58 protein-coding genes, 5 tRNA genes and 3 pseudogenes (2 of these 66 only partly in view) are annotated in these 57,465 nt (G+C 37.2%); 42 read left to right on the top strand and 24 right to left on the bottom strand.

Annotated features, from left to right (window positions below; all coding sequences use genetic code 11):
• The 6 genes and pseudogenes from BZK16_RS14835 to BZK16_RS02605 all read left to right on the top strand — a co-directional run.
• Positions 1-69 (top strand): annotated as a pseudogene (locus BZK16_RS14835) (p-hydroxyphenylacetate 3-hydroxylase oxygenase component); its annotated part reaches 54 nt to the left of the window's first position; the annotation flags it as partial.
• 84 nt (positions 70-153) lie between these two features.
• Positions 154-609: a hypothetical protein gene (locus BZK16_RS02625; RefSeq protein ID WP_077927325.1), complete on the top strand. Its 456-nt coding sequence runs from the start codon at positions 154-156 to the stop codon at positions 607-609.
• A 143-nt stretch (positions 610-752) separates the two neighbouring features.
• Positions 753-1,730, top strand: coding sequence for a ribonucleotide-diphosphate reductase subunit beta (locus BZK16_RS02620; RefSeq protein ID WP_077927324.1), 978 nt, complete (start codon positions 753-755; stop codon positions 1,728-1,730).
• Between the two features lie 65 nt (positions 1,731-1,795).
• The gene (locus BZK16_RS02615) at positions 1,796-3,490 is read left to right on the top strand and encodes a ribonucleoside-diphosphate reductase subunit alpha (RefSeq protein WP_077927403.1); all 1,695 of its coding nucleotides are present in this window, start codon (positions 1,796-1,798) and stop codon (positions 3,488-3,490) included.
• 83 nt (positions 3,491-3,573) lie between these two features.
• Positions 3,574-4,131: a menaquinone-dependent protoporphyrinogen IX dehydrogenase gene (hemG, locus tag BZK16_RS02610; RefSeq protein WP_158076792.1), complete on the top strand. Its 558-nt coding sequence runs from the start codon at positions 3,574-3,576 to the stop codon at positions 4,129-4,131.
• Positions 4,132-4,203: 72 nt separating this feature from the next.
• A complete protein-coding gene (locus BZK16_RS02605; RefSeq protein WP_233145160.1) occupies positions 4,204-5,451 on the top strand; it encodes an alpha/beta hydrolase family protein in 1,248 nt (415 codons plus the stop codon).
• On the opposite strand, the gene pnuC is transcribed toward BZK16_RS02605, so the two are convergent.
• The 3 genes from pnuC to BZK16_RS02590 form a co-directional block, all read right to left on the bottom strand.
• Positions 5,452-6,060, bottom strand: a complete 609-nt coding sequence (gene pnuC, locus BZK16_RS02600; protein ID WP_233145159.1) for a nicotinamide riboside transporter PnuC — start codon at positions 6,058-6,060, stop codon at positions 5,452-5,454.
• Positions 6,045-6,791: a hypothetical protein gene (locus BZK16_RS02595; protein ID WP_233145158.1), complete on the bottom strand. Its 747-nt coding sequence runs from the start codon at positions 6,789-6,791 to the stop codon at positions 6,045-6,047. Before BZK16_RS02595 ends, pnuC begins: the two co-directional genes overlap by 16 nt.
• Positions 6,792-6,909: 118 nt before the next feature.
• A complete protein-coding gene (locus tag BZK16_RS02590; protein WP_077927321.1) occupies positions 6,910-7,671 on the bottom strand; it encodes a PhnD/SsuA/transferrin family substrate-binding protein in 762 nt (253 codons plus the stop codon).
• A 152-nt stretch (positions 7,672-7,823) separates the two neighbouring features.
• On the opposite strand from BZK16_RS02590, the gene BZK16_RS02585 reads away from it, so the two are divergent.
• The 3 genes from BZK16_RS02585 (at position 7,824) to BZK16_RS02575 (ending at position 9,439) form a co-directional block, all read left to right on the top strand.
• Positions 7,824-8,594: an inositol monophosphatase family protein gene (locus BZK16_RS02585; protein ID WP_077927320.1), complete on the top strand. Its 771-nt coding sequence runs from the start codon at positions 7,824-7,826 to the stop codon at positions 8,592-8,594.
• A 15-nt stretch (positions 8,595-8,609) separates the two neighbouring features.
• Positions 8,610-9,299, top strand: a complete 690-nt coding sequence (locus tag BZK16_RS02580; protein WP_077927319.1) for a L,D-transpeptidase family protein — start codon at positions 8,610-8,612, stop codon at positions 9,297-9,299.
• Between the two features lie 49 nt (positions 9,300-9,348).
• Positions 9,349-9,439, top strand: a tRNA-Ser gene (locus BZK16_RS02575).
• 689 nt (positions 9,440-10,128) lie between these two features.
• Here the strand turns inward: BZK16_RS02575 and BZK16_RS14945 are convergent.
• A complete protein-coding gene (locus BZK16_RS14945) occupies positions 10,129-11,562 on the bottom strand; it encodes an autotransporter outer membrane beta-barrel domain-containing protein (protein WP_456300678.1) in 1,434 nt (477 codons plus the stop codon).
• A 2,362-nt stretch (positions 11,563-13,924) separates the two neighbouring features.
• Between BZK16_RS14945 and BZK16_RS02565 the strand changes: the two genes are divergently transcribed.
• Together BZK16_RS02565 and BZK16_RS02560 are read left to right on the top strand one after the other, a co-directional pair.
• Positions 13,925-15,133, top strand: coding sequence for a multidrug effflux MFS transporter (locus BZK16_RS02565; protein ID WP_077927317.1), 1,209 nt, complete (start codon positions 13,925-13,927; stop codon positions 15,131-15,133).
• A complete protein-coding gene (locus BZK16_RS02560; protein WP_077927316.1) occupies positions 15,130-15,705 on the top strand; it encodes a TetR/AcrR family transcriptional regulator in 576 nt (191 codons plus the stop codon). The genes BZK16_RS02565 and BZK16_RS02560 overlap by 4 nt, the downstream gene beginning before the upstream one ends.
• Here the strand turns inward: BZK16_RS02560 and BZK16_RS02555 are convergent.
• Both BZK16_RS02555 and dkgB read right to left on the bottom strand, forming a co-directional pair.
• Complete coding sequence (locus BZK16_RS02555) at positions 15,689-16,276, bottom strand: NAD(P)H-dependent oxidoreductase (RefSeq protein ID WP_077927315.1); 588 nt, start codon at positions 16,274-16,276, stop codon at positions 15,689-15,691. The two genes, BZK16_RS02560 and BZK16_RS02555, sit on opposite strands and share 17 nt — an antisense overlap.
• 17 nt (positions 16,277-16,293) lie before the next feature.
• Positions 16,294-17,097: a 2,5-didehydrogluconate reductase DkgB gene (gene dkgB / locus BZK16_RS02550; RefSeq protein ID WP_077927314.1), complete on the bottom strand. Its 804-nt coding sequence runs from the start codon at positions 17,095-17,097 to the stop codon at positions 16,294-16,296.
• 121 nt (positions 17,098-17,218) lie between these two features.
• Between dkgB and BZK16_RS02545 the strand changes: the two genes are divergently transcribed.
• Positions 17,219-18,103, top strand: a complete 885-nt coding sequence (locus tag BZK16_RS02545; protein ID WP_077927313.1) for a LysR family transcriptional regulator — start codon at positions 17,219-17,221, stop codon at positions 18,101-18,103.
• Here BZK16_RS02545 and BZK16_RS02540 read toward each other — a convergent pair.
• Positions 18,092-18,661 carry a C40 family peptidase gene (locus BZK16_RS02540; protein WP_077927312.1) on the bottom strand — a complete coding sequence of 190 codons (570 nt, stop codon included), beginning with the start codon at positions 18,659-18,661 and terminating at the stop codon, positions 18,092-18,094. The two genes, BZK16_RS02545 and BZK16_RS02540, sit on opposite strands and share 12 nt — an antisense overlap.
• A gap of 3 nt (positions 18,662-18,664) precedes the next feature.
• Positions 18,665-19,075 (bottom strand): DUF4878 domain-containing protein, encoded by a 411-nt coding sequence (locus BZK16_RS02535; RefSeq protein WP_077927311.1) that lies wholly within the window; start codon positions 19,073-19,075, stop codon positions 18,665-18,667.
• Positions 19,076-19,214: 139 nt separating this feature from the next.
• Here BZK16_RS02535 and thrS point away from each other — a divergent pair, with 139 nt between their 5' ends.
• The 7 genes from thrS to BZK16_RS02500 all read left to right on the top strand — a co-directional run bounded on the left by thrS (position 19,215) and on the right by BZK16_RS02500 (position 26,147).
• Positions 19,215-21,131, top strand: a complete 1,917-nt coding sequence (gene thrS, locus BZK16_RS02530; RefSeq protein WP_077927310.1) for a threonine--tRNA ligase — start codon at positions 19,215-19,217, stop codon at positions 21,129-21,131.
• Between the two features lie 20 nt (positions 21,132-21,151).
• Positions 21,152-21,670, top strand: coding sequence for a translation initiation factor IF-3 (gene infC / locus BZK16_RS02525; protein WP_077927309.1), 519 nt, complete (start codon positions 21,152-21,154; stop codon positions 21,668-21,670).
• Between the two features lie 59 nt (positions 21,671-21,729).
• Positions 21,730-21,927 carry a 50S ribosomal protein L35 gene (gene rpmI, locus BZK16_RS02520; RefSeq protein WP_077927308.1) on the top strand — a complete coding sequence of 66 codons (198 nt, stop codon included), beginning with the start codon at positions 21,730-21,732 and terminating at the stop codon, positions 21,925-21,927.
• 16 nt (positions 21,928-21,943) lie between these two features.
• Positions 21,944-22,300, top strand: a complete 357-nt coding sequence (gene rplT, locus BZK16_RS02515; protein WP_077927307.1) for a 50S ribosomal protein L20 — start codon at positions 21,944-21,946, stop codon at positions 22,298-22,300.
• Between the two features lie 107 nt (positions 22,301-22,407).
• Positions 22,408-23,421 (top strand): phenylalanine--tRNA ligase subunit alpha, encoded by a 1,014-nt coding sequence (pheS, locus tag BZK16_RS02510; protein WP_077927306.1) that lies wholly within the window; start codon positions 22,408-22,410, stop codon positions 23,419-23,421.
• A 35-nt stretch (positions 23,422-23,456) separates the two neighbouring features.
• Positions 23,457-25,823 carry a phenylalanine--tRNA ligase subunit beta gene (gene pheT / locus BZK16_RS02505; RefSeq protein ID WP_077927305.1) on the top strand — a complete coding sequence of 789 codons (2,367 nt, stop codon included), beginning with the start codon at positions 23,457-23,459 and terminating at the stop codon, positions 25,821-25,823.
• Positions 25,824-25,844: 21 nt separating this feature from the next.
• On the top strand, positions 25,845-26,147 hold the full coding sequence (locus tag BZK16_RS02500; RefSeq protein WP_077927304.1) for an integration host factor subunit alpha: 303 nt from the start codon (positions 25,845-25,847) through the stop codon (positions 26,145-26,147).
• Positions 26,148-26,221: 74 nt separating this feature from the next.
• On the opposite strand, the pseudogene BZK16_RS02495 reads toward BZK16_RS02500, so the two are convergent.
• The 3 genes and pseudogenes from BZK16_RS02495 to BZK16_RS02490 all read right to left on the bottom strand — a co-directional run.
• Positions 26,222-27,247, bottom strand: a pseudogene (locus BZK16_RS02495) (amidase); the annotation flags it as partial.
• Positions 27,225-27,389, bottom strand: coding sequence for a hypothetical protein (locus tag BZK16_RS14215; RefSeq protein WP_158076791.1), 165 nt, complete (start codon positions 27,387-27,389; stop codon positions 27,225-27,227). The gene BZK16_RS14215 and the pseudogene BZK16_RS02495, both read right to left, overlap by 23 nt.
• Before the next feature lie 229 nt (positions 27,390-27,618).
• Positions 27,619-28,500, bottom strand: coding sequence for a LysR family transcriptional regulator (locus BZK16_RS02490; protein ID WP_077927302.1), 882 nt, complete (start codon positions 28,498-28,500; stop codon positions 27,619-27,621).
• 118 nt (positions 28,501-28,618) lie between these two features.
• On the opposite strand from BZK16_RS02490, the gene BZK16_RS02485 reads away from it, so the two are divergent.
• From BZK16_RS02485 to BZK16_RS02465, 5 genes and pseudogenes are all read left to right on the top strand, one after another.
• Positions 28,619-29,506: an NAD(P)-dependent oxidoreductase gene (locus BZK16_RS02485; RefSeq protein ID WP_077927301.1), complete on the top strand. Its 888-nt coding sequence runs from the start codon at positions 28,619-28,621 to the stop codon at positions 29,504-29,506.
• Positions 29,481-29,960, top strand: coding sequence for an aldehyde dehydrogenase family protein (locus tag BZK16_RS14520; RefSeq protein WP_077927300.1), 480 nt, complete (start codon positions 29,481-29,483; stop codon positions 29,958-29,960). The genes BZK16_RS02485 and BZK16_RS14520 overlap by 26 nt, the downstream gene beginning before the upstream one ends.
• Positions 29,950-31,266 (top strand): annotated as a pseudogene (locus BZK16_RS02475) (aldehyde dehydrogenase family protein); the annotation flags it as partial. The gene BZK16_RS14520 and the pseudogene BZK16_RS02475, both read left to right, overlap by 11 nt.
• A gap of 46 nt (positions 31,267-31,312) precedes the next feature.
• Positions 31,313-32,632 (top strand): DUF3100 domain-containing protein, encoded by a 1,320-nt coding sequence (locus tag BZK16_RS02470; RefSeq protein ID WP_077927298.1) that lies wholly within the window; start codon positions 31,313-31,315, stop codon positions 32,630-32,632.
• A gap of 105 nt (positions 32,633-32,737) precedes the next feature.
• Complete coding sequence (locus tag BZK16_RS02465; protein WP_143691123.1) at positions 32,738-33,508, top strand: CobD/CbiB family protein; 771 nt, start codon at positions 32,738-32,740, stop codon at positions 33,506-33,508.
• A 2-nt stretch (positions 33,509-33,510) separates the two neighbouring features.
• Here BZK16_RS02465 and BZK16_RS02460 read toward each other — a convergent pair whose 3' ends face one another.
• The 4 genes from BZK16_RS02460 to BZK16_RS02445 form a co-directional block, all read right to left on the bottom strand.
• Positions 33,511-33,876, bottom strand: coding sequence for a DsrE family protein (locus tag BZK16_RS02460; protein WP_077927296.1), 366 nt, complete (start codon positions 33,874-33,876; stop codon positions 33,511-33,513).
• A 10-nt stretch (positions 33,877-33,886) separates the two neighbouring features.
• A complete protein-coding gene (locus tag BZK16_RS02455; protein WP_077927295.1) occupies positions 33,887-34,459 on the bottom strand; it encodes a TetR/AcrR family transcriptional regulator in 573 nt (190 codons plus the stop codon).
• A 12-nt stretch (positions 34,460-34,471) separates the two neighbouring features.
• Positions 34,472-35,020, bottom strand: a complete 549-nt coding sequence (locus tag BZK16_RS02450; protein WP_158076789.1) for a carboxymuconolactone decarboxylase family protein — start codon at positions 35,018-35,020, stop codon at positions 34,472-34,474.
• 95 nt (positions 35,021-35,115) lie between these two features.
• The gene (locus BZK16_RS02445; protein WP_456300677.1) at positions 35,116-35,433 is read right to left on the bottom strand and encodes a carboxymuconolactone decarboxylase family protein; all 318 of its coding nucleotides are present in this window, start codon (positions 35,431-35,433) and stop codon (positions 35,116-35,118) included.
• Positions 35,434-35,714: 281 nt separating this feature from the next.
• Here BZK16_RS02445 and smpB point away from each other — a divergent pair, with 281 nt between their 5' ends.
• The 6 genes from smpB to BZK16_RS02415 all read left to right on the top strand — a co-directional run bounded on the left by smpB (position 35,715) and on the right by BZK16_RS02415 (position 37,463).
• Complete coding sequence (smpB, locus tag BZK16_RS02440) at positions 35,715-36,185, top strand: SsrA-binding protein SmpB (protein ID WP_077927292.1); 471 nt, start codon at positions 35,715-35,717, stop codon at positions 36,183-36,185.
• Positions 36,186-36,548, top strand: coding sequence for a YajD family HNH nuclease (locus BZK16_RS02435; protein WP_077927291.1), 363 nt, complete (start codon positions 36,186-36,188; stop codon positions 36,546-36,548). It begins immediately after the preceding gene.
• Positions 36,549-36,609: 61 nt separating this feature from the next.
• A tRNA-Arg gene (locus BZK16_RS02430) sits at positions 36,610-36,686 on the top strand.
• A 182-nt stretch (positions 36,687-36,868) separates the two neighbouring features.
• Positions 36,869-36,945: transfer RNA gene (locus tag BZK16_RS02425), tRNA-Arg, on the top strand.
• Positions 36,946-37,127: 182 nt separating this feature from the next.
• Positions 37,128-37,204, top strand: a tRNA-Arg gene (locus BZK16_RS02420).
• Between the two features lie 182 nt (positions 37,205-37,386).
• A tRNA-Arg gene (locus tag BZK16_RS02415) sits at positions 37,387-37,463 on the top strand.
• 225 nt (positions 37,464-37,688) lie between these two features.
• Here BZK16_RS02415 and BZK16_RS02410 read toward each other — a convergent pair.
• From BZK16_RS02410 to dnaB, 5 genes are all read right to left on the bottom strand, one after another.
• Complete coding sequence (locus BZK16_RS02410) at positions 37,689-39,119, bottom strand: NAD(P)(+) transhydrogenase (Re/Si-specific) subunit beta (RefSeq protein ID WP_077927400.1); 1,431 nt, start codon at positions 39,117-39,119, stop codon at positions 37,689-37,691.
• Positions 39,120-39,125: 6 nt separating this feature from the next.
• The gene (locus tag BZK16_RS02405; RefSeq protein WP_077927290.1) at positions 39,126-39,407 is read right to left on the bottom strand and encodes an NAD(P) transhydrogenase subunit alpha; all 282 of its coding nucleotides are present in this window, start codon (positions 39,405-39,407) and stop codon (positions 39,126-39,128) included.
• A gap of 2 nt (positions 39,408-39,409) precedes the next feature.
• On the bottom strand, positions 39,410-40,525 hold the full coding sequence (locus tag BZK16_RS02400; RefSeq protein WP_077927289.1) for an NAD(P) transhydrogenase subunit alpha: 1,116 nt from the start codon (positions 40,523-40,525) through the stop codon (positions 39,410-39,412).
• A gap of 107 nt (positions 40,526-40,632) precedes the next feature.
• Positions 40,633-41,598, bottom strand: a complete 966-nt coding sequence (locus BZK16_RS02395) for a hypothetical protein (RefSeq protein WP_077927288.1) — start codon at positions 41,596-41,598, stop codon at positions 40,633-40,635.
• Positions 41,599-41,607: 9 nt separating this feature from the next.
• Positions 41,608-42,990, bottom strand: a complete 1,383-nt coding sequence (dnaB, locus tag BZK16_RS02390) for a replicative DNA helicase (RefSeq protein WP_077927287.1) — start codon at positions 42,988-42,990, stop codon at positions 41,608-41,610.
• A gap of 230 nt (positions 42,991-43,220) precedes the next feature.
• On the opposite strand from dnaB, the gene BZK16_RS02385 reads away from it, so the two are divergent.
• From BZK16_RS02385 to htpX, 8 genes are all read left to right on the top strand, one after another.
• Positions 43,221-43,877 carry a DUF882 domain-containing protein gene (locus tag BZK16_RS02385; protein ID WP_077927286.1) on the top strand — a complete coding sequence of 219 codons (657 nt, stop codon included), beginning with the start codon at positions 43,221-43,223 and terminating at the stop codon, positions 43,875-43,877.
• 78 nt (positions 43,878-43,955) lie between these two features.
• On the top strand, positions 43,956-44,597 hold the full coding sequence (gene pyrE / locus BZK16_RS02380) for an orotate phosphoribosyltransferase (RefSeq protein WP_077927285.1): 642 nt from the start codon (positions 43,956-43,958) through the stop codon (positions 44,595-44,597).
• 1 nt (position 44,598) lies between these two features.
• Positions 44,599-45,204 (top strand): NUDIX domain-containing protein, encoded by a 606-nt coding sequence (locus BZK16_RS02375; protein ID WP_077927284.1) that lies wholly within the window; start codon positions 44,599-44,601, stop codon positions 45,202-45,204.
• Between the two features lie 12 nt (positions 45,205-45,216).
• Positions 45,217-45,834: an L-threonylcarbamoyladenylate synthase gene (locus BZK16_RS02370; protein WP_077927283.1), complete on the top strand. Its 618-nt coding sequence runs from the start codon at positions 45,217-45,219 to the stop codon at positions 45,832-45,834.
• A 104-nt stretch (positions 45,835-45,938) separates the two neighbouring features.
• A complete protein-coding gene (rplS, locus tag BZK16_RS02365) occupies positions 45,939-46,295 on the top strand; it encodes a 50S ribosomal protein L19 (protein ID WP_077927282.1) in 357 nt (118 codons plus the stop codon).
• A gap of 63 nt (positions 46,296-46,358) precedes the next feature.
• Positions 46,359-47,228, top strand: a complete 870-nt coding sequence (locus BZK16_RS02360) for an ELM1/GtrOC1 family putative glycosyltransferase (protein ID WP_077927281.1) — start codon at positions 46,359-46,361, stop codon at positions 47,226-47,228.
• Between the two features lie 5 nt (positions 47,229-47,233).
• Positions 47,234-48,478: an O-antigen ligase family protein gene (locus BZK16_RS02355; protein ID WP_077927399.1), complete on the top strand. Its 1,245-nt coding sequence runs from the start codon at positions 47,234-47,236 to the stop codon at positions 48,476-48,478.
• Between the two features lie 56 nt (positions 48,479-48,534).
• A complete protein-coding gene (gene htpX, locus BZK16_RS02350) occupies positions 48,535-49,428 on the top strand; it encodes a protease HtpX (protein ID WP_077927280.1) in 894 nt (297 codons plus the stop codon).
• Between the two features lie 66 nt (positions 49,429-49,494).
• Here htpX and ybeY read toward each other — a convergent pair whose 3' ends face one another.
• Positions 49,495-49,965: an rRNA maturation RNase YbeY gene (ybeY, locus tag BZK16_RS02345; RefSeq protein WP_077927279.1), complete on the bottom strand. Its 471-nt coding sequence runs from the start codon at positions 49,963-49,965 to the stop codon at positions 49,495-49,497.
• Positions 49,958-50,920, bottom strand: coding sequence for a PhoH family protein (locus BZK16_RS02340; protein WP_077927278.1), 963 nt, complete (start codon positions 50,918-50,920; stop codon positions 49,958-49,960). The genes ybeY and BZK16_RS02340 overlap by 8 nt, the downstream gene beginning before the upstream one ends.
• Before the next feature lie 199 nt (positions 50,921-51,119).
• Here BZK16_RS02340 and pilB point away from each other — a divergent pair, with 199 nt between their 5' ends.
• Genes pilB through BZK16_RS02320 form a run of 4 tightly spaced genes read left to right on the top strand, consistent with a single transcriptional unit; the run spans position 51,120 to position 54,933 of the window.
• Positions 51,120-52,808: a type IV-A pilus assembly ATPase PilB gene (gene pilB / locus BZK16_RS02335; protein WP_096777489.1), complete on the top strand. Its 1,689-nt coding sequence runs from the start codon at positions 51,120-51,122 to the stop codon at positions 52,806-52,808.
• A 20-nt stretch (positions 52,809-52,828) separates the two neighbouring features.
• Entirely contained in the window at positions 52,829-53,209 is a 381-nt protein-coding gene (locus BZK16_RS02330) for a RidA family protein (RefSeq protein WP_077927277.1), read from the top strand.
• A complete protein-coding gene (locus tag BZK16_RS02325; protein WP_077927276.1) occupies positions 53,210-53,899 on the top strand; it encodes a pseudouridine synthase in 690 nt (229 codons plus the stop codon).
• Complete coding sequence (locus tag BZK16_RS02320) at positions 53,896-54,933, top strand: methyltransferase (RefSeq protein ID WP_233145155.1); 1,038 nt, start codon at positions 53,896-53,898, stop codon at positions 54,931-54,933. The genes BZK16_RS02325 and BZK16_RS02320 overlap by 4 nt, the downstream gene beginning before the upstream one ends.
• Before the next feature lie 76 nt (positions 54,934-55,009).
• On the opposite strand, the gene pckA is transcribed toward BZK16_RS02320, so the two are convergent.
• A complete protein-coding gene (gene pckA, locus BZK16_RS02315; RefSeq protein WP_077927274.1) occupies positions 55,010-56,623 on the bottom strand; it encodes a phosphoenolpyruvate carboxykinase (ATP) in 1,614 nt (537 codons plus the stop codon).
• 101 nt (positions 56,624-56,724) lie between these two features.
• Positions 56,725-57,465, bottom strand: partial view of a D-alanyl-D-alanine carboxypeptidase family protein gene (locus tag BZK16_RS02310; protein ID WP_077927273.1) — the 3' portion only. 426 nt of this gene lie beyond the right edge of the window; only the last 741 of its 1,167 coding nucleotides appear in the window; the start codon falls outside the window, past its right edge; its stop codon occupies positions 56,725-56,727.

Below are 57,465 nucleotides of genomic sequence, written 5' to 3'. Positions count from 1 at the left end.
TACGATATTTGTGCACAGATTCTCGGACGAGAATTGATAGGCTTAGAACCTGATCCTGCCATTTATTAGCTGCATCTTCACACAATCTACATATTAATCACATCTTGGCTTTCTATAATCTTCAATATTAATTCTACATTGAGTGAGAAAGCCATGAATTCAACAAAATTAACCTTTTTAGGGCAGTGCGCTGTATTTACTTTAAGCCCGTTGGTTGTGCCATCATCATTGTGTTTCATTATGTTGTTATTAGCGATTTTTGATCCAAAAATGTTGGATGTATTTTCAATCCCGATGATCTTCTCAATGGTTTTGGGCATGTTGCCAGCAGTTGTTGTTGGATTCATATCTACAACGATTCGTCATTTTCTGAAACTTAAAAGTCATAAATTTAATATCATGATTTGGTATGTGCTTTCTATTGTGATGAGTTCATACATTTCAGCAAAGTTTATGACTAAAATGAGTATGGATTTAGTCACACTTGCTTATGTCACTGGTGCAATTTCTGCAATCATTGCATGCAGTTCAATTTTATTGTTGGAGCATTTCAGGAGCATGATTATTTTTTCACGTTTTTATCATAAAAGTACAGTGCATGTGCATTAAGTAAAAATATAATTCATTGAATTTATTTATATTTTTATAAATTTTCCGTTGAATAGATTCAACTCAAATAAAAGATAATAATTATCATTCTCATTAAAATGGGCTATTATAAGTGAACGATCCACTTTAAATTTTGAGCCATTATGTCTATTTTTGATAAACGAGTGACTTATAAGCCTTTTGAATATCCTGGCATTTACCAATTTACAGATGCAATTAACAATGCATTTTGGGTGCACAGTGAAGTTGATTTCACCGCAGATACTCAGGATTTTCACGCACATTTAAGCAAAGCTGAACAATCAGCCATAAAAAATAGCTTGCTTGCCATTGCACAGATCGAAGTCGCTGTGAAATCATTCTGGGGTAATTTGTATCACCATTTTCCTAAGCCTGAATTCAATGGATTGGGCAGTACATTTGCCGAGTGTGAATTCCGCCATTCTGAAGCCTATTCAAGATTGCTGGATGTGCTCGATTATAACGATGAATTCCAAAGCTTGATGACTGTGCCTGTGATCAAAGCGCGCGTTGAATATCTCACAGAAGCTTTAGAATTTGCCAATAACAGCACAGATCGTAAGAAATATGTAATTTCCCTAATTCTGTTCTCATTGTTGATTGAGAATGTTTCATTATTCAGCCAGTTTGCGATTATTTTGTCATTCACACGTTTTAAAGGGTGGATGAAGAATGTCAGTAATATCATCGCTTGGACTTCTGTGGATGAGCAAATCCATGCCAATGCTGGGATTTATATCATCAATATTATCCGTAAAGAATTTTCTGATTTTTTTGATGAAGAAATGACGGAACATGTGCGAGACGTTGTGAAGCATTCATTACAGATTGAAGGGGAAATCTTGGATTGGATCTTCTCGGAAGGCGAAATCGAAACAGTGAATAAGCATGATTTGCTGAACTTCATGAAATTCCGCGTGGATGAAAGCTTAGTGAAAATCGGCTTGGATAAGATTTATCACATTAGCCATGCAGATTATCAGCCGATGGCTTGGTTTGAAGAGGAAGTCTTTGCTAATAGCTTGGATGATTTCTTTGCTAAGCGCCCAACGGATTACACAAAGCACGATAAAAGCATTACAGCGGATGATCTTTTCTAAGATCACACAATCTCTCCAACTAATATAGATGATCTCGCTGCAGGGCGAGATCTTATAAAATTATGATGACAAATTACTTATTACCGTTTGATACGGAAACTCAAAACATTCAACACGAAAAATTATGGTGGCTCAATTCAGAAAGCGAGCAAATCTTAAATCGTGGTTATTTGCTGAAAGGCGAAACTGTGAAAGGGGCGATTTATCGCATTACTAAAGCAGCTGCTGATCATTTGAAACGACCCGAATTGCAATCGCAATTTGAAGAGATCATCGAGCGCGGTTGGATGAGTTTAAGCTCGCCAATCTGGGCAAATATGGGCACAGAGCGTGGTTTACCAATTTCATGCTTCAATGTGAGCTTACCTGATAAGATCGAAGGCATTACCCATAAATTGGGCGAAGTAATCATGCAAACCAAGATTGGTGGCGGAACTTCTGGCTACTTTGGGCATTTGCGTGAACGTGGTAGTGCAGTCACTGATAATGGTAAAAGTAGTGGCGCGGTGAGCTTTATGAAGCTCTTTGATACTGCGATGGAAACCATTTCTCAAGGCGGTGTTCGCCGTGGTGCATTCGCTGCGTATTTGGACATTGATCATCCCGACTGTGAAGAATTTTTACAGATTCGTAACATTGGTAATCCGATTCAAAATCTCTATTTCGGTGTGTGTATTCCTGATTATTGGATGCAAGAGATGATTGATGGTGATCGTGAAAAGCGCACATTGTGGGCGAAAGTTTTGGAAAGCCGCCAAGAGAAAGGGATGCCATATCTATTTTTCTCAGATAACGTGAATCGTCATAAGCCACAAGTTTATAAAGATCACAATATGCGCATCTATGGCAGTAATTTATGTACAGAGATTATGTTGCCATCGAGCCAAGATGAATCCTTCATCTGTTGTTTATCCTCCATGAATTTAGAGTTGTACGATGAGTGGAAAGATACAAAAGCTGTGCAATTGGCGATCCATTTCTTGGATGCAGTATTACAAGAGTTCATCGAGAAAACAGAAGGCGATTATTATTTAGGTGCAGCGAATCGCTTTGCAAAGCGCCATCGTGCTTTGGGATTGGGCGTTTTAGGTTGGCATTCTTATTTACAGCGTAATCGTATTCCATTTGAAGGCATGCAAGCGAAGTTTTTAACTGGCTCTATTTTCAAAAATATTTTTGAAAAAGCAGAAGAAGCCACAAAAGAGTTAGCAATGTTGTATGGCGAGCCTGAACTGTTGAAAGGTTATGGCAGAAGAAATACCACAACAATGGCGATTGCACCAACAACTTCTTCCTCCGCTATTTTGGGGCAAAGTTCACCAGGGATTGAGCCATTCAGCAGCAACTATTACAAAGCGGGTTTATCGAAAGGTAACTTTATGCGTAAGAATCGTTACTTGAAGGATTTGCTCGCTGAAAAAGGTTTGGATAATGAAGAAACATGGCGCACGATCATGCTGGCAGGTGGTTCTGTTCAACATTTAACAGAACTTACGGAAGAAGAGCGTGCAGTATTCAAAACTTTTAAAGAAATCAGTCAGCTAGAAATTATTCAGCAAGCGGCGATTCGCCAAGAGTTTATTGATCAAGGGCAGAGTATGAACATCAATATTCCTTCTGCATTGCCAATTAAAGAAGTGAATCAGCTATTGATTGAAGCTTGGCGTTCTGGCGTGAAAACTGTTTATTACCAACGTAGCCAAAGTGTTGCAAAAGAAATGGTGGCAAACTTAGTGGCTTGCACAAGTTGTGAAGCATAATTTAAGCCGAACGTGATACATATCATCACTGAATGATCGAAAAAGCGTTATTGTATTGATTCCAAATGAATAGGGAAGTTTACATGGCAACGATGAAAGTATTAATCGCATATTCTAGTCGATTTGGTCATTCTCTGAAGATCGCAGAAGAGATGGGCAATGTATTCAAAAATAATCATGTTGCTGTGGATTTTTGTAATTTAGAAACAGTGACAACATTGCCTAATCCTATCCAAGAATATGACGCTGTGGTCATTACAGCATCGATTCGTTATGGTAAATTTCATAAAAAGCTCAATGAATTTATCGCACAATATAAAACTGAACTGAAAGATACATTGGATGTATTCATTCCCATTAATCTTGTGGCACGTAAACCGCATAAACGTTTATTAGAAAATAATAATTATGTGCAAAAATTTTTGGAAGAAGCAGGCTGGCAACCTTCCAGAATCAATATCATGCCAGGCGCTTTGGAATATCCTAAGTATAATTTTTTAGATCGATCCATGATCAAATTCATCATGTGGATGACGAAAGGTGAAATGGATACATCCAAAACCATTGATTACACAGATTGGGATGAAGTTCGCGCATTTGCAGGAGAGATTCAGCAATCTCTATTGAGTAAATCTATTTAAGTAATGAATCAATTGTGTGCTATTTTCTTAGCATGATGATATTTCATGTGACTTATTTGTGGGTTCAGCATTATGAAAATTAATAAATTATTGGCAAGTCTATTGTTAGGAGTAGGATTGATGACAAATACTGTGATGATCTCCTATGCAAATACAAGCTTTGCTGTGCCGAAAGATAGCTTTGTCAATGTTGTGGATTACACGTTGGATACTTTGGATGAAGCAAAATCTATCGAAATCATGACGTATAAAATGCCAAATGTTTGGGGGAAAGATGCAGATGCTACTGCATTAGTTTTATTCCCTAAAAGTGAGAAGCCTAAAGATGGCTGGCGCGTTGTGGTTTGGACGCATGGTACTGTTGGCGTCAGTGATAGTTGTGCGCCGAGTTTAAGTTTATTGAATCAAGGCTTCAAAGTTGCTGCTAAAAGTTTATTAGATGCGGGTTACGTTGTGATTGCACCTGATTATGAAGGTTTAGGTGTGGCAGGCATTCATCCTTATTTGAATTTAGAAAGCGAAGCAAAAGCAGTGATTTATGGTGTGAAAACATTACAGAATCAATATGCTGGAGATTTTAATGGTGCTTGGATGGTGGCAGGGCAATCTCAGGGTGGACAAGCTGCATTAGGCACAGCGGAATATGCCAATGAAGACTCAACATTTAAAGGCGCTGTTGCGGGTGCACCCGCATCGAGCTTAGATAAAATCATTCAAGAAGTTGCACCTGTTGCATTGAGCAGATTAGAAGATCAAGAAAAGCGTGCCAATACGAATTTAGAAGATCGTAATTCCATTCATTCCTATGCAACATTATTATCGTATGGTGCATTCATTGGCATGGGGATTCGTGCAGAGCATCCTGACTTTGATTACTTGGATCTATTTCAAGAGCCATCACAAATCATTGCACAGAATGTTGCAGGCACGACAGGTGAAAATGGCCTATGTTTAGGGCCATTACGAGAGCTATTTAAGGATGATTTGATTCGCTATTTAACTGAAAATCCTAATGCAAAATTAATGTCATATCCTGGATTGGATTTAGATTCTTTTGAATCCAATGATGTATTGCAGAAGTTCTTTGTGGATAATCAGCCAGGTACAAAGCGCTTGGATAAACCTGTGTTAGTGATTCAAGGTGAAATGGATACGAATGTACCTGCGATCGTGACAGAAGCGATGGTTCAGAATATTCAATCTTTAGGATCGCCTGATGTTCGCTTAATTTTAGTGCCAGAAGCAGGTCATCGCGATGCGATTGTTTGGAAAAATAGTGATCTCGTTGAGTTTATTCAAAAGCACATGCCTGCGAAATAACTATGATTGGGCTTGATTGGCGAGTTTAATCCAATGGCGCAAGCCAAAAATGGATACGATGAAATAGATCATAAACAGAGCGCTAGATGCATAATCACCTTGATTGAGCAAAAGCGCTGCTGTGATCAAATTAGCAGGAATCAATAAACACCATTGTTCTGCCCAAAATTTTGCAGCCATCCAAATAGCAACAACGCTGAGTGCAGTTGCTATGGTATCGCCCATTGTGATTTCTTCTTCATTGATTGTGAAGCCTTTGAGTAGAAGATAGATGGTAATGCAGGCGGTGAAAATGAAGAATGAAATTTGGCCAATTTGGCGTTGTGGCATTCTGAGAATAGTTACAGTTTTGTGTTCATTCCATTTGAGCCAACCATGAATGGAAGCGATAAAAAAGTAGCAATAAACAATGCTCATGGCATAAAGTTGGCTTTGATAAAAGATATAGATATAAAGCGCTGCCATGATGATACTGGCAATCCACATAGCTTTTTTAGCAGTAAACTCTAAATATAAATAAACTAAGCCAATGACTAAGCCAAAAAGATCAAGATAATTGGTTTGTGCGTAATGAAGTAATTGATCCAACATAGTTAATTTGTCGCGCAACCACCAATTTTTCCAAAAGTAATCAAACAGAGACTGCCTGTTAAAAATTGCCAGATGCCTTGAGCTGTTCCTGTGATGATTAAAAGAGTGCCGGGCACAATATTGCGAATTGTATCAAATGGATGGAAGATTGCACCAACAAATATGCCAATGATGGAATAAATTAAGCCGACAAATATCTCAATTAAATCAATCACAATGCCTAAAAGTGCATCGAGGATTTGTGTTTTCTTGCCAGAAGCAAGCAAAGAAATTTGATAGAGCAAATAGTTCAATTCTTTTTGTGGGTAATTCACAAGAGAAGTCCAAGCATAAACTAAGTGAGAAACTGCATCCCAACGAAAGAGATTGAGCTTGCCTAAACCGTGATGATCATAAGTCACAAAATGAAAGCCATTGGCCCAAGTGCCCAGCATATAAGCTCTTTCTAAATTTCTGCTGCCAAATAATCTGAACATTGGGCGTTGCTTTTTCCACGGGCGAGCGCTAGAGCGATCTAAGTAATCATGTAAGTGCGTATTGATCCAAACAGTATTAAGATGATGTCCGCCACCTTTTTCTTGTTGAATGAGGTGCTGAGATTCGCAGGTTGTATTGCGGTTGCCAGTTAAAAACTCAACAGGATGGCGAAGTGTGCAATAGCCTTTACCGATATTTTTATTGATTGCGTAAGCATTGCTGGGGATGAGGAGCAGGATGATAAAACGAATCACCCGAAAGAGGGATTTCATAACTACCTTAGAATAACTTGAAATGCTACAAAGGTTAAGGATTATAACAAATTTATAACCAATAGTTATGATCAAAAAAAAGCCTTGCGATTGCAAGGCTTTTCGGGGAAGTATAAAGTTATACTTGTAATGCGTAGATCAAGTCGATCATAAACGCAATTTCTTCTTTATCTTCTAAGATTTTCCAATCAGCAACACCAATATCATCCAAAATAGATTGTCCATTAGGGATATTTTTCATATTTTTCAATGTATTTTTGATAGGCTCTGCATATTCAGCCATTTTTGGTGATAAAACAAAGCAGTGCGCAACGCTTTCAATATCATGAGGCTCTGTAGATACTAATGCAGTTAAATCATTAGAAATTGTTTTACTCAAGCCTTTATAAATATTCGATGGAACCATCGCAATATCAGCATTGCCAGATAATAATGCCTTGATTGCTAAGATGTGGTTGCTCACATCCACAAATGTGAAATCATCTTTAGTTAAGTTTGCAGGTTCTAAAAGAATTGCGCCTAACATACGAAGATCAGCATTATCCGCAGCAGATGCTTTAACACCATTTGGAATATCAGAAACTTGTTTGATGTCAGAATTTGCTTTAGTTACGATTGTAACTTCAGCAACATCACTCATTGGTTGAGCCAATGCAATAAATTTTTGTTCACGAACTAACCAACCCGCATCGTATGGATTAGCATATAAGAAATCGATTTTTCCATCTAGAAGTGCTTGTTTTTGCTTCTCAAATGAAGAAAAGTCAGTCGTCGTAAGTGGTGCATCAATTTGCTTTTGTAACCATGTTGCAAAGATATACCAACCTGGTAGACGCTGTGGTGCAATGTCTGGTGCTATTGAAAAAGAGATTGTTGACATATAATACTCCATGTTATTTTTTATCGTTTTTGCACTGCTCTGAAGATTTAGTATTAATTCTATCAGAAAGTAGAAAAATTGATCGTTAATTTTGTGCTTTTAAAGGCAATGTAATGTCGTCAGTTACAATTTACATCTAATATGAGGGAAATATGGAACAATTTTTAAAGGTTGCACTTATGGCCGCTGAAGAGTCGAAGAAGCTGATTCGCAAGGCATATGAAGCACAAGGCTTTAACATTACAATCAAAGGTGATTATACACCAGTTACAGAAGTGGATGTTAATGTAGAAACATTAATTAGATCAATAATTGTTGAGAATTTTCCTGAACATGGCATGTGGGGCGAAGAAGGTGGCGTAATTAACCCAGAATCTGATTACCAATGGTTGGTGGATCCGATTGATGGTACTAAAGCTTTTATTCGTCGTCGTCCATTTTTCTCAACGCAAATTGCATTAATGTATAAAGGTGAAATGATTTTAGGCGTATCATGCGCACCTTGTTTTGGTGAAGGTGAAATTGCTTATGCAACGAAAGGCAATGGTACATTCATCGATGGCAAAAAAGTTTCTGTCAGCGACATTAGCGAATTGCGTGATGCAGTATTTTCATCGGGTAACATCAAATCATTAACAAAGAATGATGCAGGCTGGTTGAAATATGGTGAATTATTAAGAGCCATTAATAGCACACGTGGTTTTGGTGACTTCTTACATTATCATTATACAGCAGCAGGTAAAGTGGATATCGTGGTGGAATCGGATGTGACGATTTTAGATGTTGCAGCTTTATCTATTATTGTGGAAGAAGCAGGCGGTAAAGTAACAGATCTTCATGGCAATAAATTAACATTAGAAAGCACAAGCATTGTGGCAACTAATGGTTTATTACACGATCAAGTTTTAAGCTATTTATCTTAGTGATCTAAGGGTTATATGAAAAATATTTTCATTGCTATATGCTGTTTATTTGTTGTGGCTGCTTGTTCATCAACATCACAACGCGCATCTTACATGACAGATGCACCTTTAGAGCAACGTTTAAGTAAAGTGCGAGCAAAGCAGGGTGATCCCATGTTTATTCGCATCTTTAAAGAAGAGAGAATGTTAGAGGTTTGGTATGGCAAGAAAAACGGGAAGTTTAAACGTTTTACTGATTACCCTATTTGCTACTATTCTGGTCCTTTAGGGCCGAAGAAATACCAAGGTGATAAAGTTTCACCAGAAGGTTTCTATAAAGTTACACGCAGAGCATTGAATCCTTACAGCCAATATTATCGTTCATTTGATTTAGGTTTCCCAAATCAATATGATCGCTTTAAAGGTTATACTGGTAATTACTTAATGGTGCATGGTGATTGTGTTTCTGTAGGCTGTTATGCAATGACTGATAAACAAATGGATGAAATCTATAAGCTTGTGGAATCTTCTCTGAAAGGTGGGCAAGATGCAGTTTCTGTTCATGTGTTTCCATTTAGAATGACAGATGCTCGTTTAAGCCGTGAAAAGAGCTCACCTCACTATCAATTTTGGATGGAATTGAAAGAGGGTTATGATTACTTTGAAAAGTATAAACGTGTTCCAAATGTTGGCATTAGCAGTGGAAAATATACTATAGGTCGATAGGTTGCTATTTTATTTAGAATCAGGTATATTTCTGCCCTGCAAAAGAATTGGAGAAGTGGCCGAGTGGCTGAAGGCGTTCGCCTGGAAAGCGGATATACGTTAATAGCGTATCGAGGGTTCGAATCCCTCCTTCTCCGCCAAATTATGTGATAAAAGCTAGCTTAACGGCTAGCTTTTTTGTTTATACCAGCATAAAAATATTGGAATTACAATTTATTGCGCTGTCATATTAGGAGCTGTTGAATATTCGTAAATTTCTTCGCTTATTGTTTCTTTTCTTGGAATATTATTATAATCAAACCTTGAGATTTTTCAGTATCATAGTTTTTATTAGTCTTTACAGTACTAGTTCCATTTATGTCTATTAACGATAATAAAGTCTGTCTACTTATTAATATAATGAGTAGCATCATCACTAATTATAAAAACCAAGCGGATTGCTTGAACATCAATAATTAAATGAATTCCAAAGTCAGTATTTTTTTTGATGAGCTCTAATTTGAGAATTATCTATTTAGTATCCAGTTTTGAAACTAATAGTTTGAATAACTTCTCATATGGTAACTCGTTTTTATTCAATACAGTATTTCAGTAATGATATTTTTTAAATTTGGTTTGTCATGGATATTTAAACCTAAGAGAATAGATTTAAGCATTCAGTTAATGCTCGTCATTAAGTAATGTTTGTAGTATAAGCTAGAGAGAGGTTAATAATTTTTTAGTGATAACATATTACCGCTCTCTATTTAAACTATTTCAAATGTTTAATAGCCCATAACAAACAATAAACCACATAGTATTATTTTTTTAAGTAGCTTATTATGATTAGTTAGAAAGTATACCGGTAACCTATATTGATCTGTTTTTGATCAAACTTATTACCTTTATTAAATTCTAGATTTCCATAAATATTGTGGTTTTTATTAAAGTTAACATTTGCACCTACTTCCATCTGATACCAATTACCTTTAAAGCTATATTTCTCTTGGCTATTATTTAACCAATAGGCGCCATCATCAGAAAATTCTCTTAAATATGCAAATTTTGTAAATATATTGCCTGAAGTATTTTCATTTTTTGCAAACTTATAACCTAACTCGACACCTATACGGCCTAACAAAGAGCCTCTCTTGTCTGCCTTGATAACTAATCCATTAGTTGCTTTATATCTTGCCGCACTAAAAGTGCTATAAACTAACTGCACCTGAGGAGTGACATATCCTCCGAGCTCTTTAGATGAATCAAAGTAAAATCTTTGTCCTATTTCAGCAGATATAGAAAACGCATGCGAATTATCATTTCCATAGACTTTTAAACCAGCACTATCCGAAACAGAAAAAGAATTTTTCATATAAGAATATTTAACCAATCCATCAATATATAAATGATTCTCATTCTGATAAACACCATATAAAGAGATGCTATAACTTTTTATTTTGCCATCAGATGACCCTCTTCCAACTATCAGAGATTTTTTACTAGCATCATCAATATAGCCGATTTTTCCGTAATAATCATGTCTAGGACTTCCATCTAAATATGAAACAGCGCCACCAATATACATTTGAGCATTATCTAGAGGAAAGAAGTAATCACTTCCTATTTGAATAGTATGGTAGCTCATTTTGAAGCCTTTTAATAGATTACCCTGAAAAGAGCTTAAATTCCCTGTATAGGCTCTTGCCCATATACCAATACTATCAACATTACTATTATTTAATTGGCCCATTCTTTTTAATAAATTTTGTGTTTCTATAAAATTAACTAAATATGTTGTGATAATAGTACTTGCTGCTGCATTTCCTGTAGAAGTAACCGTTTTAGGTGGATTACTAGGTTCAGGCTCTTCTTTTGGGGAACCTGATAATATCCACTCTTCTGGGTTATCACTATTTCGGCTAAATTTATAAGAATACCCACCTAATTCTACTAATCTATTTGCATAAAAGGCATTGTCCTTCACTGCATTATTAGTGTTAATGATTGCTAAAATCTCTTCACCTGTTGTTTTTTGAGCACCATCATTTTGAACTTCTACTCTATGTGTGCCCATGACATCATTATTGACTACCATAAAATCTGTAGTAGTTGTTTCTATATTTGTCTTAAAGTTGAAAACACCAGCACCAGCTAAGTTATCAACAATCAATGTTTGACCTGTATAACTAGGTAAAGAGGATGCTAATTGATTGTTTTCACCATACAAATAGATATTTCCATTCCCTTTTGCATTTAAATTTGTGACTAAGGAGTCTTGTGTCATATACCAATTAGAATTGGTACTGGATAAATTAAGGTTCACAATACCAGTACTGTCTTTAGAGGCTTTGCCTACTAATGAGCTAGATTCACTTAAAGATAGATNTCTATGTGTGCCCATGACATCATTATTGACTACCATAAAATCTGTAGTAGTTGTTTCTATATTTGTCTTAAAGTTGAAAACACCAGCACCAGCTAAGTTATCAACAATCAATGTTTGACCTGTATAACTAGGTAAAGAGGATGCTAATTGATTGTTTTCACCATACAAATAGATATTTCCATTCCCTTTTGCATTTAAATTTGTGACTAAGGAGTCTTGTGTCATATACCAATTAGAATTGGTACTGGATAAATTAAGGTTCACAATACCAGTACTGTCTTTAGAGGCTTTGCCTACTAATGAGCTAGATTCACTTAAAGATAGATCAACAATTCCATTATCTGTAGAGTTCAGATTACCAGTCATTAAACTTAAACCACTCATTCTGAGCTTTGTTATACCTGTAGTAGTTGCTTCCAAATCACCTGCAAATAAGCTTCCATCTTTTGCGATCAAGTTAATCTCACCACCGGCGGAGGTTCCTATATTCCCCTTAATATCAAAAATTCCTCCTGTAGGAGAACTATTTCCATTGCTGTCTACTCTAGATTTACTTGCAACAAAAGACCCTTCTCCATCTGCCTTGATTGCATACCCTGTATTTGGAACATTAATTTTCACAGAACCTAAAAGATATATTTTCCCCCCTCTATCTTTAAGATTCTCTGCATAGAGTCCATAGGCATTACTGTTGTGAGTTGTGATATTTGTATTCCCTAAAGCGATATCTCCACCTCTCATAGCATATACAGCATGAGCTAAAGATCCAGTTGTAGAAATATTACTATCATTCCCAACAGTAATGACTGCATTGCCTGTATTATTTGTATATGTCCATTGATCAATTCCCAAGGTACAGTAAAAAATATTACGTTGACAAAATCTATCTCTTATACCCGCAAATAAACCATATCCAAGCACATCTTCTCTATGAGAAGCATCCCCTTGTGTAATAATAGTTAACCGATCACCCAAGGTAATTTGGCTTGTAACACTTGTATTGAGTGCTAAATTAATTCTGATCCCCGAACCTTGTTTTGAACTAATATAGGCATCATTTCCGACGATTATTTGTTTAGCACTATTTTCCTCACCAAAGTTAATCCCATCGGCGCTACTACCTGTTACAACAATACGGAGGTTTTTTATGGTAAGAAGGCCGTTAGGATTAGAATGTCTATTCATTATTCCATCTGCTTGAGCGCCAGAAGTAGTTATATCGACATTCTCTAAAGTAACATTAGGAAAATTACTGGCCACGTAAAGTCCGTATGCTCCTCCACCATTAGCACCAGAATGATTGACTGTGTTTTTGATAATAATATTTTCAGCAATAGTGTTATTTTTACTAATTGGGCCTGTATTCCAAATTTCTTCATTAATACATTCAACTGTTTTTCCATCCATTGAAAATGTACAAGTAGCCTGTACTAATTCTGTTGATCCTAAAATTATTATAATTAAAATTATTTTTTTTATTATGTTCATAGTATCCCTTCAAATAAATCTGAATTAAAGGTTAATTCTTTAAATATTTATCTGTGAAAAATTATTTTGAGTGTAATATATTTTCTCTCATACTATACTCCTAATCTTTTATAAGGTTTTTTAAAAATTATATGAAAAAATTTCAGCATATTAGAATATATTCGATAAGAGAATGGGGGATAGTATAATACCTAGATAAGGGCTGCTATAAGTAAAGCCACTATTGATGTCCTTCCACGGTATACTTTTTCATCTTTACCATCAGGTTTTGGAAAAGAATCATCCAAGTTACCCCATACGTGAATTAATGTGTCTGAATCAGAAATGGATAATTATGCTTTTGGCTATTGGCATAATAAGCCTGTCCGTGTTTCATAAGCACCTTTGGCTGATGAAACATATGGGGTAAAAACAACTATTGCTAGATTTATCTCGTTGGGCTCAGGTTAATGTGTATCAAAGATACTGAGCATGTTAAAGTTGCATTGAAAATTTTTAATGAGTTACAACTCAATACAGATATTCAGAATTAATCATCAATATATAAAAGCCAAAAGCCCTTAGTGAAAGCTAAGGGCTTTTTGTTTGTGCGGAAAAAAGATCGATATAAAAACTTATGATAGATAATCAATAGCTATATCATATAGCTAGATTCACCTTTAAATTCATTCATTGATTCGTTGTCAGCATTGCTATATATTGCGCCTTCGAAATTTACCTAACGGTAGGTGGGTTATTCAAAGCAATCTTGAACAACGAAAGAATGGATTTTATGAACACAAGTCAAACGGCACAGAAACGTGTCATCATCAGCGCCTCTTTAATCATATTGATGGCATTATTAACAGCATTGGATTCTATGGCGATCGACATGTATTTGCCAGGAATGTTAGATATCGGCAAAGATTTCAATGAATCACCAGGCAGAGTACAGCAAACATTAGCAATCTTTTTAGCAGGTTTGGCAATCGGACAGGGCTTATATGGCCCAGTTTTGGATCGTTATGGCCGTAAAATTCCTTTGTTAATTGGAATTATGATCTTCATTGTAGGCTCAATCATGTGTGCGTTAGCGCCAACATTAGAATGGTTATTGGCTGCACGTTTTATTCAAGCCATTGGTGCAGCAGCTGGCTTAGTCACACCAAGAGCAATTATTTCAGATACATGTGACTTAAATGAATCTGCCAAAGTATTCTCCTTATTAATGAATGCAATGATGTTAGGGCCAATTGTTGCACCAATTTTGGGTGGTTTGGTTTTAGATGTGAGTAACTGGCGCACAATTTTCTGGGTGATTGCATTCATTGGTTTTATTAGTCTGATTTGGGGCTGGAAGCAAATTCCTGATTCATTGCCTGTTGAAAAACGTGTGCCAATGAATGTGAAGAGCATTGCGATCACTTATGGTTCACAAATGACGAATCAAAAATTCATGTGTTATGCATTGTCATCTGGTTTTGCTATGAGTGCTTTATTCTTATATGTGAGTGGTTCATCGTTTGTCTATCGTGAGCATTTTCATTTAAATTCATCACATTTCAGTTATTTATTTGCACTGAATTCAGCAGGCTTAGTATTTTGTGGTTGGTTGTCCAATCGATTCTTAATGAAAGGTGCTTCTGCACATAAATTATTAGTGATCGGGATGTTGATTCACACGCTATCCGCATTAGTGTTATATTTCTTAACTAAATTTTTCCAAGTGCCGTTGATTGGTTATACTGCCTTAATCGCGTTATCCATAGCATCATTAGGATTAGTTTTGGGTAATGTCACAGCATTAACAATGTATCATGGTGGTGAGCAAGCGGGTGCAGTTTCAGCTGTGATGGGAGTTTTACAATATTTACTGCCTGCAATTACAGGCTATATTGTGAGCTTATTCATACAGAGCGCAAGCATTTTGCCATTGAGTATTGGTATCTGTGGTTTAGTTGGATTTATATTCTTATTATTTTGTCGAAGTGAGGAAGAATGACAGCATTAAAGTTACAAAATGCGGCATTAATGAGGTTTGCAGTTCAAGGCTTCAATGCCACAACTATGAATGAAATTGCCAGTGATGTTGGCATTAAGAAAGCCTCTATTTATGCACATTTTAGTAGCAAAGATGATCTGTTCCTCAGCCTTTTACCCATTTTGATGGAAGAAGAATATCAATATATTCAAACGATGATCAGTGGTGGTGATCAGATAGAATCTCAATTATTAGCATATTTAACGAATATTAATATTCGTTTTGAAGAGTCTTATCATATGCGATTTTGGTTGAGGATTTTATTTGCACCGCCTGTACATTTACATGATGAAGTTGTCGCTTTGATGCGACAACTCATGGATGATATTGAATTATGGATTGAAGCTGCAATCGCAGCTTCTCCATTAGCAAATTCTTCTAGGAATTTGGATGTGAAAACGCTCACATCATCTTATGTAGCAATGATCGATAGTTTACATACAGAGTTGTTATTTGCAGGTCCTGAAAAGTATCAAACACGCTTAACTGCAGTTTGGCGCCTATTTGAAACAGCAATTAAATCAATTGAATGATGGCGTCTAAATGTTGTTGATATTCGTGAATATAGCTTGGAACATCAGGATTTTTAATCACATCATGCACAATAAACGTTGGTAAACTTTCCATGCCTAAAAACTGATTAGCTTTATGAAAATGCATGTAGACATTATCAACGCCAGTGCCATGGAAAAATTGTTGAGGATCGCTGAAAGCTTCTGCAGGTGCATTCCATGTGAGTGATAGCATGTATTTTTTACCTTGAATCAATCCGCCAGAACCATATTTTTTACTAGGATCTGAACGTGTTCTACCATCATTGGCATATAGCGTGCCTTGTCCTTCAGTGAATACATCATCAATATACTTTTTCACTGTCCATGGCTCGCCCATCCACCAGCCAGGCATTTGGTAAATGATGACATCTGCCCAAAGATATTTTTGAACTTCTTCTTTGGGATCATATGATTGATCTGTAATTGTGATCTGTACGTTAAAACCTTGAGCTTCTAAATGTTCTTTAGCAATTTCAGTGAGTGCATTATTCAATTTGCCATTGGAATGAGCAAAAGTTTTGGCACCATTAATGATTAAAATATTTTTCATTGTTTATCCTTTTCTAGTTAATCCCATTCTGGTGCTAAGCCTTCTGGGCTAACTAAACGATCATTGGATTCTAGAGTGGCAATTTTGAGCATGTCATCTTGATCTAATTTTAATGTTGTAGATTGTAGGTTGCTTGCTAGATTTTCTCGCTTTGTAGATGATGGAATAACGCTATAACCCAATTGCATTGCCCAAGCTAAGATAACTTGTGCAGCCGTTGCGTTGTGTTTATGTGCAATCGCTTGGATCATTTCATTCTTGAGTGCTTTTCCATAAGCTAATGTCATATATGAAGTAATGTGCAAATTATGTGCTTTGGCCCAATTCACTACTTTATGGTTTTGTAAAAATGGTGATAACTCAATTTGGTTGGTTGCGATATTTTCAATACCAATAGCATCAATAGCTTCTTGCATTAATTCAACAGTAAAGTTGGAAATACCAATTTCACGCGTTAATCCTAATTTCTTTGCTTCCATTAAAGCCAACATAGTTTCTTTAACGCTGATCTCATGATTAGGTGATGGCCAGTGGATCAAAGTTAAATCAACGTAATCAGCACGAAGCTTAGCCAAACTTTCTTTTAAACTAGGAATCACTTTATCTTTGCTTAGGTTTTCCACCCAAATTTTTGTTGTGAGATATAAATCTTCACGCTTAATGCCAGATTTTGCGATTGCATCACCGATTGCCGCTTCATTACCATAAATTTGTGCAGTATCAATTGCGCGATAACCTAATTCAAGTGCGTTAGTCACAGATGCTTTAACAACTTCATCTTCTAAACGAAATGTACCTAAACCAATTTTTGGAACTGTCATGAAAAACTCCTTAAGTTTTCTCTTTCAATAAATGTTGCGTGTATTGTAGGGATGATCTTTGTTGTGATAAAGTCATGAAAATGCAATTTATTATTGAATAAAAATCAATAAAGGTATTGAAATGAAGGCAACCATTGATGAGTTACAGACGTTCATAACAATTGTTGAAGCCGGTTCCATTGTGGATGCTTCTGTGCAACTAGCACAAACAACATCTGCTGTGAGCCGATCTTTAAAAAGGTTAGAAGAAAAGTTAAGTGTGACGTTATTAGAACGCACAACGAGAATGTTGCAATTAACAGAAGCAGGTGAGTTATTTCTGCAATATGCCCGAGAAATTACAGATAAGTTAATGGAAGCTGAGGATGCAGTTTTAGAATCTGATATTAATTTATCTGGAATGATTAGGATTGATGCAGCAACGCCAGTTGTTTTACATGTGTTAATGCCATTAATTGTGGAGTTTACGGAACAGTATCCTGATATCACTATAGAATTAAGTAATCATGAACATATTATTGATCTACTGAAAGAAAAAGTAGATTTGGCGATCAGAGTTGGTAATTTAGAGGATTCGAGTTTACACGCGAAGCTTTTAATGCAAAGTCAGTTGCACATTGTTGCGAGTGCTGATTATATTGCAAAATATGGTATGCCAAAAGATGTCGAAGCGCTAAAACAACATAAATGTATCGGTTTTAGTCAGTTGATTAAATTGAATGATTGGCCAATCTATGATGGTGATGAGCTTTATACAATTACACCACAAATGAGTAGCACTAACGGTGAAGTTATTCGTAGCCTTGTGCTTCAAGGTGCCGGCATTGCATGTTTATCAGAATTCTTGATTACCAAAGATTTACAAGAAGGGAAGTTGATAAAAATTTTGGATAAGCAAACGGAGCTTCAGAAACAAAATATTTATGCGGTTTATTATAAAAAGGCATATTTGCCTAAAAGGCTGCGTTTATTAATAGATTTTCTATATGAGAAATTAAAAGTTTAAAATTTCCATGCCTTCAATGTTCATAAAAGTATCAGGGAATAAATAAGAACCTTTAAATGGACCAAAATCTATGGTGTGCCATTCTAATTCAATGTTGGGGCGCAGCTGTAAAAGTGGCTGTTCAATTAAAGTTGTGCAGTAAAGATTTTCTTCTTCACGGCTTTTTAATAGATAAGGAATACCAAGTTTAGAATGAATATTTTTTGCTAGGCTGAGCTTTTCATCCAATGTTAAAAAGTTTGGGCGAATGATTAAAAAGTTACGTGCAAACTTGGGTGAAGTAAAAACCTCAAAAGATGTTGCAATTACTTGATTAGTATTTTCAGGATCATCATCAGTGGTTGAGTGTACAACAATAATTTCAGGGTCAGTTTGTGTGATGATGCCAATGTGAGAATATTGCACTTTGCCGAGCTTCTGAATGGCTAAGCTATCCATATTAGAACCAGCGCGCAGTACAATATCACCAATGGCTAAAGTAGTATCATTAGCATAAGAAAATACACATAAAAAAAGTGTTGTGAGAAATATCACAACACTTTGCTGTAATCTCTTCATAAATTAAAGAGAGATTTTCCAGCCTTTGTCTGTTTTGATTGTGTTCATGTCGCCAGCATCTTCAGTGTCACCTTTTTTGAATTTCACTGTGAAGTTTACTGTTGCACGAGTTTTTTCAGTATTTGTGTATTTAACATCTTTGATATTAATGGATGCTAAGCCACCATTTTTTTCAGCTTCTTTTTTCGCTTCTTGTGCAGCCATGTTCATTTTGCCAGCGATCATTTGTTGTACAGCTGGATCTTCAGCATCTTTACCTAAATCTAAAGATTTAATCAAAGCATCGCCATCACCTTTATAGGTGCTTTCAATAAAATGTTTAGTAATGCCTTCTGGGCTATCAGTTGAACCAGAGCACGCAACAATAAATAACGCCATAACTGCTAAAGCTGGATATAAAAGAATTTTTTTCATACGGTGCTCTTTGATTTAAAAAATTTAAGGGTGGCTATAATATCACAGCTGTAAGCTTTTCATACAGCAAATATATCGTTCTTCTGTTAAATGGTATATAATTGGGAGTTTATTAATCATTCAGACCGTGGAGTATTAAATGGTTGTTATTACCCTGCCAGATGGTAGTCAGAGAGAGTATCAAAATCCTGTATCAGGTTTTGATATTGTAGATAGTATTGGTCCAGGCCTAGCAAAAGCTGCTGTGGCAATGGTTGTTGATGGCACGCAAAAAGATCTCTCTACGGTATTGACGACGAACGCTACGGTAAGAATCCTCACGTTAAAAGATGAAGAAGGCTTAGATGTTGTGCGCCATACATTGGCGGCGCAAGTTTTGGCTCGTGCGGTTAAAAACTTATATCCAGAAGCTTTATTGGCAATTGGCCCAACAATCGATACAGGTTTCTACTATGATATCGATTTTAAAGCACCAATTACACCTGAAGATTTGCCTGCAATTGAAGCTGAAATGCAAAAAATCATCAAAGAAGGTTTGGATGTAACACGCGAAATGCACCCAAGAGCAGAAGCAATTGCTTACTTTGAAAAACGTGGTGAAATTTATAAAGCAGACATCATTGCACGTGCACCAGAAGATCAAACAGAGATCTCTTTGTATCGTCAAGGCAATGAAGGGCAAGATGTTTTCACTGACTTATGTGTTGGCCCACACTTGGCAACTATTAAGAAAGCGAACATTGCGTTCAAATTAATGAATATTGCTGGTGCTTATTGGCGTGGTGATTCTAAGAATAAAATGTTAACTCGTATTTATGCTGCTGCATTTGCAACAGATAAAGAGTTAAAAGCACATTTAACATTCTTAGAAGAGGTGGGTAAGCGCGATCACCGTCGTATTGGCAAAGCACAAGATTTGTTCCATCTTCAAGAAGAAGCACCAGGTATGGTGTTTTGGCATCCAAATGGTTGGCAGTTATGGCAGACAATCGAACAATATATGAGAAAGCGTCAGCAAGACGAAGGCTACTCAGAAATTAAAACTCCGATGGTTGTGGATCGTTCATTGTGGGAAAAATCAGGTCACTGGGAAAACTACCGTGACAATATGTTTACAACATCTTCAGAAAACCGTGACTATGCAGTTAAGCCAATGAACTGCCCATGTCACATTCAGGTATTTAACAGTGGTTTGCATTCATATCGTGACTTACCATTACGTTTAGCTGAATTTGGTTCTTGCCATCGTAACGAGCCATCAGGTGCATTACATGGTATAATGCGTGTTCGTGGATTCGTTCAGGATGATGCGCACATTTTCTGTCGCATTGATCAAGTTGTGAGCGAAGTTTCAGATTTCCACAAATTCGCAATGAGCGTATATGATCGCTTTGGTTTTGAAAATATCTCAATTAAATTAAGCTTGCGCCCAGAAGAGCGTGCTGGCTCTGATGAAGTTTGGGATAAAGCAGAAGAAGGGTTGCGTGTTGCCCTCCGTGCTGCGGGCGTTGAATGGGAAGAATTACCTGGTGAAGGTGCTTTCTATGGCCCGAAAGTCGAATACCACATTAAAGATGCTTTAGGTCGTTCTTGGCAGGTTGGTACAATCCAATTGGATTTCGTATTGCCAGAAAGATTAGAAGCAGAATTTGTGGATGAAGATAACACGCGTAAACGTCCTGTTATGTTGCACAGAGCTATTCTTGGGTCATTTGAACGTTTCATCGGGATCTTGATTGAGCATCATGCAGGGTCTTTCCCATTCTGGTTAGCGCCTGTTCAAGTATTTGTTGCAGGGATCACTAGCCAGCAAGACGATTATGCGAAAGATATTGAAGCTAAACTTAAAAAAGCAAATATCAGAACCAAAATTGACTTGAGAAATGAAAAGATTGGATATAAAATCCGTGAGGCTACGATTGCGCGAATTCCATACATTTTAGTAGTCGGTAAGCGTGAAGCTGAAGAAGGCTTAGTCTCTTTGAGAACGCGTGAAGGCGAAGATTTGGGAACAATGTCATTAGACGCAGCAATCGAACTAATGAATAACGATTAATACTTAATGGAGATAAAGTTATTAGCACACAGAATGAACATAGATTAAATGGCGAAATCACGTCGCGTGAAGTACGTTTGATCGATGCAGAGGGTGAAGCAAGAGGTGTTGTTCCTCTTGCAGAAGCAATTCAATTAGCTTATGATAGCGACCTTGATTTGGTTGAAGTTTCGCCAACAGCTGTGCCACCTGTTTGTAAGATTATGAATTATGGTAAATTCAAATTCGAACAGCAGAAGAAGCAGCATGAAGCACGTAAGAAACAGAAACAAATTCAAGTGAAAGAAATCAAGTTCCGCCCAGGAACTGATGAAGGGGATTATCAGGTAAAACTACGCAACCTGATACGTTTCCTGAGTGATGGTGATAAAACCAAAATAACACTACGTTTCCGTGGTCGTGAAATGGCTCACCAAGAGTTGGGAATGAAGCTTCTGAACAGAGTTGAGGAAGATTTAAAAGAATATGGTGTGGTTGAACAGCGTCCTAAATTTGAAGGTCGCCAAATGGTTATGGTTTTAGCTCCTGCTAAGAAATAATCCGATCACTGTATACATTCCTATTATTTTTTTATTTTTAGAAATGCGAGTTAAATACTATGCCTAAAATGAAGTCAAACAGCGGCGCTAAAAAGCGTTTCCGCAAAACAGGTAGCGGTGGCTTTAAGCGTCACGCATCACACCGTAGCCATATCTTAACTAAAAAATCAACAAAACGTAAACGCCATTTACGTCACGCTACTTTAATCGCTAAAGTAGATACACAAATGGTTCGTCGTATGTTGCCTTACGCATAATTGAGGGAGTTAGATCATGGCAAGAGTTAAACGTGGTGTTACCGCTCACGCGCGTCACAAAAAAGTTTTAAAGAAAGCAAAAGGTTACTACGGTGCACGTTCGCGTGTTTATCGCGTTGCTAACCAAGCGGTTATCAAAGCTGGTCAATACGCATACCGCGATCGTCGTCAGAAAAAACGTGATTTCCGTTCTTTATGGATCGTTCGTATCAATGCTGCTGCACGTGAGTGTGGTTTGTCTTACAGCCGTTTCATCAATGGCTTGAAGAAAGCAAACATCGAAATTGATCGTAAAGTTTTAGCTGATATCGCTGTATTTGAAAAAGAGGCATTTGCAGCTTTAGCAGAACAAGCAAAAGCAGCTTTAGCTTAACTATCAGTAGATTAGTATTAAATACTAATTGACTGAACCTTCAAGATTGATATTATCAAAGGAAAAGTAAGCATAGGCCTACTTTTCCTTTTTTTATGGATATAACTATGTCACTAGAAAACATTCTTAAGACAGCATTAAGTTCAATTGCTGAAGCCAAAGATTTATCAGATATCGAAGCCGTTCGTGTGGGGCACTTTGGTAAGAAAGGTGTGATCACTGCGCTAATGCCTGAGCTTGGAAAATTAAGCCCAGAAGAGAAAAAAGTTAGAGGGGCTGAAATTAATGCCGTTCGTCAAGAGATTATTAGTGCGCTCGATAGTAAAAAAGCAGCTTTAGAAGATGCGCTTTTGTTAGAAAAATTAGAATCAGAACGAGTTGATGTAACTCAGCCTGGTCGTGGACAAGAGCAAGGTGCTGCACACCCAATTACAATTACTTTAAATAGAATTAAATCATTGTTTGGATCATTAGGATTCGAAGCTGTGGAAGGTCCTGAAATTGAATCAGCTTTCTATAACTTTGAAGCTTTGAATATCCCAGCGCACCATCCTGCGCGTGCAATGTTTGACACATTCTATTTTAATACAGATATGTTGTTAAGAACGCATACATCGAATACACAAATTCATGTAATGCAAGCACAGAAACCACCAATTCAGATGATTGGTTATGGTCGTGTTTATCGTTCTGACTCGGATCAAACACACAGCCCAATGTTCCATCAAGTGGAAGGTTTGGTTGTGAATAAAAATGCAAATTTCAGTGACCTTAAAGGTTTATTGACTGAGTTTATGCAAAAATTCTTTGAAGAGGATTTGAAATTACGTTTCCGTCCATCTTTCTTCCCATTTACAGAACCTTCAGCAGAAGTTGATATCGAATGTGTGATGTGCCACGGTGATGGTTGCCGCGTTTGTAAGCAAACTGGTTGGTTAGAAGTATTGGGCTGCGGTATGGTTCATCCTAATGTTTTACGTGCGGTGAATATCGATCCGAATGAATATCAAGGCTTTGCGTTTGGTATGGGCGTAGAGCGTTTAGCAATGTTACGTTATCGTGTGAATGACTTAAGATTATTCTATGAAAATGATTTAAGATTTTTGAATCAATTTAAATAATCTCCGAATCCTAATTTTAAGCAAAGAATTATTGTATGAAAATATCTATTTCATGGTTAAAAGAGTGGATTGATGAAATTCCACAAAATACATCCAATCATTTGACAATGCTTGGTTTAGAAGTTGACTCAGAAGAGTTGGCGGCACCAGAATTCACAAATATTGTTGTGGGTGAAGTGTTAACGGTTGAGCCACATCCAGATGCTGATAAGTTGCGTGTAACAACAGTCAATGTTGGCGAAGCAGAGCCATTACAGATCGTATGTGGTGCGCCTAACGTTGCAGTTGGCATTAAAATTCCAACAGCTGTTATCGGTGCTGTTTTGCCTGGTGATTTTAAAATTAAGAAATCTAAACTCCGTGGTGTTGAATCCATGGGTATGTTGTGTTCAGCACGCGAATTGGGCTTGAGTGATGATCATGCAGGCTTGATGATTTTGGCTGAAGATGCACCAATTGGTAAAGATTTCAGAGGGTATTACAATCTTAACGATACGATCTATGAAGTTGATTTAACACCAAATCGTGGTGATTGCTTGAGTGTTTATGGCGTCGCACGTGATGTTGCATTGAGCACAGGCACAGCAATCAAAGCATTGCCAGAGCACAAAATTGCAGCAACGATTGCTGATAAAATTGATGTTAAAGTTGTGGATACGCAAGCTTGTCCTCGCTATTTAGGCCGTATGATTACTGGCTTAAATATGAACTCTGAAACACCGTTATGGATGAAAGAGCGTTTAAGAAGAGCAGGCACTCGTCCTCATGGCATTTTAGTGGATATCACTAACTATGTAATGTTGGAATTGGGTCAGCCTTTGCATGCGTTTGATGCATCAAAAATCAAAGGTGCAATCAAAGTTCGCCAATCAGAAGCAGGCGAGCAAGTTGTATTGTTGAATGATGATACTTTGACGTTGAAAGCTAATACATTGTTGATCACTGATGAAGAAAAAACAGTTGCGTTGGCTGGTATCATGGGCGCTGCAAACAGCACATGTGATGATCAAACAACATCGGTATTTTTAGAATCAGCATGGTTTAATCCTTTGGCAATTGCAGGCCGTGCACGTGAATATGGCTTGCATACAGATGCATCTCACCGTTTTGAGCGTGGCGTTGATTTCAACTTGCCTATGACTGCTTTAGAATATGCAACGCATTTATTGGTGACGTTGGCAAATGGTCAAGCTGGTGAAATTACAGTAGCTGAAGATGTTGCTTTATTGCCAAATAAAGAAGCAATCAAAGTGCGTTTTGAACGCATTAACCAAATCGTTGGCCGTTCATATTCAGTAGAGCGTATCACTGAAATCTTGAGCCGTATTGGTCAAGTAACAGTTGCTGATGATCATGTTGTATTGGTTCCACCGTCACATCGCTTTGACATTGAAATCGAAGAAGATTTGATTGAAGAAATCGCGCGTATTGATGGTTATGATAACATTGGTGCTTTGTTCAACAATAGCATTTCAACAATGACGCCTTTCACAGAATTCAAAACACCTGTGAATAGCTTTAAGAATGTATTGGTAGATCGTGGCTACAATGAAGTGATCACAATGAGCTTCGTTGCACCAAAATGGTTATCAATCATTGATCAATCACAAACGCCAATTGCCTTGAAAAACCCGATCTCAGCAGATTTATCTGTAATGAGAACAACATTGGCTGCAGGCTTAATCTCAACAATTGATTACAACTTGAAGCGCCAACAAAAACGTGTGCGCGTATTTGAATCAGGTTTGACTTTCAAAGGTGACATCGATAATGTTGAGCAGAAAGCTTATTTAGGTGGTGCTGTGACTGGTGATTTATTGCCAGAACAATGGGGTGAAAAAGCACGTAAAGTTGATTTCTTCGATGTGAAGAATGATGTGGAAGCTATGCTTGCATTGTCAGCAGATGCTAAAGATATTAGCTTTGTTGCAAAAGCGTTTGATTTATTACATCCAGGCCAAAGTGCTGAAATCTTGATTAAAGGTGAATCAGCAGGTTACATGGGTAAAATTCACCCGAAAGTAGCAAAAGAGTTAGATGTATCGACTGAAATTTACTTATTTGAGTTAAATTTAGCAGCGATGCAAATGACTGTACCAACGGTATTTAAACCATTGTCTAAATTCCCATCTTCTCGTCGTGACTTAACGCTAGTTGTGCCACAAGATATGACGGTAGATTCGGTAATTAAAGCAATGGGGCAAACTCAATCATCTTTACTTCAGTCTGTTCAATTATTTGATATTTATAATTTTGCAAAAGAAGATAAAAATGAGAAGAGCTTCAGCTTTGGTCTTATTTTCCAAAATGATGAGGAAAATATCAAAGATGAAGAAATTGATACTATACTAAATGATATCCTAGAGAATCTTAAACAGGTTCAGGTATTTTTACGTCAATAGAAATGAATTGTAGGGGGTACAATGGCAACATTAACTAAAGCGGAAATCGTTGAGCATTTATATCATGACTTCAACCATATCCAACGTGAAGAAGCGAAACAATTCGTTGAAGATTTTTTTAATGAAATTCGTGAAGCTTTAACAAAAGGTGAGTCAGTTAAATTATCAGGTTTTGGTAGTTTTGAATTACGTGATAAGAGCGAAAGACCAGGTCGTAACCCTAAAACAGGTGAAGATATTCCAGTTTCAGCACGTCGTGTTGTAACATTCCGTATTGGTCAAAAGTTAAAAACTCGCTTGGCGGGTGTTGCAACTGAAGAGTAATCAGTTGTAATCGTATAAAACAAAAATCCCACAGTAGGGAGATGACTGTGGGATTTTTTTATGGATGAAATAAATTATTTGGCGATTGGTGCAATGAAGTCAAAGCCAACGGATTTTTCAACATGCTTCGCAATATTGAATACAGTTGCTTCATCGAATGTTTTGCCGATGATCTGCATACCAACAGGTAAGCCTTCCGCCATGCCAACGGGAATTGAAAGTGCAGGTAATCCCGTTAAGTTGCTTGGACCTGTAAAGCGAATCACATGGTTTAATAAATCTACTTCTTTACCATTGATCATCGCAATATCACTGCCAATATCATTAGGTAATACTGGTAATGTTGGTGCAATGATTACATCTACTTCATCCAATACAGCTTTGAATTGTGCTTTGAGTTCTCTACGCATTTGTTGTGCTTGGAGATATTCAACGGCAGATGGTAGTGCGCCTAATTCAAAGAGCATGCGAATGTCATCACCATAGTGGCTAGGATCTTTTTTGAGCTGCTCATAATGAATTGTGCCAGCTTCTGATAAACTTGTGATGAGCTCTGCATATTCAGAGTTTTGTAATGCAGGGATTTTCACTTTTTTAATGGTTGCACCTTGTGCTTCCAATTTTGCAATTTGTTCACGCACGAGTTTTTCAATCGGAGCATCAACATCTTTAAAGAAATATTCTTCTTCAATACCAATCACTTTGCCTTTCAATGAATCATTGATATTGGCTAAATAATCTGATTTTGGCGCTTGTTTAGATGTTGGATCGCATTGATCAAAGCCTGCAATTGCTTGTAATACAATGGCTGCATCATCAACTGTACGAGCCATTGGGCCTATGTGATCTAATGTCCAAGCCAATGGGAAGCAACCATATTTAGCAACTAAACCATGTGTTGGTTTTAAGCCCACTAATCCACAGGCAGAAGATGGAATGCGGATAGATCCCGCAGTATCTGTACCCAATGTTACTGGCGTCATACCCGCTGTTACCGCAGCACCTGAACCACCACTTGATCCACCTGGGATTTTCTCTAATTTCCAAGGATTTTTAACAGGGCCAAAATGTGGGCTGTTATTGGTAATGCCCCAAGCAAATATCAGCATCTGCTAGCTTTGTTGTTTGAATGTTTTTACGCATTTCAACAATGGCTTTCCAACGGGATTCAACTTCGTCAATTCTCTTTGGGTTAACTTTGATTTGGCGTTGTTCTAACAACTCTTTCGCTGAATAGGACATCTTTTCCTCCTTGAAATGTATAGACGTCGAACAAAATTTCCCAAAAATCTATGGAATGATTGGGATTTTAAGTACTGAGAGTGCAATAACTGACTAGGCGACGTAGCCAATGGAATATTTCATGAATGTTAAGCATCCTAATACAAGTTTGTTATATTAGGCAAACTTTGTTTAATATTTAATCCAAAAATCAACTTAACATGATGTAAAAAGATATGACTGAATGATTTTATGAAAACATCTTCGTCACTTCTTGGAGGAATTTATTAGCAGCAGGCGGTAATTGTCGACCTAATCTGCTCATAATTTTGGTTTGAGTTTGATTAAAATATTGATGTTCAAGGTTTTTAAGTACAATATTTTTATCATCTTCATATCGCATAAAGTTTGGTAATAATGCGATGCCGCCTTCACTTGCATAGCTTTTTAATAAATGAAGATAATTGCATACCAAACTTGGCTTTAAACGAATGCCATCATCATCTGCTGCTTTTTGGATGATCTGTTGTACGCCGTGAGAAATATGGCTTAAAGCTAAACGATATTCTTTTAATTCTGACAATTGAATTGGGTGATCTGCTTCGTTCAAAGGATGATTTGGGTTAATGAACATCATCATTGGATGATTGATTTCAAAATGTGTACGAATATTTGGATCTAATTCAGGATTAAAGGCAATGCCAATGTGAGCTTCATTTTCAATGATGCTTCTCACAACATTATTACTGCCCACAACATCTACGCTGATTTCGATGTTGGGATGCTTTGCAGAGAAATTAGCAATCACTTTGGATAATAGGCGTAAATAGCCTTCACCAGTCGTAATGATCAGTTTACCTTGATCCAATCCTTGTAGAGATGATAGGGATGCTACGAGATCTTCTTGTTGCTCTAATGTTTGTTGGAAATATTGTAAAACTAATTTGCCTGCTTCAGTTGGAATAGCACCACGTAAATTTTTTTCTAAAAGAGAAACCTTTAACTCATTCTCTAATAAGGTAATTTGTCGGCTCACAGCTGAAGGTGCAACATCCATCATATCTGCTGCATTGCGAATACCACCATATTTAACAGCTTGATGAAAGTAATAAACTCTATGATTTTTAACCATTGAATATCCATTTGTTGCCTAAAAAGCAACGAAATACAAAATATGCTCTATTGTTGTATAAACATACCATGCCTATACTGAATAAAACAAATAAACAATATATCTGTAGGAGGATTATATGAAAGATGGATTTGTATCAGTCATTGGCTTAGGCAATATGGGCAGAGGAATGGCAGAGACACTATTACGAAATGACTACAAAGTAATGGGTTATGATCTCTCAGAGGAAGCAAGATCACAAGCAGAAAAAATTGGTGTAATTGTGGCGCCATTGGCTCAATTATTGAAAGAAAGCAAAGTTGTTGTATTGTCATTGCCAAAAGCTGAACATGTGGAGGCTTTGGTGTTAGGTGCAAATGGTATCAGTGAATTAGGGCATGATGGCTTGATCATTGTGGACACCACGACTTCAACAGCCGAAACAAGTCGTAAAGTTTATGCTGAATTAAAAACTAAAGGTATGACATTCATTGATGCACCTGTTTCGGGCGGACCAAGTGGTGCTAAAAGTGGCACGATGACAATGGTTGTAGGAGCAACTGAAGAAGATTTTACTAAGATTCAACCATTTTTAGCGGATCTCAGCGCTGTGCAAGTCAATGTTGGTGAATGTGGTGCAGGTAATGTTGTCAAAATCTGTAATAACCTATTAGCAGCAGCACATTTGATCACAACAGCAGAAGCTGTTGCTTTAGCAAATAAAGCAGGTGTTTCTCCTGAAAAATTATTATCAGGTTTGAATAAAGGTTCTGGGCGAAGCGCTGTGAGTGAAGTGAATTTTCCTCGCTGGGTTTTAAATGGTGCATTTGATTCAGGTTTTACGATGGGATTAATGCGTAAAGATGTTGGTTTAGCCGATGCACTAGCAACTGCTGAAAACATGAGTTTACCATTGAGCAAAAAAGTGATGGAGCTATGGAAAAAGAGTGCGGAAACATTATTAGATCAAGATGATTTCAACGCAATTATCAAAATGACAGATGCAGATTTATTTGAAGGAAAATAGTATGAACCAAGAAATTTTAAGTTTGTTGAATCAATGGGTACCAGAAGCAAAAACTGTGGGTAGTTATGTGAATGGGCAGTGGCTTGAAGGACATGGTGAAGCAATCACTGTATTCAAGGCGCATGATAATACTGTTTTGTATCAATACAAAGATGCAGATGCTTCGATCATTCCAACATTGAATGAATGTACAGCAAAGGCACAAGCTGAATGGGTTGCATTAACAGGCGCACAGCGTGGCCGAATCATGTTTGAAATAGGGCGATTGATTCGTGCGAATGCGGAGCAATTAGCATTGTTGGAATCCAAATCATCCAATAAACCTATTCGTGATGCACGTGGTGAAGTTGCGAAAGTTTCTGAAATGTTTGAATACTATGCAGGTTGGGCAGATAAATTGCATGGTTCGGTCATTCCTGTGCCAACAACACATNACAGCAAAGGCACAAGCTGAATGGGTTGCATTAACAGGCGCACAGCGTGGCCGAATCATGTTTGAAATAGGGCGATTGATTCGTGCGAATGCGGAGCAATTAGCATTGTTGGAATCCAAATCATCCAATAAACCTATTCGTGATGCACGTGGTGAAGTTGCGAAAGTTTCTGAAATGTTTGAATACTATGCAGGTTGGGCAGATAAATTGCATGGTTCGGTCATTCCTGTGCCAACAACACATTTAAACTATGTCGTTTATGAGCCGTTAGGTACTGTATTACAAATTACTCCATGGAATGCCCCGATTTTTACTTGTGGTTGGCAGATTGCACCAGCAATTGCTGCAGGTAATGCTGTTATTTTGAAGCCTTCAGAATTAACGCCTTTAACCTCATTGATTGTGGGTGTTTTAGTTGAAAAAGCAGGTGCACCAAAAGGTTTAGTCAATATCATTGCAGGTTATGGCCATACTATTGGACAAGCATTGATTGCAGATACTGATATTAAGAAGGTTGTATTTGTAGGCTCTCCATTAACAGGTGAAAAGATTGCAGTGGCAGCAGCGAAGAAAGGTGTGCCATCTGTTTTAGAGCTCGGCGGAAAATCAGCCAATATTGTATTTGCTGATGCTGACTATGAAAAAGCATTGCGTGGCGCACAGAATGCAATTTTTGGTAGTGCAGGGCAGAGCTGTGTTTCAGGCTCACGTGTATTAATTGAGAAATCTATTTTTGATCAATTTGTGAAGGATTTAGCGCAAACGACTAATCGTTTTGTTGTGGGTAATCCAGATGATGAAACCACACAAATTGGTCCAATTCACAATCAAAAGCAATATGAACATGTTTGCAATATGATTAAAAAAGGTTTGGCAGAAGGTGCAGTGATTCCTAGTAATAATGCTGAATCTATACCGAATGTTGCTGGTTATTATGTGAACCCAACAGTTCTAGTGGGTAATAACAAAATGGCGTGCGCTCAAGAAGAGATCTTTGGGCCAGTTGTGATTGCGATTCCATTTGAAACAGAAGCGGAGGCTATTAGCATCGCGAACGATAGTCAATTTGGTTTAGCTGGCGCTGTATGGTGCAAAGATGTTTCAAAAGCACACCGTGTGGCTTCTAAAGTGAAAGCAGGCACATTCTGGATCAATGGTTACAAAACTATTCATGTGAGTTCACCTTTCGGTGGTTACGATGCAAGTGGTTATGGTCGCTCTTCTGGTATAGAAGCATTACATGCTTATAGCCAAGTGAAAAGTATTTGGGTTGAGCGCGCAGAGCAACCATTGGTCAATTTTGGTTACGGCGCACAAGAGGAATAATTGCGATGTAATCAAAAATAATAAAGCTTCAAATGGAGGATGGATTATGAACAGAACAACGGGTTATTCATTATTGTTGGATTGGCGATTACATTTAATTGTCATTGTTACATCAGTAATTGCTGAGTTTATTGGGATTTTGAAGTTTGATATTGGCATTGGTATCGTGATTTTATTGCCACTGTTATATGCTTTTGTATTCTCTGTATTTTTCAATGGGAATATCATTCCTAAAGCTGCAAAAATCATAGGGCCGGCATCTAATATTGCAACTTATTGGGTGTTGATTTGTGTGATGCCATTCATTGCGAAGTTTTCTGTGGGCATCGGCCCAAAGATTAATGACATTATTGCTGCGGGTCCTGCATTGATTTTGCAGGAGCTTGGTAATGTCGCGACTGTATTATTTGCTCTACCTGTGGCTGTACTGCTATTTGGTATGGGCAGAGAAGCAGTTGGTGCAACACATTCCATTGCTCGTGAACCTAATATTGCTTTGGTTGCAGATCGTTTTGGTATTAAAAGCCCTGAAGGCATTGGTGTGATGGGCGTTTATGTTATGGGAACGCTGTTTGGGGCGATTTATTTCTCCTTATTGGCAGGTTTCATGGCATCTTGGGATCTGTTTGATATCAGAGCGTTAGCAATGGCTTGTGGTGTTGGTAGCGGCAGTATGATGGGCGCTTGTTCTGCATCCTTGGCTGAAGTTGTACCGGATCGTGCAGATGATGTGATTGCATTTGCAGCAACATCTAACTTGTTAACTTATGGTACTGGTTTATTTATGAGCGTATTTGTAGCATTACCATTGGCGGAATTTTGTTACAAAATTTTAGTGAAAATTCGTAAGCCAGTGGCTGAAAATACCAAGGCAGAGCATGAGTTGGAAGATGAAGTAGCACAAATGGAAGTGAGTGATGATGAAGAAGTTCCATTAAATGTTACGCAAACTTTAGTGGCTTTAGCTGTGATGTCAGCAATATTGTTAATCACAAACTGGGCAGGTACAGGCGTTAGTCCATTGGAAGCATTGCCTGGTATGTTAATCATCTTTGGTTTCTGCGCTGTGGGTGTTTTGATTGGTAAAGTGATTCCCTTTAAGATTCCTGCCATTGCATGGATCTCTTTAGTTGCGATTTTCTTTGCATTGCCATTCATGCCAACGGATAGTTACGTGATGGAAGCAACGAATAAACTAGGTTTATTGCCATTAATTACACCAGCATTGGCTTATGCAGGTATTGCAATCTCTCAAAGGGAAGTTGCTCTATTTAAAAAGTCAGGTGTGAAGATTGCGATTGTTGCATTGTTAACATTTACAGGGACATTCGTTGGTTCAGCAGTGATTGCCAATATTTTGTTGTAATGCAATAATCCTTTTAGATTGGTTTATTAAGGCTAAATTCGATATGATCGGGTTTAGCCCTTTTCATTGGATGAATTTATTATGTATGGCATTACATTTTCATTGATGATTATATTTTTATTGAATATTTATATATTTGTTAATCCTATAAAGATTAATCGATCATTGATGGTTCATTACAAAAAATATAGACGAGCTTTTGTGATGTTTGGGCAGGCTTTATTGTTAGTTTCAACAGAAAAGAGATATGCATTTTTTACACTGTTTACAATTGCTTATTATGCATTTGTTTATGTGGGTACAAATATATTGTTTGTCATTAATGTTATCGGTTTGTGCTTAATGATTAATTTTCGATGGATATTAGTTCATTATAAAAAATTCAAAAGAGATGTTTCAAAAAGAGACAAGCAGCCATTAAGTAATGAGAAACAGAGTCAAAAAATTCAATGCCTGATTCGATATTTTCTACCGCAATATTTTGCTTTTCTTTTTTATTTTGCCATTGGCGGATTACCCATCGCATCTTTTTATGCTTATTGTTTATTTGCCTGTAAAGATGAGAGGCATATAGATTATTGGTTGTATTTGCCAACAAGAATATATTGGCTATTACTGATTTTGGCATTGTGGGTGTTTTCTCAAGGTGTCGCTGAATATCATTTGAATTTTAAGCAAAGAAATTTAATAAACACGCTCAATGGTACATGGTTGGAATCCTTGATTGCAGGAATGCTGAATACCAAATTTATAGTTGAACGTGATGATCAAAAAATTGTGATTGGAGATGGTGAGCAACCAATCACAATTGATCAATGCCTTTTAGTCTTTTATGCACTTAACTTATCGCCATTTCTTTTGATTTTTGCATGGTGATATTAATTCAACTGCAATGATTTCTTAGATTCCATCAATAAATCAATCACATCAGGTGCTGTGATAATAATGGATTCAGCGATTAAATCTTCTTCTTTAACGCCATTATGAATCATACAGGCTTTGCAAACTTTGAGTTTACCGCCAGCTTTGATGAAAGCAGGCAGTAATTCATTCAAAGGTTTGAATGGCGCGCCAATATCAATTTTATCATCGTAGTTCTTTTGCGCGAGCGCAACAGCATTGGATAATAAAACGATTTCTACGCTGTGACCTTTCTCTAATGCTGTGTTACCCATTGTGAATGCTATCGTAACATTATTAGAATCAGCTTCGTGTTGTGTTAATGTAATGAGTAGATCAACCATATTAAGCTCCTTAAGGTTCGATTAATTTCCAAATTAAACGTGAAATATTTTCAACGACTTCATCTTTTGTGATGAGTTGATTTAAAAACATACCGCCCACAGTGCAAGTTGCGCCAAAGATCATCATTAATATCACAGTTGGAATTTTGCTATTTTCGGGGAGAAAAGGGGAAAGCGAAGCTTCCAATGTTTGACAGAAAAATGTTTGAAGTTCTGAGTCGATCATCTCATATTCAGGATAAGCTTTGAGTGCAGCGATCATCGCAAAGCAGGATTTGCCATGTTCTGCAAAGCACTTCATATAAGTTTTGGCGAAAACTTGAATGGCATCATCCAATGAATTAGCTTCTTGATCGATGCCTGTTTCCATATTGTGGGCAAGTTTGGTTAAGGTATCTTGAAAAAGCGTGTACAACAAAGCTTTACGATTCCCAAAGTGACGATAAGGAATCGGTTTAGTGACGCCAGCTTTATCAGCAAGAGAAATCAGGGTTAAAGCATCTGTGCCTTCTTCATCAATGATCTGATGAGCAAGTTCTAACAGTTGTTCATAACGTTCATCTTTGTGTAATCGGCTTTTCAAGGGAAGCATCCTTTAAGGGTTGGAAATCAAATCAACCTTTGGAAAATCAATGGTTGGATCGACAATATTATTAACCCAATTACTTAAAGTATTCAATGCTGTGAGTGCAGTAATTTGAATAATTTCTTGATCTGTGACGCCATTGTTTTTTGCATTTGTGAGCATTTCATCTGTTAAATGCGCGTTAGTTTTTAGGATATTTAGGGCTAAATCAATGATGGCTTGATCTTTCGCATCCGCATTTTTACCTTTCTGCGCATCCATACATTCTTCTGCTGTTAAGCCAATACGTTTGGCTGAAAATGTATGTCCACTTACGCAGTAATGGCAACCGTTATAATTCGCCACAGCAAGGGCGATTAATTCACGTTGTTTAGCAGTCAATTGCGCATTGTTATTCAATGTTTCTTGAAATGCTAAGAAGCCACTTAATGATGCGCCATCAATGCCAATTGCAGCAAAGAAGTTGGGAATCATGCCGAAATTTGTTTTTGCATGATTTAAAATTGGCTTGGCTAAATCATCTGCTGTTTCTAATGTTGTTAAAGGTAATTTTGACATTCTATGATCTCCATTGTGAATAAAGTTACTATTGGTTACTTTTATTGTTACTAATAGTAACTTTAAGGTTAAATAAAAGCAATGGGATTGTTCAATCATCTGTTTTGATAAGTTTTTATGAATTGTAAAATTCTCAAATAATCAGGATTGTGGTAGATTATGAACACGTTGTAATCACAAGTTTTAGAGAAANCATCCATACATTCTTCTGCTGTTAAGCCAATACGTTTGGCTGAAAATGTATGTCCACTTACGCAGTAATGGCAACCGTTATAATTCGCCACAGCAAGGGCGATTAATTCACGTTGTTTAGCAGTCAATTGCGCATTGTTATTCAATGTTTCTTGAAATGCTAAGAAGCCACTTAATGATGCGCCATCAATGCCAATTGCAGCAAAGAAGTTGGGAATCATGCCGAAATTTGTTTTTGCATGATTTAAAATTGGCTTGGCTAAATCATCTGCTGTTTCTAATGTTGTTAAAGGTAATTTTGACATTCTATGATCTCCATTGTGAATAAAGTTACTATTGGTTACTTTTATTGTTACTAATAGTAACTTTAAGGTTAAATAAAAGCAATGGGATTGTTCAATCATCTGTTTTGATAAGTTTTTATGAATTGTAAAATTCTCAAATAATCAGGATTGTGGTAGATTATGAACACGTTGTAATCACAAGTTTTAGAGAAAATTGAATGAGTAAGAAAAAACCTGCGTTTAATCCGCAAATCGCAGCCAATAAGAAAGCGTTTCACGATTACTTCATTGAAGAGAAGATCGAAGCGGGCATTAGCTTAGAAGGTTGGGAAGTTAAAAGTATCCGTGCTGGTAAAGCGCAGATTAAAGAAGCGTATGTGACATTTAAAGATGGCGAAGCATTTTTATTTGGCGCACATATGTCACCCTTAACATCAGCATCCACACATGTTAAAGCTGATCCTATTCGTACGCGTAAATTATTGTTGCATAAGCATGAGATTGATCGTTTGTTGGGTAGCATTGATCGCAAAGGCTATACGATTGTGCCTTTAAGCTTGTACTGGAAGCAGGGCATGGTTAAAGCTGAAATTGGCTTGGCGAAAGGTAAAAAAGATCACGATAAGCGTGCATCAATCAAAGAGCGTGAATGGAATATTGAGAAACATCGCGTATTGAAGGGAAGCTAAATGAAATCTGTTTCTAAAAGTCGTTTGGATGAAATTGTCGCCAATGCGCGTAAGGAAGCTGATAAACGTGCTTCAGGTTATCGTGAGCGTGCATTAGGCATGTATCCTTGGATTTGTGGTCGTTGTACACGTGAATTTACGCGTGCAAACTTATTTGAATTAACAGTTCATCATAAAGATCACGATCATGATAACAATCCTGCTGATGGTAGTAACTGGGAATTGTTGTGTTTGTATTGTCATGACAACGAGCATCAACGTCAAGAAGAGGCTTTGCGTGCGCAATATGTCATCACTGAAGATCAAAAAGTTGATGTAAAACATAATCCTTTTGCGGGATTAGCAGATATGCTTAAAAAATAGACGCAAATAGAGTTTGACAGCTTCAGAAATAACGATATAATGAGCGCCTCTTTTGAGATATGCGCCCATAGCTCAGCTGGATAGAGTACCTGGCTACGAACCAGGCGGTCGGAGGTTCGACTCCTTCTGGGCGCGCCAATTGATAGAAACCCTGAAATTTATTTCAGGGTTTTTTGGTATTTGCCTTCTGAAAATAATCTCACAATCATTGAGCATGTTTTTCTATTTGATAGATTAATATGATTTGGTTGTTTATTGATCACATCAGCCTGTTGACAGATTTGAAATACACGATATAATGTTCACCTCTTTTGAGATATGCGCCCATAGCTCAGCTGGATAGAGTACCTGGCTACGAACCAGGCGGTCGGAGGTTCGACTCCTTCTGGGCGCGCCAATTGATAGAAACCCTGAAATTTATTTCAGGGTTTTTTGGTATTTGCCTTCTGAAAATAATCTCACAATCATTGAGCATGTTTTTCTATTTGATAGATTAATATGATTTGGTTGTTTATTGATCACATCAGCCTGTTGACAGATTTGAAATACACGATATAATGTTCACCTCTTTTGAGATATGCGCCCATAGCTCAGCTGGATAGAGTACCTGGCTACGAACCAGGCGGTCGGAGGTTCGACTCCTTCTGGGCGCGCCAATTGATAGAAACCCTGAAATTTATTTCAGGGTTTTTTGGTATTTGCCTTCTGAAAATAATCTCACAATCATTGAGCATGTTTTTCTATTTGATAGATTAATATGATTTGGTTGTTTATTGATCACATCAGCCTGTTGACAGATTTGAAATACACGATATAATGTTCACCTCTTTTGAGATATGCGCCCATAGCTCAGCTGGATAGAGTACCTGGCTACGAACCAGGCGGTCGGAGGTTCGACTCCTTCTGGGCGCGCCAATTGATAGAAACCCTGAAATTTATTTCAGGGTTTTTTTGGTATTTGTCTTTTATAAAATTCTATCGAGTGAGTTTGATATATTCTGATTTTCTCGCCTACGGCAGGAAGATCAATCCGCCTATAAGATAAATAGGGCTGTTGAACTAATTGTTATTTGTCTATCCTTTTAGCTCAGATAATAAAAAAGCGCTCACATGGAGCGCTTTTCTTTGGCTTAAATTTTATTAAAGCGTTTTGATGGATGCGATCATATCGTTAACCATCTTCTGAGCATCACCGTAAACCATGTTAGTGTTATCTAAATAGAATAGGTGGTTTTCAATGCCAGAGAAGCCAGCGCCTTGTCCACGTTTCACAACAAACACTTGTTTTGCCATGTCAGCATTTAAGATAGGCATGCCGTAGATTGGGCTTGATTTATCTGTTCTAGCAACTGGGTTAACAACGTCGTTAGCACCGATTACTAATACTGCATCAGTATCTTTAAACTCTTCATTGATTTCATCTAAGTCAAAAATCAAGTCATAGGGAATACCCGCTTCAGCTAATAATACGTTCATGTGGCCAGGCATACGACCTGCAACAGGGTGAATTGCGAATTTAACATCAACATCTTTATCTTGTAGAAGTTTTGTTAACTCAGCAACTTTATGCTGTGCTTGTGCAACTGCTAAGCCGTAACCAGGAATGATGATAACTTTTTGCGCATAAGCCATTGTCATTGCAGCATCGACTGCAGGAACAGGTTTTAAGCTACCAGTGATCTCTTCTGTACTTGCTTGTGCTTCACCAAAGTTAGAGAACAATACATTAGACAATGAACGGTTCATCGCTTTCGCCATCAAGATTGTCAATAGTGAACCTGCTGCACCTACAACCATACCTGATACAACTAAGCCATAGTTGTTAGTTGCGATACCTTCAAATGCAACTGCTAAACCTGTCAAAGCGTTGAATAATGAGATCACAACTGGCATATCCGCACCACCAATTGGAATCGCAATTAAGATACCCAAAGCAGCAGCTACGATGAATAATAAAATGATCAATGTGTAGCTTGGTGCTGTATCTTGTGCACCAACGTTCGCTAGCATGATTACAAATAAGATTGCTGACATGAGTAATGCGCCATTGATCGCATTTCTGCCTTTGATGCGCACAACTTTGTTCATACGACCATCAAGTTTCATCCATGCAATGATAGAGCCTGTGAATGATACTAAGCCGATCAAGCCACCAACACCCGCCAATAACAACATTGGAGGTAAATCGCGGAAAGTGCCTGCAACATTGTGTGATTCTACTAATGTGCCTGTGCGTAGCAATGTGATTGCAGCGATACATGCTGCTGAAGCTGAGCCTACGCCGTTATAGATCGCGATCATTTGTGGCATATCTGTCATTGCTACGTTTTTAGCTGTAACGTTTGCGATGATTCCACCAATTAAGATTGCGAAAATCATTAAGAAGTAGTTGCCATGAATTGCAGGGTGAACGAATGTTAAAACAGTGGCAAATGCCATTGCATAACCGGCCCAAACGATTCCTGAGCGCGCTGTAGATGGATGGCTCATGCGCTTTAATGCAAAAATGAATGTAATTGCAGTTGCGAAGTAGCCTAAATTAACAATGAATTGTAAAAGACCTGTTAACATCATGATTTATTTCCCCTTTTTATCGCTAGGTTTGAACATTTCTAGCATGCGTTCAGTTACAACGTAACCGCCCACAGCGTTTGCTGCACCAAATACAACAGCGATAAAGCCTAATGTTGTCTGCCAGAAGCCTTCTGCTTCACCTAGTGCAATCATTGCACCGATTAATACAACACCATGAATAAAGTTAGAGCCTGACATCAATGGTGTATGTAAGATTGCAGGTACACGAGAGATGATCTCAAAGCCCACAATCGCAGCCAAAGCTATTACGAAAAGTGTAATCATAATTATTTCTCCAATGCTTGACTAACGCGCTCATGCACAATCTCGCCATCTTTTGTTAAAAGGCATTGCGCGATGACTTCATCGTCATAGTCTAAAGTTAATTGTCCTTCAGCCATGAATGGTGAAAGTAAATTCAATAGGTTTTTAGCATACATTTCTGAAGCATGTAATGGTGCATGGGATGCAACATTCACTGGGCCAGAAATTGTGACATGATTGTGATGAACAATGCTGTCAACTTTTGTTAACTCACAGTTACCACCAGTTTCAGCAGCAAGATCGATGATCACAGAGCCTTCTAGCATGCCTTCAACCATATCTTTAGTAATGATTGTTGGTGCTTTACGACCAGGAATTGCAGCAGTACTGATTACAGCATGTGCTTTGCTTAAATGCTTTTTCAAAGCTTCAGCTTGCATTGCAACTTCTTCAGCTGTTAATTCGCGAGCATAACCACCTTCACCAGCTGCGTTAACGCCTGTATCAATGAGTTTTGCACCCAATGATTCAACTTGTTCTTTAGCATCAGGACGAATGTCATAAGCTTCAACTTGTGCACCTAAACGACGTGCTGTGCCGATTGCTTGTAAGCCTGCAACACCAGCGCCAATGACTACAACTTTAGCTGGGCGAATTGTACCTGCTGCTGTTGTTAGCATTGGGAATAAGCGTGGCGACAATGATGCTGCCATCAATACGCCTTCATAGCCAACGATAGTTGCTTGAGATGACAAGGCATCCATGCTTTGTGCACGAGTGATTCGAGGAATCAATTCCATCGCTAAAGATGTAATTTTCTGCTCTTTCAAAGCTTTTACAACTTCAGGGCTTTGATATGGATTCAATAAACCCACTAAAACTGTGCCTGGTTTGAGAGATTTGATAGTTTCGATGCTAGGCGATTGAACGCAAAGCACGATATCATTTTCACTAAATTTAGGCGCTTCTACAGTGATATCTTGATAGCTAGAATCAGGGAAGTAAGCGTCTTTACCTGCATTTGGTGTCAAAGTAACTGTGAATCCAAGATCTTTAAATCTTTTTGCTACTACGGGATCAAGCGCAACACGCTTTTCTTTCGCAGCTCCTTCTTTAAGGACAATAATGTTTTGTGTCATGTCTACACCTTAAAATTGCGGTTAATCATAGGTTCGATAATCCTACCATATTTTTAAATTATCCGTATTTACATGAAATAATTTATTAATTTTGCTCAATCTTTGTACTAATTGATGTTCTCATTACTTTGTAAGTTTGAGGAGATGATCTTTTGTCTAAAGGTACTTAATCGAATAGACTGATCATCTTCTCTTTGAATTTCATAGATAATTTCATAAACAACAGTAGGGTTTTCTGCATCAGGTGAAATATTGGGTGAATCTATGGAATATTTGGATAAAACACCACATAAACGTTTATTTCGAGCTTCATCAAAATATAGCTCTTGGTTATTATCGTAAGTTTGTATGGTGAGATTAACATCAGGGGATGTGCGTTGAACCAATTGTGGTAATCCTTGTGCTAACACTTTTTCTAATAAAACAGTGACTTCAGGATTTGTGCATTCTTCAATAATTAAAGATTTCTCAGGTTGAATCTCTGCTGTGATGACTTCTTCAGTTGATTCTGATCGTTGATTTTGTTTGGACTGTTCAGGTTCAACTTCAGGTGCTTTAACGTCTACAGGTGTTGTTTGTGGCTTTGGTGCGATTGCAATAGGCTGATCAATGATGTCATCATTCAAAAATGGTAATTCAATTAAGCCAGATTGCCATGCATAAACGCCACCGCCAGCAACGATAATTGCCAGTAGGGCAAGCGGTAATACTTTAGATGCTTTCTTTATTTTTGGTTCAGGCTCTGTAATTTCTTCAGGGTTATAATAAGTAGTATTGTCTGGTTCAGTGTATATTTCCTCAACGATCGCTTGTGGTTCCTGCTGAGTAGATAATTCAGCATGTAGCAAAGGATCAGACTTTGCGACTAAACCAATGTGTAATAGTTGATTGAGATATTGTTCACACTCAGCAGCAGATAAATTCTCCTTTAATATGTGTGGTGTACCATCAAAAAGAATCACAATTTTCTCTTCACTCAGTTTAAAGACAATTTGTGCGCGTTTCTTAACCTCTTCTGGGTTAAAGTTGCCGGCTATTTCTCCATCAAAATATATTTTATAGCTCTGTTGCATTGAGTACCTCTATAATTCGTCGTTATAATTAGTATTGCCGTAATCAATTGTTGTTAAATCTGTAAATCTTGAGTATTTACCTTGGAAGGCAACTTTTACTGTACCAATTGGGCCGTTACGTTGTTTACCAATGATGATTTCTGCGATGCCTTTATCAGGGCTGTCTTGATTGTATACTTCATCGCGATACACAAAACAGATTAAGTCGGCATCTTGCTCGATCGCACCTGATTCACGTAAGTCACTCATGATTGGGCGTTTGTTTGGGCGCTGCTCTAGGCTTCGGTTTAACTGTGATAATACAATAACAGGAACTTCTAGCTCACGAGCCATTAATTTTAGGGAGCGCGAAATCTCGGAAACCTCTGCAACACGCTGATCGCCTAAGCCAGGAACTTTCATTAACTGCATATAGTCCACCATGATTAAGCCGAGATCTTTATGATCACGTTTTAATCGGCGCGCACGCGCACGCATTTCAGATGGGCTTAAACCACCCGCATCATCAATGAATATTTTTGTTTGGTTGAGTTGTTTAGTTGCACTCACTAAACGCTGCATTTCGTGCGTATCTAATTTACCTTTACGTAGATTTGTTTGTTCAATACGGCCAAGAGAAGAGAACATACGCATCACTAGTTGTTCTGCGGGCATTTCTAGGCTGAATACAGCAATTGGCTTTTTAGTTGAAATAGCTACAGCTTCAACAATATTCATGGCAAAGGTTGTTTTACCCATGGAAGGACGACCTGCGATAACGATCATGTCGCCATTTTGCAAGCCTGATGTCATATTGTCGAATTCAGACAAACCTGTTGGGGCACCTGTAATACCGTCTTCAATTTTACCTAATTCTTCTAAGCGTTGAAGAGAAGCTTGTAAAACTGTATTAATGTCTAGTAGACCTTCACCTGCTTTTGTGCCTTGTTCAGCAATTGAAAATACGCTTTTTTCAGCTTCTTCTAATAATTCAGCGCAAGTTCGACCTTCTGGGTTAAAGCCATTATCAACAATTTTGGAGCCTGCACCGATCAATTGGCGGATAATCGAACGCTCACGAATGATATCAGCATACGCTGTAATATTGGTTGCTCCAGTTGTTTCAGAGGCAAGCATTGCTAAATATGAGCGGCCACCTGCGTCATCTAGTTTGCTTTGCTGTTCTAAGTGATCAGAAACAGTTAAAATATCGATAGGTTTGCCAGATTCTGCTAACTGCTGAACAGTTGTAAAGATTAATCTGTGATCACCTCGATAGAAATCAATAGGATTGAGTTTTCCATCAATTCTTTGCCAACCTTCAATGTCATAAAGAAGCGCGCCTAAAAGTGCTTGTTCTGCTTCAATTGAATGAGGTGGTATTTTAAGTTGTTGAATTTGTTGATCATCCATGATTTTGCAATGTTCCAAACATAAGGTGAAGATAAAGAAATGATTCTAGCATATATCAATATTCTTTTATCTAGCGTGACTCTTTTTGATATTTCTCTTGCATGAACACTTATATATAGTTAGAATTATTCTCATCTATTGTATTTTTAGAAGAATTTGTCTTGCGGATTTACAATATTAAATTTGTAAATCAGAGGTGTAGCATTTTAAAATTAAAAGAAAGAGGTAGTATGGATACTCTCGAAAATAATCAACCAAGCATCATTCAAACGGTTGATGATACCTTATTGTATGAGCAATATATTTCTGCACATAATGATTTAGTGTGTGAAAATCGTAGAAACTTATTAAAATTAGCCACAGGTGCTATAGCAGCAACTTCTTTAATGGGTGTATTTGCAATGCAGCCAGCACTAGCAAAAGAAGCTGTGACTAAAGAGCGTGAATTGAGAATTTTCACACCAGCCTTGGGTGAAACAAGTCGCATCATTTATTGGATTCCTGGCGAAGGTTATATTCGTGAATCACTAGATGAAATTTCTTGGGCATTGCGTGACCGCAGAACTAAAACTGCAAAATTATATGATCCGCATGTTCTAGATCAGTTATTCGCATTGCGCTTGCAGTTAGATTACCATAAACCAACTCATGCATTGAGTGGTTATCGTTCACCGCAAACAAATGCTATGTTAAGTCGTACAACACGTGGTGTTGCAAAAGATAGCTTCCATATGCGTGGACGTGCAATTGACATTAGAATGCCAGGTACATCAACATCTAACATTAGACGTGCTGCGCTTTCATTGAGAGCAGGTGGCGTTGGTTATTACAGTCGCTCTAATTTCGTACATATTGACAGCGGACAAGTGAGAACTTGGGGACGTTAGTTTTAAAAGAGTATAATCAGCCATGGTAACATGGCTTTTTTTTCGAATATTTTTTATATTTTAAGTTTAGGAATCATCATGAAGGATCATCAAAAAGCATTCATCGAGTTGGCAATTCAATATGAAGCGTTAAAATTTGGCGAGTTTACATTAAAATCTGGCCGTGTTAGTCCATATTTTTTCAATGCAGGTGCATTTAATACAGGCGAAGCATTAGCAAAATTAGGTGAGTTTTATGCTGAGATGATCAAAGAGCATCAATTATCTTTTGATATGATGTTTGGTCCTGCTTATAAAGGTATTCCTTTGGTTTCAGCAACAGTATCAGCATTGTATAATAAGTATCATCAAAACTATCCTTGGAGCTTCAACCGTAAAGAAATTAAAGATCATGGTGAAGGTGGTATGATCGTGGGTTCAGCATTACAAGGTGATGTGTTGTTGATTGATGATGTAATGACAGCGGGTACAGCAATTCGTGAGTCTATTGAATTGATTGAAAAAGCAGGTGCAAGACCAACTTGTGTGGTATTGATGTTGGATCGTCAAGAGCGCGGTCAAGCTGAATTATCGGCAGTACATGAAATGCGCCAAAATTATGGTTTAACAGTATGTTCTTTGATTTCTATGGGTGATTTAATCAGCTATTTAGAAGCATCTGGTGATAATATTGAAACATTAGAAAACATGAAGAAATACCGCGACCAATACGGAGTGTAAAATGACATTGCCCGATGCTCAGAAAATTAAAGTAAAAAGCTTAACTCGCAAATATGATGGTTTCTTTAAGATTGATGAGTTAATTTTTGATCATCCCACTTTTAAAGGTGAGATGATTGAAAATATTCGCCGTGAAATATTTGTGAGGTTAGATGCTGTAGCTGTTTTACCTTATGATCCTGTTCATGATACTGTTTTATTGACACGACAATTGCGCATTGCATCTGCAGGTAAAATGGAATCACCATGGATTGTTGAGTTGATTGCTGGATTGGTGGATAAAACTGATGAAGCTTTTGTGAATGTGGCTGAGCGTGAGGCATTGGAAGAAGCAGGTTTAAATATCAGTAATTTGATACCGATTTGTGATTTCTTCCCATCAGTTGGTGGCAGTAATGAAAAATTATATCTATTTTTAGCTTTAACTGATTTATCACAGGCAGGTGGTTATTTTGGCTTAGCTGAAGAGCATGAAGATATTGATGCTTTTGTTGTTTCAAGAGAGCAAGCAATGGATATGATTTTTGATGGTGAGATTCAAACTGCTTCAACAATTATTGCGTTACAATGGTTGCAATTGAATCATCATAGATATCAAAGAAAATAGTTTGAGGTTGTTATGATTTTATATATGCATCCAGAAAATCCACAGGCTAGAGCAATTTTACAAGCTGTGGAGATTTTGCGAAAAGATGGAATATTGGTTTATCCTACAGATTCTAGTTATGCTTTTTGTTGCATGATTGGTAATCAACAGGGAATGGAACGTATTCGTCGTATTCGTGAAGTGGATGATGATCACTTTTTCTCATTGGTATGTCGAGATTTATCGGAATTAGCAACGTATGCAATGGTGGATAATAGCCAATATCGTTTGTTGCGTGCTGTATTGCCTGGTCCTTATACTTTTGTATTAAAAGGTTCTAAAGATATTCCGAAAAAATTGCTGACGCCAAAACGTAAAACAATTGGTTTGCGCGTGCCAGATCATCAAATTACTAAAGATTTATTAGAGGCTTTGGGTGAGCCTTTGTTATCAACGACGGTAACATTGCCCAACTATAGCGCTGAAGATTTGCGCGAAATTTATCAAATTGAAGATCTGTTAGAAAAGCGAGTAGATGCTATAATTGATGCAGGAGATTGTAGCCATTCACCGACAACGGTTATTGATTTGACTTCTGGCGTGCCAGAAATTATTCGTGAGGGTGCAGGTCCTATAGATATTTTTATCTAGCATGAGACAAAAAATATGCAATTTATTTTTAAATGGTATACAATGCTCTCCTTTTTATGGTTACCAATTATTATAATTGGTTTTGAACAATAGGTTTATCAATTATGAATATCGTACAGCAATTAGAGCAAGAGATGATGAGCCGTCAGCTTCCTGAATTTTCAACAGGAGATACGGTTGTTGTCAACGTTAAAGTTAAAGAAGGAAACCGTGAGCGTATTCAGGCGTTTGAAGGCGTAGTTATCGCTAAACGTAATCGCGGTATGGGTTCTGCATTCACAGTTCGTAAGATTTCTCATGGTGTTGGTGTTGAACGTACGTTCCAATCATTCAGCCCATTAATCGCTTCATTAGACGTTAAACGTCGTGGTGATGTTCGCAAAGCGAAAATCTACTACTTGCGTAATCTTGAAGGTAAGGCAGCTCGTATTAAAGAGAAGCTTACTATCAAAGCTAAATAATTTTAGACAATTATTTATGAAAAACCCTAGAATACCCTTCTAGGGTTTTTTTATTTCTGGATTATGAAAAAAATAATTTATTGCATTACAGATGGAAAAATTGGGCACTTTAGACAAAGTGAAGGCTTAGCAAAAGCATTACAACAATTAAAATCAAATGATTATGATATTCAAGTATTACCAAAATTTTCATTATGGCAATGGCTCAAAAGTTTTGGTCAATGTGCAAAAGGAGTCGAAGCTAATAGCATAGTGATTGGCGCTGGGCATAGAACACATTTTAGTTTGCTATATTACAAATGGAAGTGTGATGCAAAATCGATAGTGATCATGAAGCCATCATTACCAAAATCTTGGTTTGATTATTGTATTGTGCCAAAGCATGATGGATTGTCTGAGCAGGGTAATGTATTAGTGACAGAAGGCGCAATGAATGCATTATCATTAATGCCTGTGAATAAAGAAGCTCAAGTTTTGATTTTGATTGGCGGGCCAAGTTCTGCATGTGAGTGGAAAAATGAAGATATTTATGAGCAATTATCGCAGAAAGTCCAATTGGCAGATGTGAATACAAAGATTATTCTATCAACATCACGAAGAACACCTAATGATTTCATACAAAATTTACCTGAAGATATTATAGATAAAGTTGAATTGATTGATTTTAAAGATATTGATGCATCGTGGTTGCCAGAGCAATTATTAAAAAGTAAAGAAGCTTGGGTGACATCAGAATCAATCTCGATGATTTATGAAGCTTTGAGTGCTGGCTGTATGCTAAAAACAATTGATGTCATGGGATTAAAAGGTAAAATAGCACAAAATTTAGAGCATTTAATCTCTACCCGCAAAGTGAATAGTAATTTTATTCAGTTTGAGAGATTAAATGAGTCTACTCGAATTGCACAACAATTATTAAAATTAGGATTATGAATATGATGAACTGCCTGAAAGAAAAGATGACGCAGCAGAATATAGCGTTGTTTCTTTTTGTTGCATTTTTTTGGTTATATATTGCAAAAATGGGTGTGTATAACGGGGTTGTTATAGCAACAACGTTATGGGGGATTTATTTTTGTGTGCGTAATAGAAAAGATGTGTGGCAATACTTTAAAGAAAGTTTTTTTATCTATCTTTTTGGTCTATTGTTTATTCCAATTGTAATTTCTGCGTGTTTTAGTGTTTTACCTAAAGATAGTTGGAAGACAGTTTTAAATTTTTCTAGATTCTTTTTTATTGCGGGTTTAATTATTTTATTTAATTTATCGGCATTGAACAAAGTGCGTTATGGCGTGCTTGCTTTTATCGCTCTGATTGCCCTAGATGCAACAGTTGAGTGGTTGACAGGTTATCATTTAACTGGGGTGAGCCGTGATCGTAATCGTATCATGGGATTGTTCCAGTTCTATCATTTAGGTTATGTATTAGCAACATTGACACCAATTATTTTTTATCAAATGATTCTCTCTTTTATGGATAAACAAAAGAGTAAATATTTTTGGTCTATCATTTCAATTTGTTCAGTTTTGGTAATATTTGTAGCAGGCGCACGTGCTGGTGTTATTACACTTTTGGTGAGTTGGAGCTTAATGGTTCTATGGTTGATTGTACAAAAGAAAGTTTCGTTAAAAAAAGTTTTAGCATCTTTAGTGGTACTTGCTGTTATAGGTATTGGTATTTCTCAAATTCCAACAGTAAAAAATCGTTACATTAATCCTTATCAAGAAACAGAAAAAGTTGAAATTGGTAGTTATGAATGGTTTGATAAACTTTCTTCTGCACGTTTAGTTTTATGGGAGTTTGCATGGAAGCAGTATCATGAAAACCCAATTATTGGTGCAGGCACAGGAACTTTTCATCAGGAATTCTCTTCTCAGCCCAAAGAACTAAAGAGGCAGCATGATGAAGCTTTTTTTCCTCATTTTCATGGACTTGAAGTACTATCTCAGACGGGCACTTTAGGATTTATATGTTATTTGCTAGCAGTGAGCGCAGTGTTGGTGATGTTATTAACAGCAAAGCAGTTTTCAGTTTGGTTAACGGTCGCATTTTTGGCGATGATGCCTATAAATTTACATGTAGCATTTTATGGTAGCTTTTGGGCGGTGTTGATTTGGATACCATTAATTTTAGGGCTTCGTGAACGTTACCTATTAATGCAAAAAGATCCTGTGAATGCTTGAAAAAATCTACAGTAACACCATTATTGGTTCAATAAATTATTGAGGGAATTATTGATATGTTTAAACGTATGATGTTATGGGCTGTGACGAATATTGCTGTCATTGCCGTTATTACTGTAATTTTGTCTGTGACAGGATTAGGTGGAGCATTGAATGGTGGGCAGGGTTTATTGCCAATGTTGCTAGCAGCTGCTGTCGTTGGTTTTACAGGCTCAATCATTTCATTATTGATGTCCAAAAAGATGGCCATTCATGGTATGGGCGTTTATGTGATTCAGCAACCAGAAAATCAAATGGAAGCCTGGTTGGTTGAAACAGTAAGAAGACAAGCTGAAGAAGCAGGCATTGGTATGCCAGATGTAGGTATTTTTGATTCTGCTGATCCTAATGCTTTTGCAACAGGTGCAAATAAAAATGCTTCATTGGTTGCCGTAAGTACAGGTTTATTGCACAACATGAACCAAGATGAAGTAGAAGCTGTGTTAGGGCATGAAATTGCACATATTGCGAATGGTGATATGGTAACATTGACCTTGATTCAAGGTGTTGTGAATACATTTGTTATTTTCTTATCACGCATTGTTGCTGGTATTATTACAAATGCATTGCAGGGCAATAGCGACAGTGATAATGATGCACCTGTAGAAAATAGTGGTACATTCTTTATCGTTTCATTTGTTCTACAGATTGTATTTGGCTTTTTAGCATCGATGATTGTTGCATGGTTCAGCCGCCAAAGAGAATTTAGAGCTGATGAAGGTGGTGCGCGTTTAGCAGGTAAGTCTAAAATGATTGGTGCATTGCAAGCGTTACAAAACCAGCATGCTAATGAAGATTTACCTGGTAACTTGGCTGCATTTGGTATTTCAGGCAAGTTCACTAGTTTATTCAGTAGCCATCCGCCTTTAGAAGTGAGAATTGAAGCATTACGTAATAACTCGCAATTTTAATTAGAAACAGTATATAAAAAATAGCCCATTTTAAGATGGGCTATTTTTTTGAGTAAAATTTAATATTTAATCAATTTCATAAGGATTAGCAATTGAGAGCTTTTCTAGAATCTCTATCTCTAAACTTTCCATTTCTTCTGCTTCTTCTTCGATAATATGATCATAGCCTAAAAGATGCAAAACACCATGTGTTGTCATATGTGCTAAATGGTTTTCAAAAGTTTTATCTTGCTCGATAGATTCAGCTTCAACTACTGTTAGGCATATGATCAAATCACCCATGAAATAAACTGAAGAATCAGGAATTTCATAATTTGCAGGAAATGATAAAACATTCGTTGGTTTATCTTTACTGCGATAATCATTGTTGAGTGCTTGAATTTCTTCTGCATCCGCGAAACGAATGGTTAACTCAACTTCATCTTCTTCAATATCAATGAAAGATAATGCATTATTTACCCAAAGCTCTAACTGTTCCTGTGTCGGAATATTTGGATATTCTGTAGCATTTTGCACATCTAAAATGAGGTTAGTCATTTTTTGCATCCTCAGCAGCTTGATAAGCATTGATAATTTTTGCAACCAAAGGGTGGCGAACGACATCTTTTGAATCAAAGAAAGTCATTGTAATGCCATCAACGTTGTTTAAAACAGTCATTGCATTTTTTAAGCCTGATTGAACGTGTTTTGGTAAGTCGATTTGTGAAATGTCACCTGTAATTACTGCTGTAGAATTGAAGCCTAAACGTGTTAAGAACATTTTCATTTGTTCAACAGTTGTGTTTTGTGCTTCATCTAAAATAATGAAAGCATCATTTAATGTACGACCACGCATGAATGCTAATGGTGCGATTTCAATGACATTGCGCTCAATAAGTTTTAAGACTGTTTCAAAACCTAACATTTCATATAAAGCATCGTATAAAGGGCGTAAATATGGATCGACTTTCTGTGTTAAATCACCTGGTAAGAATCCTAGTTTTTCTCCAGCTTCCACAGCAGGGCGAACTAAGATGATTCTACGAATATTTTGGCGTTCTAAAGCATCGACAGCAGAAGCAACAGCTAAGAATGTTTTACCAGTACCCGCAGGGCCAATACCAAAGTTAATAGCATTGTGTGCGATTTCAGATAAATAGTGTTTTTGATTGGTACTACGACCGCGAATCAGGCCACGTTTATTTTTAAGTACGACTTCTTTATGATTTTCGAGGGTCTCTTCAATGAAATCATCCCTATCAAATTGGGTGCTGTGCAAAGCTAAGCGAACAATATCTTCATCCAATATTTCTTCAGCAGTGGAATCATAGAGATGCTCTAAAATTGTTTTTGCTTCAATTTCTGCTGCTTCTTCACCAGTGATTTTGAATTTAGGTCCACGATTCGCTATTTCAACTGCAAAATGTTTTTCAATCAATTGTAAATGTGAATTTAGGTTACCGCATAAATTAGTAAGACGCTCATTATTATCAGGAAAAGTTAGCTCAAACATTAATAATCAATCATCCAAAAATGAGATTCATTATACACGGAGAAGAAAGGGAGTCTAAGCTATTTCTATGGTAGAAATAATCGGCTATAATCAATAAAGTATAAAGAATTTTCATTTCAAACAAGAGAGAATTGGCGTGGCAATAAATCCAACACAAACAGATGCAAACCCAAGCACTCAATCACAGAGCTTAACAATGATGAGATTAATGCAGAATAATCTTGTGAGAGCTCTGCTAGCAAAATCAATCATTACAAAAGAGCATCTTGATAGAGCAGATACTTTGATGCAAGCAGAGAAATACTCTTTGGTTAAAGCATTATTGACATTGAATATTTCAGCGAATGAAATTTATAAAGTGACGCAAGAGTTATCAAATGCACCACGTTTTGATATGCGAGCATTTGATGCAAGTACTAAGCTACCAGATTTTTTAACTACAGAAGAGATGGAAAAAAAACTGGTTTTTCCATTGCGTTTAAGAAATGGTATTTTGTATGTTGCAGTTGCAGATCCCTTTGATGCTAGAATGTTAGAAACGTTGAGATTTAAATCACGTGCGATTATTGAACCGATTTTAGTAGCACCATCACAATTGGTGGCTCAATTTCAATCTCAAGGTGGTGTAAACCGCGAAAAACTGCAAAGTCTCTTTAACCAAATGGAAAAAGAGAAGCCAGCAGAGCAAGAGAGTGAAACAGCTGTAACTTTTGATTTGTTGAGTGAAGCAGATAGTTCTCCAATTGTACGTTTTATCAATGGCGTTCTAGCTGATGCGATTACACGAGGTGTATCGGATCTTCACTTCGAACCTTATGAACATAGTTATCGTATTCGTTTCAGAATCGATGGTGTTTTACAAGAGGTGTACTCGCCCCCTGAAGCATTTAGAGATCAGATTGCCGCACGTATTAAGGTTATGTCACAATTGGACATTACAGAAAAACGTGTGCCACAGGATGGCCGTATTAAGGTTTCCTTAAAAGGAAAAATTATCGATTTCCGTATCAGCGTTTGCCCTACATTATGGGGCGAAAAAGTTGTAATGCGTATTTTGGATAGCTCGGCTGCAAACTTGAATATTGAGATTCTAGGTTTTACGGATATCCAAAAGAAAAATATCTTTGATGCAATTGCGAAACCTCAAGGTATGATTCTTGTAACAGGGCCAACAGGTTCTGGTAAAACAGTTACATTGTATACATGTTTAGGGATTTTAAATAAACCAACCACTAATATTTCAACGGCAGAAGATCCTGTTGAAATTAACTTGGAAGGCATTAATCAGGTACCTGTGAATCCTCGTGTGGGTTTAGACTTTGCGGCTGCATTGAAATCATTCTTACGACAAGATCCAGACATCATCATGGTGGGTGAGATTCGTGACTTAGAAACAGCGGATATTGCCATTAAAGCTGCTCAAACAGGTCACTTGGTTTTATCTACATTGCATACTAACTCAGCACCAGAAACATTGACACGTTTGATCAATATGGGCGTGGAGACATTTAATATTGCATCTACTGTTCATTTGATCATTGCTCAACGATTAGGTAGAAGATTATGCTCATATTGTAAAGAGCCAGTGCGCATCGATCCTCGTACATTGGAAGGATTGGGTTTCACATCCATGCAATTAACAGGTGAGATTTTTGGGCCTGTGGGTTGTGATATGTGTAATAAAGGCTATAAGGGTCGTGTTGGTATTTATGAAGTGATGCCGATTTCTGATACGATGGAGCGCATGATCTTAGATAAAGCAAGTGCTGTTGATATCGCAGATCAAGCAGAATTGGAAGGCGTTGATAGTATTCGTAAATCTGCAATCAAAGCAGTCGTTGCAGGTGTTACAAGTATTGACGAATTATTGCGTGTAACCACAGATTAATTAATAGTTGGAGACAAAGAATGAAAAAAGTAGTGAATTCACCACGTGCACCTAAGGCTGTAGGTCCTTATTCTCAAGCACAAATTTTTAAAGATTTATTGTTCACATCAGGGCAAATTCCATTGGATCCAGAAACGGGTGCAGTGGTTGGTAATGATGTTAAAACTCAAGCACAACGCGTGTTTGAAAACTTGAAAGCAGTTTTAGATGAAGCAGGTGCATCATTTGATACAGTTTTAAAAGCAACATGTTATTTAAAAAACATGGAAGATTTCGCTGATTTCAACGAAATTTATGCGCATTACTTGGGTGAAAGCTTACCAGCACGTTCATGTTTTGAAGTTGCTCGTTTACCAAAAGACGTTCTATGTGAAGTAGAATTAATTGCGTACGTTAAATAAATGCGTTTAGATCAATTTCTTCAGAAAACTTTAGGTGTTTCTAGGCAAGATGCAAGAAGCATCCTAAAGAGTAAAAAAGTGGTAGTGAACGAAGAAGTGGTCAAACAAGCAAAACATCAACTCGATCTATCTCAAGATCGAGTTTTTTATTGTGATGATGAGCTTGTGTACCAAGAGTTTTTCTACTTTATGTTGAATAAGCCCAAAGGCTTTGTTTCAAGCCATACACATGATGGTGGCACGCCAATCTATGATCTATTGGAAGATTATTCCTTTGTGGGTTTGCATTGTGCGGGGCGATTGGATGTGGATACAACTGGATTAGTTTTAGTGACAAATGATGGGCAATGGTCGCATCGTGTTGCGCATCCTAATCAAAATTGCTTTAAACGCTATTTAGTTACTTTGGCTGAAGACATTACATCATCATCTATTCAGCAGCTTGAAGAAGGTGCTGAGTTGCATGAAGGTAAAGCTTTGCCAGCAAAAGTTGAAGTGATTTCACCACAGCAGATTTACTTAGAAATCAGCGAAGGAAAATTCCATCAGGTTAAGCGTATGTTAAAAGCTGTAGGTAATGAAGTGGTTGAATTGCATCGTGATCGAATTGGTAATATCAATTTAGGTGATTTAGCTGAAGGTGATTATCGTGAATTGACGGATGCTGAGATTGAGGAGTTTTTATCATGAATGAAGCGTTCAGTGCTTTATCAAATTACGCACAAAAATATTCAAGTTTAAATTCCCTATGGTTTGTGGATGAAAACTATGATGTTTCTGCAAACCCTGTTTTCATTACATCTACTGAAGCTGTCACAAATCGCATCGATATTGCTGATTATTTAAAGCAATATGGCTCTGTGAATTTATCTGATTATGATTGCACGCAATATGCTGATGCAAGCTTTGATATTGTGTATTTACGTGTGCCAAAAGCCAAAGCTTTATTGAATCATTTGATTCGTGAAGCTATGCGTATTTTGAAACCACAAGGTAAATTAATTTGTGTGGGTTTCAATGATGAAGGCATTAAGAATACTTTCAAGAAAATTGAAAAAGCATTTGGTGAATTGGTTGAACAGGAATTATTAGGCAAAGGTTTAAGGATTGCAGAATTTTCTTTGATTAATCCAAGGATTGATCAAATTGAAGATCGCGATTATGCTGTTATCAAATCGATTGCGAATGAATTATCTCTGAGTTTATCGAGTAAAGCAGGCATTTATGGCGCTGAAAAAATAGATCAGGGAAGTTTGTTTCTATGTGAAACAGTGCTCCAACATTATGATCATCAAACTTTTGAGAAAGTATTGGACATTGGCTGTGGCAATGGTTTGATTTCATTGGTGCTTGCCAAGACATTTGCATCTAGCGAATTCATAGCAACGGATAATAATATTACGGCGGTAACATTGTGTGAATTGAATTTTACTAATAATGATGTGAAAGGTTCGGTCATTTTAGATGATTGCGCTGATACAATTGCATCTAAGCAATTTGATTTGATTGTCAGTAATCCACCTTTTCATCAAGGATTTGATACATCAGAAAATCTCACGATTCGATTTTTAGCAGCAACAGAGCGTTTATTGACTAAAAGAGGCGAAGCTTGGTTTGTCATGAATCGTTTCTTAAAAGTTGAATCTTTAGCGAAAAAAACTTCTTTACAAATGGACCTAATGAGTGAAAACTCACAGTTTAAAATCTTAAGATTTAGAAGATAATGATGAAACATTAAGCTATAAAAAAATCCCACAATTCTCAAATTGTGGGATTTTATTTTATTGGAAAAAACTAAAATTAGTCTTTCTTAGGGCCAGCTGCAACCAAAGATGCACCTAAATCTGTATCTGTATAACGTGCAAAGTTAGTAACAAAACGACCGGCTAAGTCTTGTGCTTTAACTTCCCATTCAGATTCAGCTGAATAAGTTTTACGTGGATCTAGTAATTTAGCATCAACATTTGGTAATTCTGTTGGCATTTCTAAGTTGAAAATTGGCAATGTTGCTGTTGGCAATTGATCAATTTCACCACTTAAAATAGAGTTGATGATTGTACGTGTATCTTTCAAAGAAATACGTTTGCCAGTGCCATTCCAACCTGTGTTAACTAGGTACGCTTCAGCGCCGGATTCTTGCATTCTCTTCACTAAAACATCAGAGTATTGAGTTGGGTGAAGTAATAAGAATGCCGCACCAAAACATGCTGAGAATGTTGGTGTTGGTTCAGTGATACCGCGTTCTGTACCTGCAACTTTAGAAGTGAAGCCTGATAAGAAGTAGTACTGAGTTTGTTCAGGTGTTAACTTCGATACAGGTGGGAATACACCAAATGCATCAGCTGTTAAGAAGATTACTTTCTTGGCAGGGCCAGCTTTTGAGATTGGCTCAACGATATTTTCAATGTGATTGATTGGGTAAGAAACACGAGTGTTCTCAGTTTTTGAACCATCATTAAAATCAATAGTGCCATCTTCTAATACAACAACGTTTTCTAGCAATGCATCGCGGCGGATTGCACCATAGATTTCTGGTTCAGCTGCGCCAGATAAGTTGATTGTTTTAGCGTAGCAACCACCTTCAAAGTTAAACACACCATCATCATCCCAACCATGTTCATCGTCACCGATTAATTCACGATTTGGATCTGTTGATAATGTTGTTTTACCTGTGCCAGAAAGGCCGAAGAATACTGCAACATCACCATCTTTGCCAACATTAGCAGAGCAGTGCATTGAAGCAATACCTTTCAACGGTAATAAGTAGTTCATTACAGAGAATAAACCTTTCTTCATTTCACCGCCGTACCAAGTACCGCCGATCAATTGGATGTTTTCTGTTAAGTTGAAAGCTACAAAGTTTTCTGAATGCAAACCATGTTCTTTCCAGTTAGGATCAGAGCATTTTGCACCATTCATTACTGTGAAGTTAGGTTCGAATTCTGCTAATTCTTCAGCTGTTGGACGGATGAACATGTTAGTCACAAAGTGAGCTTGCCATGCAACTTCAGTAATGAAACGCACGCTTAAACGTGTGTCTTTGTTTGCACCACAAAAAGCATCAACAATGAATAGCTTTTTGTTTGTTAATTGATTCGTTACAACGTCTTTCAATGCAGACCATGATTCTTGTGATAAAGGATCATTGTCATTCTTTACACCGCCAGTGCCATTCCACCAAACAGTATTTTCAGTTGTTGCATCTTTGACAATAAATTTGTCTTTTGGAGAACGACCAGTAAAAATACCAGTGTCCACTGCCAATGCACCTAAATTTGTTAAGGTTGCTTTCTCGAAACCAGTTAATGATGGATCCATTTCTGCTTCATATAGCGCATCATAGCTAGGATTATGGATAATCTCCGATGCTACAATGTTCTGTGATTGCAAAAATGCCTTAATCTTGTCGATCATTTCAATCTCTCCGGGATGATTGTCAGTGTAAAGTAAAAAATATTAAAGTTCGATATTATACTCGAATGCTACTCTTTTACTACAGCTGATTGGATTTAATACTAAAATAACTGTGTTTTAACCTTTTGAAATTTGTGCTGGAATTTGTATTTAAACTTATCCCAATAGCGCTTTACAAAGCTTGCTTCTTCGATCGTGCTTTCCGCATATAGTGGCGTTGTTAAGATCGTTTTATTACCGTTCTTAACAATAAATTTGCCGATCGGAGCGCCTTTTTCAATGGGTGCTAATAATGGTTTTTGAACTTCAATGGATGATGTTAACTCCGCATATTGACCGCGCGGATAAGTTACATAAACATTTTTATCTGATACTAATTTTACGTAATCAGAAGTACCTTCATGGACTGGAGATTCTAAAATTACTTGATTTTGATCATATAATTTTTTGTGTTCAAAGTTAAGAAATGCATAGTTGAGTAGCTCTGTGGATACTTGAGCTCTTTCTTTTTCATTGTTGGTGCCTAAAACAACAACAATTACCCTAAAACCATTACGAACTGCGCTTGATGCAAGGTTATAACCAGCTGAGCTTGTGTGACCAGTTTTAATGCCATCTACGCTTGGGTCTGTCCATAATAAAGTGTTACGGTTTTTTTGTGTAATATTATTCCACGTGAAAGATTTTTGTGAATAAATTTTATAGTGACTTGGGAAATCATTGATTAAGTGGCGAGAAAGTACTGCTAAATCGTAAGCGCTGCTGTAATGATTTGCATGTGGCAAACCTGAAGCATTCATGAAATTACTATCATTCATGCCAAGTTCTTGTGCTTTTTTGTT

Source organism: Wohlfahrtiimonas populi (assembly GCF_002006795.1).
Classification (GTDB): Bacteria; Pseudomonadota; Gammaproteobacteria; order Cardiobacteriales; family Wohlfahrtiimonadaceae; genus Wohlfahrtiimonas; species Wohlfahrtiimonas populi.
The sequence above is the reverse complement of the archived record's forward strand: the minus strand, read 5'-3'. Positions and strand labels throughout refer to the sequence as shown.

Excerpts from the sequence above, each read along its gene's own strand:
- BZK16_RS02545 (WP_077927313.1), top strand. The coding sequence starts at position 17,219 with ATGAAGGCAACCATTGATGAGTTACAGACGTTCATAACAATTGTTGAA.
- BZK16_RS02460 (WP_077927296.1), bottom strand. The coding sequence starts at position 33,876 with ATGGTTGATCTACTCATTACATTAACACAACACGAAGCTGATTCTAAT.
- BZK16_RS02540 (WP_077927312.1), bottom strand. The coding sequence starts at position 18,661 with ATGAAGAGATTACAGCAAAGTGTTGTGATATTTCTCACAACACTTTTT.
- dnaB (WP_077927287.1), bottom strand. The coding sequence starts at position 42,990 with ATGGATGATCAACAAATTCAACAACTTAAAATACCACCTCATTCAATT.
- BZK16_RS02375 (WP_077927284.1), top strand. The coding sequence starts at position 44,599 with ATGACATTGCCCGATGCTCAGAAAATTAAAGTAAAAAGCTTAACTCGC.
- pheS (WP_077927306.1), top strand. The coding sequence starts at position 22,408 with ATGTCACTAGAAAACATTCTTAAGACAGCATTAAGTTCAATTGCTGAA.
- dkgB (WP_077927314.1), bottom strand. The coding sequence starts at position 17,097 with ATGACAGTTCCAAAAATTGGTTTAGGTACATTTCGTTTAGAAGATGAA.
- BZK16_RS02555 (WP_077927315.1), bottom strand. The coding sequence starts at position 16,276 with ATGAAAAATATTTTAATCATTAATGGTGCCAAAACTTTTGCTCATTCC.
- thrS (WP_077927310.1), top strand. The coding sequence starts at position 19,215 with ATGGTTGTTATTACCCTGCCAGATGGTAGTCAGAGAGAGTATCAAAAT.
- BZK16_RS02605 (WP_233145160.1), top strand. The coding sequence starts at position 4,204 with ATGAAAATTAATAAATTATTGGCAAGTCTATTGTTAGGAGTAGGATTG.
- BZK16_RS02580 (WP_077927319.1), top strand. The coding sequence starts at position 8,610 with ATGAAAAATATTTTCATTGCTATATGCTGTTTATTTGTTGTGGCTGCT.
- ybeY (WP_077927279.1), bottom strand. The coding sequence starts at position 49,965 with ATGACTAACCTCATTTTAGATGTGCAAAATGCTACAGAATATCCAAAT.
- BZK16_RS02490 (WP_077927302.1), bottom strand. The coding sequence starts at position 28,500 with ATGGTTAAAAATCATAGAGTTTATTACTTTCATCAAGCTGTTAAATAT.
- BZK16_RS02355 (WP_077927399.1), top strand. The coding sequence starts at position 47,234 with ATGAACTGCCTGAAAGAAAAGATGACGCAGCAGAATATAGCGTTGTTT.
- BZK16_RS02360 (WP_077927281.1), top strand. The coding sequence starts at position 46,359 with ATGAAAAAAATAATTTATTGCATTACAGATGGAAAAATTGGGCACTTT.
- BZK16_RS02560 (WP_077927316.1), top strand. The coding sequence starts at position 15,130 with ATGACAGCATTAAAGTTACAAAATGCGGCATTAATGAGGTTTGCAGTT.
- BZK16_RS02620 (WP_077927324.1), top strand. The coding sequence starts at position 753 with ATGTCTATTTTTGATAAACGAGTGACTTATAAGCCTTTTGAATATCCT.
- pheT (WP_077927305.1), top strand. The coding sequence starts at position 23,457 with ATGAAAATATCTATTTCATGGTTAAAAGAGTGGATTGATGAAATTCCA.
- BZK16_RS02340 (WP_077927278.1), bottom strand. The coding sequence starts at position 50,920 with ATGTTTGAGCTAACTTTTCCTGATAATAATGAGCGTCTTACTAATTTA.
- BZK16_RS14215 (WP_158076791.1), bottom strand. The coding sequence starts at position 27,389 with ATGTCCTATTCAGCGAAAGAGTTGTTAGAACAACGCCAAATCAAAGTT.
- hemG (WP_158076792.1), top strand. The coding sequence starts at position 3,574 with ATGGCAACGATGAAAGTATTAATCGCATATTCTAGTCGATTTGGTCAT.
- BZK16_RS02330 (WP_077927277.1), top strand. The coding sequence starts at position 52,829 with ATGAAAAAAGTAGTGAATTCACCACGTGCACCTAAGGCTGTAGGTCCT.
- BZK16_RS02595 (WP_233145158.1), bottom strand. The coding sequence starts at position 6,791 with ATGAAATCCCTCTTTCGGGTGATTCGTTTTATCATCCTGCTCCTCATC.
- BZK16_RS02450 (WP_158076789.1), bottom strand. The coding sequence starts at position 35,020 with ATGTCAAAATTACCTTTAACAACATTAGAAACAGCAGATGATTTAGCC.
- BZK16_RS02535 (WP_077927311.1), bottom strand. The coding sequence starts at position 19,075 with ATGAAAAAAATTCTTTTATATCCAGCTTTAGCAGTTATGGCGTTATTT.
- BZK16_RS02615 (WP_077927403.1), top strand. The coding sequence starts at position 1,796 with ATGACAAATTACTTATTACCGTTTGATACGGAAACTCAAAACATTCAA.
- BZK16_RS02485 (WP_077927301.1), top strand. The coding sequence starts at position 28,619 with ATGAAAGATGGATTTGTATCAGTCATTGGCTTAGGCAATATGGGCAGA.
- htpX (WP_077927280.1), top strand. The coding sequence starts at position 48,535 with ATGTTTAAACGTATGATGTTATGGGCTGTGACGAATATTGCTGTCATT.
- BZK16_RS02400 (WP_077927289.1), bottom strand. The coding sequence starts at position 40,525 with ATGACACAAAACATTATTGTCCTTAAAGAAGGAGCTGCGAAAGAAAAG.
- BZK16_RS14945 (WP_456300678.1), bottom strand. The coding sequence starts at position 11,562 with ATGACACAAGACTCCTTAGTCACAAATTTAAATGCAAAAGGGAATGGA.
- BZK16_RS02370 (WP_077927283.1), top strand. The coding sequence starts at position 45,217 with ATGATTTTATATATGCATCCAGAAAATCCACAGGCTAGAGCAATTTTA.
- BZK16_RS02565 (WP_077927317.1), top strand. The coding sequence starts at position 13,925 with ATGAACACAAGTCAAACGGCACAGAAACGTGTCATCATCAGCGCCTCT.
- BZK16_RS02590 (WP_077927321.1), bottom strand. The coding sequence starts at position 7,671 with ATGTCAACAATCTCTTTTTCAATAGCACCAGACATTGCACCACAGCGT.
- smpB (WP_077927292.1), top strand. The coding sequence starts at position 35,715 with ATGAGTAAGAAAAAACCTGCGTTTAATCCGCAAATCGCAGCCAATAAG.
- BZK16_RS02625 (WP_077927325.1), top strand. The coding sequence starts at position 154 with ATGAATTCAACAAAATTAACCTTTTTAGGGCAGTGCGCTGTATTTACT.
- BZK16_RS02465 (WP_143691123.1), top strand. The coding sequence starts at position 32,738 with ATGATTATATTTTTATTGAATATTTATATATTTGTTAATCCTATAAAG.
- rplS (WP_077927282.1), top strand. The coding sequence starts at position 45,939 with ATGAATATCGTACAGCAATTAGAGCAAGAGATGATGAGCCGTCAGCTT.
- BZK16_RS02395 (WP_077927288.1), bottom strand. The coding sequence starts at position 41,598 with ATGCAACAGAGCTATAAAATATATTTTGATGGAGAAATAGCCGGCAAC.
- BZK16_RS02405 (WP_077927290.1), bottom strand. The coding sequence starts at position 39,407 with ATGATTACACTTTTCGTAATAGCTTTGGCTGCGATTGTGGGCTTTGAG.
- rplT (WP_077927307.1), top strand. The coding sequence starts at position 21,944 with ATGGCAAGAGTTAAACGTGGTGTTACCGCTCACGCGCGTCACAAAAAA.
- pyrE (WP_077927285.1), top strand. The coding sequence starts at position 43,956 with ATGAAGGATCATCAAAAAGCATTCATCGAGTTGGCAATTCAATATGAA.
- BZK16_RS02585 (WP_077927320.1), top strand. The coding sequence starts at position 7,824 with ATGGAACAATTTTTAAAGGTTGCACTTATGGCCGCTGAAGAGTCGAAG.
- rpmI (WP_077927308.1), top strand. The coding sequence starts at position 21,730 with ATGCCTAAAATGAAGTCAAACAGCGGCGCTAAAAAGCGTTTCCGCAAA.
- BZK16_RS02500 (WP_077927304.1), top strand. The coding sequence starts at position 25,845 with ATGGCAACATTAACTAAAGCGGAAATCGTTGAGCATTTATATCATGAC.
- pckA (WP_077927274.1), bottom strand. The coding sequence starts at position 56,623 with ATGATCGACAAGATTAAGGCATTTTTGCAATCACAGAACATTGTAGCA.
- BZK16_RS02470 (WP_077927298.1), top strand. The coding sequence starts at position 31,313 with ATGAACAGAACAACGGGTTATTCATTATTGTTGGATTGGCGATTACAT.
- BZK16_RS02320 (WP_233145155.1), top strand. The coding sequence starts at position 53,896 with ATGAATGAAGCGTTCAGTGCTTTATCAAATTACGCACAAAAATATTCA.
- BZK16_RS02410 (WP_077927400.1), bottom strand. The coding sequence starts at position 39,119 with ATGTTAACAGGTCTTTTACAATTCATTGTTAATTTAGGCTACTTCGCA.
- BZK16_RS02385 (WP_077927286.1), top strand. The coding sequence starts at position 43,221 with ATGGATACTCTCGAAAATAATCAACCAAGCATCATTCAAACGGTTGAT.
- pilB (WP_096777489.1), top strand. The coding sequence starts at position 51,120 with ATGAGATTAATGCAGAATAATCTTGTGAGAGCTCTGCTAGCAAAATCA.
- BZK16_RS02435 (WP_077927291.1), top strand. The coding sequence starts at position 36,186 with ATGAAATCTGTTTCTAAAAGTCGTTTGGATGAAATTGTCGCCAATGCG.
- BZK16_RS02325 (WP_077927276.1), top strand. The coding sequence starts at position 53,210 with ATGCGTTTAGATCAATTTCTTCAGAAAACTTTAGGTGTTTCTAGGCAA.